The organism is Paenibacillus baimaensis (assembly GCF_025567575.1).
The window spans coordinates 57672-115342 of record NZ_JAOQIO010000022.1 but is presented as its reverse complement, the minus strand read 5'-3'; the positions used below and the strand labels follow the sequence as shown (position 1 = coordinate 115342).

Sequence of the window (57671 nt, the reverse complement as noted above, 5' to 3'; positions counted from 1 at the left end):
GTTGCGCAGCAGCTCGACGGCCTTCTCCATCTTGACCTTCATCACGTAATCGCTAATCCCGATACCGGTCTCGACCTTGTACATCTTGGACAAATACGCCGGATGCAAGGCGACATGATCGGCAATCGCCTGCAGCGAGGCGTCACCATCCATATGCTGCTCAATATAGGCCTGAATCCGTTCAACAACGGTCAATTTGGGGTCCTTCTGCTGCTTTTTCAGGTCATTTTGAAGCAACGCGAACACATCGAATACCCACTCGCGTAACTGTGCAAGCGAATGAAAAGGACGAAAGGTGCGGTTCTGCTGCAGCTTCTGCCCGTAATGACCTATCATGTTTTGCAGCTGCCGCCCGTTCTTATGTGAGATGTGCATAAAAGTGCCGGCGATGAAGAAAAAGGCCTCGCTCAAATACTCCGGTGATTCCCTCCACTTTGCATCCAGCTCCTTAAAAACCAGCTCCAGCCGCTCCTCCGCCATATCCCAGCGTCCTATCTCCAATACATGCAGCAGCATGGGCGGCTCATACAGGGAATGCAGCGAGCCTATACGGATCGTCTCGGCATCATCAGTAACAACAGCAAAAAACTGCTGCTCACTGCCGATATGCTTACGGATTCCCGCAATGGCGCAATGATATAGGGGGACAATCTGCTCGGACAGACGCACCCAGCGGTTGACTAACAGGACCGATATTTTACGCTTCAGATAGGTTCTCGTTTTCTTCTGCAGCTCCCCGATATCCGCTGCCAGCTGCAGCCGGTACTGCTCATACGTCTGCTCATGAAGTGGTTTTTCCAGCTGCTCCTGATTGAGGCTGACCAGAAAAACCAGATGTCCATTGATGTCCTTGCAGTGCCAGAGATGGAAGGTTTCACGAAACACCTCCTCGGCCATATTCGTAATCGCATATTCCAAAAGGGACAGCTTGACTTCATCCTCCACAGCGCTCTCCTCATCCATCCGGATGACCATCATGCACACATAATCCTCGCAATCAAAAGGCAGCTCCAGCGCTCTCATTTTCTTGCATAACACGGGACGCGCGATTTCCCTGCCCTGCAGCAGGTCCATTAATAATTGGGAACGCAGAAAAGGAATGTTCTCACGCAAGGTATACATCGCATTGTGGTATACCTCCTTCACATTCCACTCCTCCCGCAGCTCGCCGCAGATTTGCTCGATTAGAGCTGTCAATTCCCCGGTATCAACCGGCTTCATCAAATAACCTGCGGTCTTAAATTGAATAGCCTGCTTGGCATATTCAAAGTCACTGTATCCGGACATCAGTACACAGCGGATTTTCTCAGATATAGACCTTACGCTTTGGATAAGCTCCAGACCGTTCATATCGGGCATGCGAATATCGGTAATCAGGATATCAATGGATTGGGCTCGGATCGTTTCCAGCGCTTCCTTAGCCGAATAAGCCTTATAGACCGCTTTGACTCCGTAATCACACCAAGGAATCGTCTGAGCCATACTATCGACCTGGGCCGGATGATCGTCAACAATCAGCAACTGCATATGCAACCCTCCGCTGCGAGTATGTTCTAAACAAGGAAACGAATCAGCTTATCCGTACTTTCATCGTAAGCGCAACCTTCCAGCCACCCAGCTTTGAAGCGGAAATGTGCAGGCCTGAGCCTCCCCCGAATTGATGCCTCAGCCGCTGATGCACGTTCCACATGCCATGTCCAAGCTCTTCATCCAGCCCTCTTTCAAACCTTTCATTCATCTGTGCAATCTCTTCCGGACTGCTGCCGATTCCGCTATCTTCGATGATCAGAGTGTGCTCTGTTTCGGTAGCATAACCGGAAATTCGGATCGTTCCGATTCCCGACTTGCATTCAATACCGTGAACGATGGCATTCTCTACAATTGGCTGGACAAGCAGCCGCGGAATGATACTCGCCTTCATCTCCTCCGGAACATCCAGCACATACTCCAATCTGCGGGTTTGCAGCTTGTGAATTTCCAAATAATTGACAATTAGATTCAATTCATTCTCCAGTGTAACCTCCTGATGCTCAATATGGGTTGCATAACGGTAATATTTACTCAAATGCTGTGTCATGGCAATGATCGCCTGCTTGTTTTCCAACTGAGCCATGCTCTGGATAAAAGCCAGGCTGTTATACAAAAAATGCGGATTAATCTGTGATTGCAGCTGCTTCAGCGTCGCGTCCCGCACCCTGATTTTCTCCCGCAGCACCTTTTCCACCAAATCCTGAATTTGCTCGGCCATGCTGTTGAAATGATTGAATAAAATCATGAATTCGCGGCTTGCCTTCAGCGTTATCCGTGTCGAGAAGTTTCCCCGTTTCAGATTGTTTACGCTTCCAATCAAGCGGGTTATCGGAACCTGAACATTTTTAAATAACAGGTAGGAAGCCATAATACTCGTCAGCAGCAGCATCGAGATCGTGATGTAGAACAAATTGCGGCTCGTCGTAATCGGTGCCAGTACGCTCTCCAGCGGCACCACGTCAACCAGGTACCAATCCAGGGAGCTGGATTTGGCATAACTCAGCATATATTTGATTCCATTCATCTCCACAGTCCTGCTGCCCGACCGCTGCAGCTTATCACCTTTGAGTAGTGCGGCCAGCTCCGAGACAGTTTGCCGGTTTGCCGTGGAATTCATGATCGGATCATAGCCCTCATGAAAGAAAAACGGTTCCCCGACGCTGCCCGCTTTGAATTGGTCCAGCATCAGCTCGATATTGCGGGCTGCAAAAGCCACCTCAATGATGACATTCACCTGACTGAGGTCGCCAAACAGCAGTGACGGATCGGTCGAATATCGGTAAAAATAGTTCGGCTGCTCGCTGCCACCCGTGTGAGGACGATAAACCCAGTCGGGTGACATATTTTTCTGAAAATAGCTTAAATCATAATTTTCCAGGGCATTCGTCGAAACCAGCTGCTTCAAAGCCGGTGAGTAGATCGACAGCTTATTCGTCCAGCTGTAGGAGGCGCTTTGCAGATTGATTTTTTCCAGCAGCGTTTGGCGAATCTGAATCGAATCGAACAACTCGTAGGACAAATGAATCGACTGGAACTTGACCGCCTCCGGTTCTCTACCCAATGTAAAAGCTACCTTGGCCAGCTGATCCGCGTTCGTATCCATCTGATTCAAAAAAAAGGAAAGACGGTTCACATTCGATTTCTCAATTTCCGATTTCACGACATTCGTGCTCACCTGATTCGAATAAGCGAACAACAGCAGCAGCGGAATCAGCAGCAAACATACAATGATCATGATTTTGCTGAAAATACTCAAGTTTTTCACCATGACATGAAGCACCCCATCACCTATTATCCAATGATACCCATATTGTACAGAGCTGTCCCCGCAATGCACAACCCTTTTTTCAGCAGGTCAGGATACAGGCACACAGGGATTTAGAAACGGAATGAGGTGTCAGGTCAGGTATCTATGCACGCTATTGTTTTATTCCTTGACGGACCCGAGAATAACTCCCTTAACAAAGTAACGCTGTAGAAACGGATATACCAGTAAAATAGGCAGCGCGCCGATAAACACCTGGGAGGCCTTCACGGTCCGTGGCGATATGTTTTTGATCTCATCCTCGGTAAGACCGAGTACCGAGAAATTCTCGGAAACAATAATCGATCGTAAAAAGGTCGATATCGGATAATCACTGGCATTGGACAAATAAATCATCCCGTCAAACCAGGCATTCCAATGGGTCACCATCGCAAATAAAGAGAGCGTCGCCACCGCCGGCATCGAGATCGGCAAATAAATCAAGAACAGAATCCGCAAATGGCTGGCGCCGTCCATCAATGCCGCCTCCTCCAGCTCCTTGGGAATCGCACGGAAGAAGTTCAGCATCAGAATCAGATTCCAGATGCTCACGGCTCCGGGCAGTACCAGCGCCCAGATCGTATTCATCAGGCCGGTTCCCTTGACTACCAGATAAGTCGGAATCAAGCCTGCATGGAACAGCATCGTAAAGACGAACAGCCAGGCATAGAACGTGCGCCCTTGAAACCGCGATTCTTCCTTGGACAGTGGATAGGCCGCCAGCACAACCAGCAGCATGGACAGCGACGTGCCCAGTACGACCCGCTTGATGCCTATCCATAAAGCATGGAGGAAGTTGCTGTTGCCAAGCGTCTCCGTATACGCTTCGAACGTAAAATGAACCGGCCAAAAGGTGACAATATTACCGGTCGCAGCAGCGCTGGAGCTTAACGAAATCGCCAAAACATGAATCAACGGAAGAACGCAAAGCGCGCTCAGGATGAACAAGCAGGCGTAGTTGCAATAAGAAAACACTGTATACGGCATCGATCGATACATAGCAGCTCACCCGCTTCAGAATATTCGATAGTTGGCAAATTTGTAGGCCAACCGGTATGAAACGACAACAAGTATAAAACCGATCAGCGATTTGAACAAACCGACAGCCGAGGCAAAGCTGAATTGTCCACCGACAAGCCCGACACGATAGACGAAGGTGTCAATAATATCGCCTTTGTTATATACCAGCGGATTATAGAGATTAAATATTTGATCAAAGCCGCCGTCGAGAATTTTGCCGAGCGCCAATGTCGTGACAACGGCGACAATCGGCAGCACGGAAGGTACGGTAATATGAATCGTTTGCTCCCAGCGGTTGGCTCCATCCACCTCAGCAGCCTCGTACAAGGCTGGATTGATTCCGCTTAATGCGGCCAAATACACGATCGCCGAGAACCCAAAATCCTTCCATACATCGCTGACGATAACCGTAACCCGGAACCAATCCCCGTCTCCCAGAAAGAAAATCGGCTGAAACCCAAGCAGCTGCACCACATGGTTCACAATTCCGTCCTTTACCGAGAGCACATCAATCAATATCCCTCCAAGAATAACCCATGATAAAAAATGCGGCAGATACACGAGCGTTTGTACCGCTCGCTTGAAATACGTCTTGCGGACCTCATTCAGCAGGAGAGCAAATATAAAGGGAATCAAGATATTGGTACTGATCTTCAGCGTCGAAATCACGATTGTATTGATAATGACCTGTACGCTGTCGGGATAGGTGAATAAATATTTGAAATGATCCAGCCCCACCCATTCGGAATTTATGATGCCCAGCCAAGGCTTGTATTCTTTAAAAGCTATGACGATGCCGAGCATCGGGATATATTGATATATGATGACCACGATTAGTGCAGGCAGCAGCAGCAGGTGAAAGCTCCAGGTTCTTTTAAAATAGGAGATGAATTTGGAGTTTTTTCTGGCAGCCGCAGTCTGTGTATCCGTGATCGGACGGATCAGCTCGCTCATATGCCTGCCCTCCTATTTTTTCAGCGATTTGTACCACTCGTTGACTTCTTTGGTAATCTCATCGCCTCCGCTTGCTTTCCAGTCCGATACAAATTTATCGAAGGCTTCGACCGGCAGCTTGCCATATATAATTTGGGTAAAGGTTTCCTTTTCCATTTTTTCGAGAAGCTCCAGCTTGGTCCGCATCGTTTTGGTTGGTGCGCCTTTAAACTCATTCGCCAGATCGAATTTGTTCTGCTCCACCCTGATTTTCCCTGCTAATTGATGCACAGGCACGCGGTCCTTGATGCTGTCCTCGATAGGATTGGCAGGTGTCGCCTTGGGATCGTTGGCAAATTTGAGGATACCCTCATCGTATGAATAGGGCCGATTTAAATTCGTTCCACCGATTAGCGAAGCATAGGCTTTGGCTTCAATCGGTGTTTTGCCATCGGGCAGCGGCCATTTGTCCTTAGGAATACCTGCCTGCTCGAACTGCTGGTAAACCGGCTTGCCATCCTTCATCACATAATCATAGCCTTCGTGATTGCCAAGATAGAACTCCGAATCCTTGACGAAAAACTGGTATTCGAACATCTTCTGGTAATAAGCAAACCACGCATCGATATGCTTGAAGTCCTTATTGAATAGAATTCCTCGCTTCACCATCGGTGTCTCGACTCTTCCTATATTGCCCGTTGGACCTGCAGGAAGATAAAGCGGCTTGAATTCTGCCTGTGGATTGTTTTTCGTCGTATCCAGCAGCGGATTCGGATACATATGATACTCACCGGCAACCAAGCCGGCAGAGCCGTTGACGAAGCTTTCGGTTGCTTTGTTCTTGTCTTTAATGCCCGCTTCCGGATCGATATAGCCCTTGGCCATCCAGTCACGAATCTTTGAAAGCGCTTGCTTAACAGACGGCTGAATAGAGCCATACATCAAATTACCGTCCTTATCCTTGGTCCATTGAAAGGGCATGTTGTTACCATAAGCGCCGAATACCCAATCGACTGTTGCTCTCGTTCCATTGACCCGATCCAGCATGGAAAGCGCGAGACCGAATGTATCCTTCTTGCCGTTTCCATCCGGGTCCTGATTCGTAAAGGCGTCAAACACTTTGTCCATATCATCGATCGTTTTGGGATCAGGCAGATTTAATTTTTTCAACCAATCCTGCCGTACCCAAAATATGGTGCCGCCGGTCAGGCTCTCATACATCGGGATTCCGTACGTCTTGCCACTGCTTTTAAACATATTAAATCCATCTGGATATTTGGCATACAAATCCTTGATATTTTGCGGAGCATATTTGGCAATTGCCTCATCTACAGCCATCACCTTGCCGGACTGGATTAATTCGCTTATCAGCGTCGGATCGCTCACTTGAAAAACATCAGGCAGCGGATCGCTTCCGGCCAGCAGCAGACGCAGCTTGGTATTGAAATCCTTATCATTGTTCACGACAAATGTATGTTTGACTTGAATCCCCATTTTATCCGCCATCCATCGGGTGTGCACATTATCCTCAATCGTTTCGCCCGGTTTAAACTTCACATTCGGATCCAGCACACGTGCTGTTGAAATTGTAATTGCAGGATCATATTTTCCATTAACTACCTTGGCAGCTGCTCCTGTCGTTTCGCTTTTACCATCCGCACAACCTGCGACCGCCAACGCCATGCTTAATACCGTACCCGTGAGCACATAATTTTTATGTGACATGAACATGTTATTCTTCCCCCTACTGTACAAATATTTGGCTTACTTTTATTGTAAATCAGAGGGTCGGGTGAATATATACAAAAATTTTAAGGTGATACCACAATTGCTTAAATTCGAGCAAATCCAAGGAAACTGAAACATGCCCCAGTAGTGGACTGAGGCATGTTAATGGGACTTTTAAGCATGAAAAAGCCCCCGATACACGGGAGCTCTCTAGGATTCGCTTATGTTGCTGCTTACTTCTTAACTACTTCCTTGCCTGACCTTCTCAAAGAAATGCTCACCACCGACCTGGCCTCCTTTAAGCACCAGCTCCAATCCGTCAAACTGCGGATCATGGGAATAAGCTATACATAATGGAGCTCCCGGATCAAGCACTGCCTTGCATTCCAATGCATAGATACCAAGCTCACGAGTAATATAACCGGAGGTATCGCCACCTGCAATCAGGATTCGGGAAAGCCCAAGCTCGGCAGCTAACTTGCGGGTTAGCACACCAAGTGCACTTCCTAATATACGGCCACTGTCCTCAGCTTTTAACCCCTGCTTCATAAGCGCTTCACGGATCATAGCGATGCTGTCATCAGTCGGACCTGCAGCGGTATACAAGATTACGCTTTTCCTATCTGTTATCGCCTTATGAGCTTCATGTTCCAGCTTTGCGAGTGCTGCTGCTGTCCGATCTGGCTGGATCAGATCATGAACCGGAACCTGTATGCCGACAAAGCCCGTTTCCATAGCCAAACGGATCTGTTTCTCAGTTACAGGTGAACAACTGCCTGATACAACCAGTAATTGTTCAACTTCTCCAGTCGCTACATGTTTTCCAATCGATGCAGCAATGAGCCCATCTGCCTGCCAGCAGGCGCCAAGTGCGTATTCGACACCTGAGGAACCGATTACGAATAATCCGTCATCTGCTTTGGCTGCTTCAGCCCAGATTAATCGGCCTGTTGTCTCCAGCCTTGACTCATCCAGCACATCAAAGAGAACAAGATCCGGCTGTTCATCGTGAACCAGGTTATGCAGCCTTTGTTCCACCTTTTCATAGATTCCGTCCAAGGCCATTAGATCAAACAGCGAGGTTTTTAGCAGGGTCTGCTTTGATAAATGCTTCCTTAGATCAGCCTCTGCCATCGGTGTCACAGGATGCTGTGACATCGTAGGATGACGGTCCAGTCTGTGTACGGTATCTCCAGCTGCTGCAAAATGATTGCCAAATATCGTGTACCTTCGCAAATAAGGAACACCCGCGAGTAGAGGTATATAACGACTGCGGAACACATCCTTACCTATTTCTGCTGCCTTACCGATACTTCCTGTATCGGGTGATGAATCGAAGGTGGAACAGATTTTATAGTGAGTGACAGCAGCTCCCGCGCTTTTAAGCGTCTCCAGCAGCGGACGCAGCTCGCGGTCCATCGCTTCAGGCGATAGCGATCTCCCTACACCGGCTACTCCAAAGCATTGTACGTTCCGAAACTGTTCACTCAGCATAGTTTCTGTAGGGGGTTCCAGGAACAATACCGTTCTGAGACCCGTCTGAAACAAAGACTCAAGAACATCTGTTGATCCTGTAAAATCGTCTCCATAGTAGCAGAGCAAACGCTTGACCTGTGAGCGAGATAGGATTGGTTCCACATCCATTGTTGATTGTACATTCAAGCACTCAGATTGAGCTTGACCCACTTTACGTTCATTAGGATTTGTCTGCATCTCAGGTCAACCTTTCCCATACTTATCGATTGCATGCTGCAGGGCTGGATGCTGCTGGGCATACAATTCAAGTGGAATCCCCTGTACAGCCGCCTCCCAGCCCAGCTTCATACTTTCAAAACCGGCTGCTGGACCGTCGGGGTGGGCCAGCATTCCCCCACCAGCCAGATGCATCACATCAACTGAACCCACAGCACTGTAGGTTACAGGAGCCGTTCCCGCCCATTGCATGGATGAGACTACTGGCATCGTTGTGTACCCGCCAAGAATTGGGGTTGTACAAGCATGAATGGAACGAGTAACCGATTCGTTGCTTTCATAAAACTTACTGTTTAAACCATTAACATGCAGGTGATCCGCACCGGCAAGTCGGCACAGCTTTTGGTAGGCCGTGAATTCAATACCCAATAACGGGCAGCGCGTCAGCATCCCCCACTGGTTACGGTGACCATGTATGGGAACCTCGCTATAGCTGTTCAGAGCAGCAAGACCAGAGAGCCCTACACTAAGTATGCTGACCATCACACAGTTGCCTCCTGCCTTCACGACCAGATCATGATTGCGACGCAGCTCATCATAATCACCCGTAATATTGAAGGCATACATCAGCTTCTTTCCCGTGACATCCGCTGCACGCTCCACTGCTTCCATGACTGCCTTTACCTTATGCTCTATGGGAGCGAAAGGGGGATTGGCATTTAATTCATCATCCTTGATAAAATCCATTCCCGCTTCTGCCATCTTGCCGACCAAGATGGACAGCTGTTCGGTGGTTAAACCTATGCTTGGTTTTACAATCGTCCCAAGAATAGGTCGGTCATAGACACCTGTCAGCCTTCGTGTCCCTGCAATACCGAATTTAGGACCTGGATAACGTGACGTGAATGCCTCCGGCAGCTCAAGATCCATCAGTCGAAGACCCGACAGCTCTTGAAGCTCATATAAATTCCCTGCTACAGCGGACAGCAGATTCGGAATGGATGGGCCAAAATTATGGAGCGGAAACGATACGGTAATGATGCCGCGGCGAAATCGCCCGTCATGCTGAACAGGAATTTTCGCACCAGGCAAGGAAGGCGTATCCATCTCCCCCAAAGCTTCGATCCGCTCTACCGTTGCCCCATATCGCGCCTTCAACTCATCTGTTTCTCCTGGTACCGCTGTAAAGGTACCAGTGGATTGCTCTCCCGCAATAGTCGCCGCAGCGCGCTCCAACGAATAAGGGGTTTCTACCAAATATGTGGCTATCACTCGTTCCTGATTCAATGGTGCACCTCCAATACTCAAATCTCTATGCAGTAGGTTCGGCTGCCTCAGCTGCTGCCAGTATAGCTTTTACTGCTTCAACACCCATTCGCGGCGAAGACAAAACGGGCTTACCGGTCACTTCGGCAAGTGTCCTCTCCATTCTAGCCATTGAGCCCTGTGCCAGCACAAGAACGTCCGCTTCAGCCGCGATCCGCTTGGCCGTTTCCAGCAAAATCCTGTCATGCTCCTCGGGACGTCCACCTACCAGCGCATCGAATGCACCGTCGGCTAGTCCATTAACCAATGTAACCTGTTTACCTGCCAGGTCCGCTTGCTTGCGAATCAACCGCATTGTCGGCTCCAAGGTCGACGGCAGTGTAGCCAATACCCCAATACGCTCGTAACTGAGAGCTGCTTTGGCCGCCATCGACTCATCAATCTTCACAATTGGCACACCAATCAAACGTCGAGCATCATCGGCTACTTCACCTACAGAGGAGCAAGTATTCAGAATAACATCCGCTCCCATCTCTTCCCCATGATGAAAATATTGCACCAATCTTCGCGCTACGCCTGGTGGCACATGGCCTGCCTTCACGACATCACCAATCAGACTGTCGTCGATGATATTAACTAGCCGAACGTCCGGCAGAAGCTCTTTAAATACCGCCTTCAGCGGATCGGCCAGCCCTTGACCGGTATATACAGCTACTACGGTTTTCATATCGATATGCCTCCACAACAGGTTATTTTTTACATTAAGGGTTACCACACAAATTCGTTATCCAGCCGACGGTAGTCACCCTCGCGCATAGGCGCTTCATTATATACTTTACGCCCGCTGTACAATGGCTTCTTCGTTCCTTGCGGTGTAATACCGACGACATCATCGCCGCGCCACTGCGTCTCGAACGTTTGTCCGACTGCATTTTCCAGCGTACGGCGATAGCTGAGCGGGAACGTCACCGTGATGGTCTCTCCAGCCGCAGCGGGTCCGAGAACCAGGAAATGCTTGTTCACCCATCTGCTCTCCTCATTGCCTTTACCTTCCGTTTCAACACCATCAAGGCTGCGGGTAAACCGAATTTTCGTAAAACCGGCCCATTCTGGAATCCGAATCAATAGCCGTGGGATATCCATATGAACATCAATAACGACTTTACCCTCATGCGGCAGGTAACTGCTGACATCGAGCCATTTGGAACCCCGGTTCAACAGGAAATTGATGCTGACCGTCCCATTCTTCTCCGTCACGCTGTTGCTCCAGCCCATGAATAGCCCCCGTGTACCCGATCCGAGGCAGCATATTTGCAAATCACTTGTATGTCCCCGGCCCTCATTCACATCACAGACAAAATCATTCGGTGCTGAATAACCGGCGAACGCTCCTCTGGTACGTTTACCTACTTGGAAATAAGTGGTATGAGCATGAATATCGTTGGATTGATCATCAGAATCCTCTACCCAATCCAGATCCAATAACTGCGATTCCGCCAAATGGTTGCGCAGGAATCTCTCGACCACACCCCAATACTCCACATAACCGCTCTTCGCCAGCGTAATTCCGGTAGCGATCAAATCGACCAATGAGCAGGTTTCGTGCTCGTAGGCTTGCTCATGCAAATCTCCTGGCGTCCAGCCGAAGGCTGTGGATTTGGTCAGCGCCCAATCGTAGCACTTTTTCACCCAGCTGATCATTGCCGCATCTCCGGTAAAAGCGCCAAACCGCGCTATCGCATCCAAAGTACCGATACGTGTGTGAAAATGACCGCTGCGATAAGCGAGCGAATCATTAAAGCTGCCATCCTGATTGAAGACACCGCTACGCTCGATAATAAGAGCTGTAAAAAATTGACATAAATCAAATGCATCCTGGTTGCCCGTCAGCTCGTGATATTTTAAGAGCGGCATCACCAGCCGTCCGCAAAAGGCAGCAGGATCCGGCGCCAGCCGCAGCTGGATACCGTTGGCAGAAGGCCAACCGGTTTCTTTATACTCTGAAGCGGGGTAGTACCAGACATCACGCTCCTTGATCGCAATCCGCTTTAATGCAGCTACGTGTCGATCCGCCGCCTCCTTAACCGCCACATCGCCTGTTTCCATAAACCAGGTCGTCAACGATAAAATAACTGCGCGTTGATCGATCAGATTGGCGTTCGGCTCCCAATTTCGGGTCGGATTGATTTGGCGATAGCTCATCCCGTCTTCCTTGAAGAAAGATAGCAGATTGTCCCGATAACGTGCCTCCACCTCTGCACCGAAGGTTTCACCTGACATATGGCGGGCAAGGATCAGTCCGTCAATCATTCTGCCATGTGAGGAACCGTAATCCCAATCTCCGTGCGACATTTTTGACGGTTTATTCATCAAATCCGCTCCGAAAAAGGGAATGTAATTATGATCGCTATCGGCCATGCCTACCATCGCATTAATGGCAGCTCGCGCACGTTCCTCCAGCATAAGCGTATCCGGGATCCATCGTTTATGATCATCCCTGTTCAGATTATCGTTTTTAACAGTGTCCACAGTTGTTCTCTCCCTGTCTTTAAGTAATTTCGGCTAATATTCGGTAGTCACCAATCGTCATCCCGGTTTTTTTCTTGAAAATTTGACTGAAATAGCGATAATCCTCGTAGCCAACCATTTGAGCGATCTCATAATTTTTATATTTCGATAGCTTCATAAGCTCCTTGGATTTGTTAATCCGGATATCCATCAAATAATCAACAAAGTTGTGACCGGTCGTTTTTTTGAACAAACGGCTTAAGTAATCGGTATTCATGTAGTGACTAGTGGCTATCTGATGCAGTGAAAGTGGCTGGTCATAATGGGCCTCAATTAATTTTTGCACCTCCCGAACCACCTTCTCCCCCTGCTTCTCACCCGAGCGTGAATAATAAGTCAGCACATGAGGAAGGATTTCATTGTCAAAAATCGACTTGACCGAAGCTGCATCATTGCGGTGCTGAATGATTTCCGTGTACATCAGCGGATTTTTGCCACATACCTCCTGCAGTCTTGTATCTGTGGCTCTCAGCTGTTTTTCAATAGAGTGGATAAGTAAAATAGCACTCCGCTGCATATGATCCACGGTCATCGTATCTTTACTAAATGCAGTAAACAGCTGTTCGAACTCCTGTCCGGCTGCTTCTTTATTGCCCAGATGGAGCGATAGTAAAAAAGCGTTTTCTTTTTCTTGCGGGTACAGGTCTGTTGAAGACACGGAATCATGCCCTGTAAAGAGAATGGTTCCAGCCGCGCTCAAGCTTTTGTTCTTTAAAGTAAGTTTGGCTTCCAAATAGGCTTCCCTCAGGTGCTGAAGATTTGTTCTTTTTTCACTAATACCAAAGCTGTAGCCATGGTGATCCGCCTGCTTCAATACCGTCTGAAGCGACAGATTGAGCTTCACGATCTCCTCTTGCTGTAAGCGCGCTCCTGCGATGATCATCACCAATTCCCTGGAACCATCAGGAGCCGTCGTTACGACATAGTTCCAGCGTCCTCCAAACAGGAACGGCCGAATTCGATTCAACTGCTCCCGAAGTGGCTGCAAAAGCTTCGCTTGCTCCGAGCACTCCCGGTATATATCCGGCTGCCCTACAAGCACAAAGGATTCACCTGTTGTCCACTCTTTAGGAAGCTGTGAGTGCTCCTGATCATCAGGCATTCCGCCTTCGGCATCCGCTTGAAACAAAATTCGCTGCAGCCAATCCTCCCTATGATCCAGAGAAGATTGTCGCTTCTCGTTCTCACGTTTGGCTAATTCAGAAGTTGCTTTTTCCAGCAGCGCAGCGAGTTCCTCCTTCTTGACCGGTTTTAATAAATAATCGAAAGCCTTATGACGAATGGCCTCCTTCGTATATTCAAAGTCCGAATATCCGCTGACCACAACGGTCAGGAGCTCAGGCATATCGCGATTCAGCATAGCAATCAGCTCTTTACCATCCAAGCCTGGCATCCTCATATCCAGGAACAGAAGGTCCGGCTTCTGTTCAAGCGCGATCGTATACGCCTCCTGACCATCTCCCGCCTCTCCCACAAGTTCGAGTCCAAATTGATCCCATGGAATCGATTGAATCAGCCCTCTACGGATCCAACGCTCATCGTCGACAATCACGACTTTCCACATGGCTGGACCTCCTTTCTAAGTAAAAGTAATTTGAATCCGATTACCCTTTCATAGACCCCGCCGTTAATCCGTCGATAATATATCTTTGCAGCAGCAGGTATATGACCAATATGGGAGCTACAACAATAACCATAAAGGCGAACACAACACCCCAATTCGTACTGAACATCGTAACAAAATTAAAGATCGAAAGCACCAAGGTCCACTTCGTACTGTCCGTCATTAAGTAAAAGGGTCCAAAAAAATCGTTCCATACCGAGACCATCACCACAATCGTAACCGTGACCAGCACGGTCATCAGCAGCGGCAGAATGATTTGGGCATACAGTCGGAAATAGCCACAGCCCTCCAGCAGCGCCGCTTCATCAAGCTCCCGCGGAATGGATTTCATAAATCCGACCAAGAGAAATACCGAGAAGGGCAGCAATACAGCCGTGTAATACATAATCAAACTAAAATAAGTTCCTTTGATATGCAGATCGCCCATCAGCTTGATGGTCGGTATGATCGACACTGGCACAATTAAGCCCATAATGAACATATAGAAGGAGCCGCGCAAAAACTTGGAGTCTCTCCGCTGAATAATAAACGCCGCCATGGAGGCAAATATATTGACACACACCACGGTAAGACCAGAAATCAACAAGCTGTTGGAAAATCCACGCATGATATGGCCTTGATTAAACACTTCCTTATAATTATCGAACTGCCAAACCGTAGGAAGCGATAGTGCGAACAAGGCGGATTCACGTATACCCTTGAACGAATTGACCAGAATCATCAGAAAAGGGATCAGAATAAGCAGCGCCAAAGCAATCGCCACCAATTCAAGCACAATCAGTCCCAGACGCCGCTTAGGCTTATAGCTTTTGACCATTTGCCTCTGTACAGCTTGTTCTGTGATCACATCTCCACCTCCCTTTTCTTCATCACAGCGAGCACAGGTATTCCCACAGCACTTACCAGCAGGAACAGCATAATGTTGATCGCCGTAGCATAACCGAACTCACCAGTACTGAACATCCCTCGTATATAAGTGAAGAACACTTCCGTCGTATAACCGGGGCCACCCTCGGTCAGCACCATGACCATTTCGAATACCTTCATCGAGCCGATCATCGAAAGCAGCACATTGACGGTAAAGGCAGGAGCCAGCAGCGGAAATACGATATTGCGGAAACGTCTCCAATAATTAGCACCGTCAATGGACGAGCTTTCAATCAGATCTTTCGGAATAAACTGCAGCCCTGCCAAGTAAACAACCATCGAGAATCCAGCAACACGCCAAAGATCGGTCACGATAATGGAAAACAAAGCGTAGCTTGGATCATTCAGCCAATCGTGCGAGAGGAACCCAAGCCCCGTACTCTTCAACACCACGTTCACAATACCATGTTCAGGATGATAAATGGCACGAAAAATATAGCCGATAACAAGAGGCGCGATCACGTAAGGCAGGAAAAATATCATCCTCAGCAAATTGCGCAGCTTCAGTGCCTCATTCAAAATCAAAGCCAGACCTAAACCGATAACGTTCTGCATCACCGTGACTACCGCCGCAAAAATCAACGTATTGGAGAAAGCCGTTGCCAATCTCGGCTCCTTCATCAGCTCTTTATAATTATCCAAGCCGATAAATTTGATGTTCGGCGCATTGATATTCCAATCGGTAAAGCTGTAATAAAACCCGATTATAGTTGGTGTAATAAAAAATAACAGGAAAACAGCGAGCGCAGGAAATGAAAAATAGAGTGGATACTTATTTTTCCCCATGTCTTCACCTCCTCAAAATTTTTGAAGAAAATTTACTTTGTCAACATTTGCTTAAGACCTTTTGAACTTCCCTCTACCCCTAACTAAATCTCTGGTGAATAAGAAGCGGAGCGGCCGTAGTGTTCTGGAGAAGCGGCAGCGTTCGCCTTTGTTCAAGGAATTCCACCCCATCATCATTTAACTAATAGGGAAATCCTTGAACAACAGCGATCGTAGGAACACTATGGTCGCGCAGCAGATCGCATTCACCTACTCACCCTCTCTTACTCAAATCCAGGAAGGCGCTTGGCTTTGCCATCCTTCTTATAATTAGCATCAAATTCCTTGATAGCCCCATCGACACTGCCATTAATAAAGAAGGTTTGAAGCGTTTTTTGGAAATCAGCAAAGGTAGGCGTCAGACGGTTCTGAACATTCACCTTCGATTTGCCAGCAGCAATCAGATCGTTAACCGTTTGCTGAACCGGATACAGCTCGCTTTTGGCGCCTTTGAAAATAGGAATACCAGGTGCCGCTTGGTAATACAGGTTAACCATATCGGGTGAAATCATGAATTTAATCAGCTCGGCTGCTTCCTTGGCATTTTTGGCTTTGGTCGGAATCATCAGCTGGTTCGGAGGCGTGATTAACGCAGTACCTGCATCCTTAGCCGATGGGAATGGGAAGAACCCGATTTTATCCGTGACGAAGGGCTTGCCGAACTTCTTTTCCAGCTGCGGAATGATGCCATCCAGCATAAAAGCCATCCCTACTTTGCCGTCACCCATTCCATTTTGCAGCTCATCATAGGTCCCAGCCAGTACGTTGTCCTGATACAGACCCAAATCCTTCAGTTCCTTTTGCTTGGCGAACAAGTCCTTCAGCTCAGGTATGTCAGCAAGATTCAGTTCGTTTTTCTCCAGCTTTTGGACACCTGCATCGCCAATAACAGGGTCTACGTTGGACACCCAACCGGTAAAGTAAAAGATTTGCGGCGGCCATCCGTCCTTCACACCCTCATAGAAAGGAGTAATTCCGGCGCCTTTGATTTTCTTCGCTATGTCGATCAAATCGGCGTAGTTTTTGGGCGCTTCAACCCCTACTTTTTTGAACACATCTTTATTGTAGTAAATGCCCATCATTCCCGTGGCTCCAAAGGGAACTCCGTAAATCTTTTTGTCAGGAGTCGTTTGAAATTCTTTCATCGAAGGAATAATCCGATCCCATATATCAGCACTGCCTGACCACTCCTGTAGTGTTTCTTCCGCTCTCAATTTAACATTCTGCTTCGTACCCGGCTGCATCAGGAACAGATCGGGAAAATCACCTGTGGAAAATCGGGTTTTCATCATGTTATCGAATTCGCCGCCCGGCAGCGCTTGCAGCTCGACTTTGTTGCCGGTTTGCTTTTGGTAGGCTTCAAAAATTTTGTTGAAAGGCGCAGCATCGACCGTATTCGCGATGACAAATGTCAGGGTAACGGGATCTTTTTTCTTCGCTGGCTCTGTCGCCGCAGGTGCCGCTCCTGTATCCGCTTTCTTAGTGTCGACCGCTGGGGCTGCTGTATTACTTGATCCACAACCGGCCAAAGCCGCTGCCGTCATACAGAACGCCAACAACGAAACCACCGTTTTCTTCTTGTTCATTTATTTAGACCTCCTCAAGGAATCGCTTACAACTTGATTATATGCAAACGCTTTCCAAAGCCATATCCATGATTTCGACCATTAATGTTGAATATTCTTACTGAGGTTTGGTAAGTGAATTTTCCGCTGACAGCTTGAGTGTCACCGAGGTTCCATGTCCAGCTTGACTATCGATTTGGAACTCAAATTGGTCACCCAGCCTGATCGCATAACGAGCATACACATTCCTGAGCCCAATACCACCCTCGGATGCTGCGACCGGAAGATGCTCCATATAGAAGGGTTCGCCCAATCTGGCATAGATTTCTTGTAAACGCTCCCCACTCATCCCTACGCCATCGTCGCTAATCGTCAGCAGCATATGGTTATCCTCTTTGCGGGCAGTGATTCGGATCGTGCTTTTGCCAAGCTTTTGCTCCACTCCATAAAAGACGGCGTTTTCCACCAGAGGCTGCAGCGTCATTTTGAGAATAGCAAACGTATACAGCTCCTCTTCAATGTCCAGCTCGTAGGCTAGCTTATCCTCGAACCGCGTCCGCTGAATGTTCATATAAGCATCAATCTGCTCCAGCTCATCACGGAGTGTCACAACCTCATCCTTGCTTTTGGTATTATACCGAAACATATCGGCAAGCGATTGTGCCATGTCCCCAATATCCTCAACCTTGTAATAATCAGCCATCGCTTTGATACTATCCAGCGTATTGTACAGAAAATGCGGGTTGATCTGGGAGTACAGCATCGCCAGTTCCACCTGCTGCAGCTTGATCTGGTAAATGTATTTGGATTCAATCAACGTCTGCAGTTCATCCTGCATATCATTGAAATTCGTCGCAATTCGCCCGATTTCATCACTTCTTTTCACATGAACACGAACTGAAAAATCGCCTCTTTTGACCCGATTCACGGTTTTGTATAAGTCCAGAATCGGATTGGTAATGCTTCTTCCAAACAATAAAGAAATACATAAGGTTACGACAAACGCAATCAATGCGGTAACCAGAGTCGTCGTTTTGATTTGATCCAACGGTCCGAATATTTCTTTCTTCGGCGTGACCAGCACCACTTTCCAATTGGAATAATCGGATCGTGTGTAAGCAACCAGCCTTTCCTCTTGACCGGTTCCATACCAGAACTTGCCGCTTTCACTGTTAATAAGAGACAGCATACCTGGCTCTGATGCCGTATCCGGACGCTCAGAGGAACTGTAGACCTGCTGATTATGCTCATTCAAAATAACGATGCGGCTGCTGGCGGACAGGTTATCGTTCTGGCCTATGCTGCGAAATAATTCATCATTGTATTCCGCACGCACGATAACAAAATTGACCGGATTCGAGAAGTCTCGAATCAGCAGCGAGGAAGAATAAGCAGCTTCCCCTGTTTCTGCAGGCGTGCTGGTAAGCGGAGCATTAAAGTGAACACGTCCGTCCTTAGCTACCGTTTGGCGAAACCAATCGGCATTTTGTACATCCTTGGCAGCGATCGCTTTGTACGCATCTGATGCATTAAGAAGCTCGCCGCTGCTGTAGTAAATTTGAAAGCGCTTAAAATCGCGAATCGGGGTAATGTTGAAGCTTTTCAGAAACAAGTCACCGATTTTTTGTCGAAACAGAAATTGGGCCTGCTCGTCCATCGTTGCGTAAGCGTTGATTCCATCTATATATTCCTGATTGTAGTAAGGAGCGAGCAGCAGATTTCGTTTGTTCTGAAAATCGTTATCCATATTTTTCTCGATTTGCCTGACAATCTGAAAGCTTGCCGACTCCACACGCTCCAGCATCGATTGATAGGAGACGTAGAAGGAAACGGTTCCGACCAAAGTAATTCCGAGCAATATGACGACAAAGTAACTTAAGTGCAGCGTCACCCGAATACTCGTAAATAAGGAACGAGCTGCTCCCAGGATTCCTTTTGATAGATGTAAGCGCATGGTGTCTCCTCCCAAATGGGGATATAGGTGCATGAAATTGGTGGCGCTGAACAGTCCTTATGCTGCTCATAAACAACTACAGACAGTGAAGGAAGCCAGCATAAGCGCTGCCGCTCTGCTGCTTCGATCCTGTCTGCTTTTTTACGGATAGGTGTAGCACTACTCACCATGTCCGTACCGCTATACTAACGATATAACGCCGCTTGATTTCTGTAAACTGTTTTATGCAGGAAACCCTTCGCTCTCGAATACATAAACACCTGAACCGATTCGGAATCGGGAGACACCATCTGCTTCACCCAGAGGGTAGCAGCCAATTACAGCAGACGCACCTATGCTGTCACCTTGAATCTCAACGCCATCGACCTGTACTCCGCTGCCCGGTACATATACGGTAGCAGCTGCATTGGCTGGCACCTTGACCTGCAAACGGAATATCCCACGGTCAGATACGCTCCATTCCACAGAAATCGTACCGTATAACGAATCATAATCTGCTTGAACCCAAGTCAAGCTCCCTCCTGGCTGTGGTCGGATAACGGCGTGCTGAAACCCGGGTTGTTCGGCATCCGTATCGATACCAGCCATATAACGGTACATCCATTCCCCTATCGATCCAAGCGAATAGTGATTGAACGAGTTCATGCCCGGCGTCTGAAAGCCGTTTTCTTCGGTCCAGCCGTCCCAACGCTCCCAGATCGTTGTCGCTCCATGCTTGATAGAATACATCCAGGATGGAAATGCTTCTTGACTCAACAGCTTATAGGCAATATCCAGTCTGCCATTGTCAGTGAGAGCCGGCAATAAATAGCCTACACCGAGAAATCCAGTCGATAATCGGTTGCCACGGCGCTCGATATCGTTCACAAGATGCTGGATTGCTTGCTGCCGCAGCGCCTCTGTCAGCAGTCCAAATTGAAGGGCCAGTACGTAAACGGTCTGCGTATTCCCGTGAATCTGTCCTTCGCTGTCTATAAAGGCATTGCGGAATGCCGCGGCAATCTGCTCAACCAAGGAGTGGTAATGCAGCTCATCGGCTGCGTGACCGAGAACCCCGGCAATTTGCGCAAGCAGCTTTGTGCTATAGGCAAAGTAAGCTGTTGCCAGCACTTCATTCGGTGTATCCGCATCAATGGACAGCCAGTCCCCGTAGTTGGCATAATCGGGCCGAACGAGATCATTCGTATTCGCCTGCAAATACTCGACCCAGCGGACCATAGCCGCATAATGGGTCCGCAGGATTTCCGTATCCCCATACATCAAATATAGCGTCCAGGGAATAACAACCCCCGCATCCCCCCACCCCGCATTGTCGGGAGCAAACCAGTTTAAGCGGGTACTCCAGTTTTTATAACGAATCCAACCGGCATCTGGAGCCACATCGGCAAACGCTCCCGAGGGCTGCTGACTGTCAATCACATCCCACATATATTTGGTGAAAAAGCGCGATACGTCCATATTATAAGAGGCTGTACGGGCAAATATTTGCGCATCTCCTGTCCAACCCAGACGTTCATCTCGCTGTGGGCAATCCGTAGGCACAGAAAGAAAATTGCCTCGCTGACCCCACGTAATATTAGCGTACAGCTTATTGACCATTTCATCAGAGGTTGTAAGCTTGCCCGTGAGTGGTGTATCAGAATGGACGACTTTCCCAAGTACAGCATCCGGCCCCGGCTCTCCCGGATATCCAATCAGCTCCACATAGCGGAAGCCTTGGAATGTAAAATGGGGCTCATAACGCTCCTCCCCTTCTCCTTTACATATATAGTGGTTTTGCTGCACGGCCTCACGTAGATTGTCCAGATACATCGACCCGTCAGGGTTAAGCATCTCCGTATGACTGAGCGTAATCTTCGTACCGCGCTCTCCCTTGACTCTGAGCTCGGTCCAGCCGACCATATTTTGTCCCATATCATAAATATAGCTGCCCTGCTCCGTCTTTCTAACATCAATCGGCCTTACAGCTTGTGTAATGCGAACCGGCGGCTCGACGGCGGCAACCAGCAATCCATTATAGCCTGGGCGGATATCCAGCTCTTCCCATGCCGCATCGTTGTAGGCCGGAAGATCCCAGCCAGTAAGCTCCAGACGAGCGTCATAGGTTTCACCTTTAATCATATCCGAATATTGAATCGGTCCCCTCGCTGTTTTCCAGCTTGCATCCGTGATAACACTTTCTCTGGTTCCATCCGCATAATCAATATTGACCTGCATAAGGAAAAACGGTCTTTCCCCATACACACTTCTCCCCAAAAATCCGACATATCCCGAGTACCAGCCGTCACCAAGAATCGCACCGAAAGCATTCGCACCCTCCTGAAGCTTGTCGGTCAAATCAAAGGCTGATACCTGAACACGCGTATCATAATCCGTCCAGCCCGGTGCAAAACGATCCCCGACAGCTTCTCCATTAACCCTTAATTCAAACAGTCCAAGCGCGGTTGCGTAAGCTACGGCACGTCTCACCGGTCCTTTGATTGTAAACTCCTTGCGAAAATAAGGAGAGGGCTGCATATCGATATCCTCTTCCGCTTTCCGTCCAATCCAGGTTGCCTTCCATTCTCCACGTGATAAAATGCCCATTGTCCAAAACGCGGTTTCGCTCCAGTCCGAGGTACGTTCATGATGATCCCAGACGCGTACTTTCCAGAAATATTCGCCTTCCGATTTCACAGGCTTACCCTCGTACACAACATGAACCGATTGCCGAGACTCAACCTTGCCGCTATCCCATAAATCACCTTCATGATGATTCAGCTTTTCACGTGTACTGGCAACCAGTATCTGGTAAGCCTTCTGGTTCGTCTCACGCTCCTCCGTCTCCAGCTGCCAAAATAGTCTGGGTTTACGCTCGTCAAGGCCCAGCGGGTTTGTCATATATTCCGTTTTGCAAGCAATCACACGAATTGTCATCGTGAAACCTCCATTCGATTTTTAAGTCTATAAGTCTCGCTGCACGGGCTGTATACGCACTGTAAATTTCATAGGTTTTGCTTCAATTAAATACGGTTCCAGTGTGGGAGCGTAGCCACAGCTATGATTGCCTAAACCACTCTGTGCAGCATCGATTTTGATAATCGTTTCCTCAACACGTGTCAATAAATGAACATTTTTCGTTAAGGTCATATCCTTGGTCTCATAATGATGAGCACTGAATTCGAATAACGGCAGCCCGCTGAACAACAGACCGACTCCTTCATGATTCGTTACCTTGGCATATCGCACCTCGGATTTATTTCCATTTTCCTGAGGTTTAATGTAGGGTACAAACTGCTCCTGTACAGAACCACTGTGTACACCCAATTTTCCACTTTCCTTGCGATCGGCATAACATTCATGCGGGCCTCTGCCAAACCAGCTCAATTGGTTAAATTCCACTGGCATTCGCAGCTCAATTCCAAATCGCGGCAACGGCGGCAATCCTTCTCTTGGCTCGAGACTAACCTCCAGTATAAGCTCACCGCTATTTGTAAACGTGTACACTGTCTTGGATCGGAAGGCAATGGGTTCACCTCTTGCACCGATTACACCTTGTACAATAAGTCGTGCACCCTGTTCACCGGGAGGTTCAATCGTAAGATGATGCTGCTGAATCACCAAACGATTATATCCAGCCTTGATCCATTCTTTAGCCATATGAACATCGTTGTCAACCGGTGCTCTCCATAAATGAATAACAGGTCCAGCGGAGAGCAGCTGCAATCCCTTAAAGCGCCATGAGGAGATGATTTCCTGCGCCTTGCTAAACGCGATTAAGGAACTGCTGTCTCCTATCCTTATGGCGTCCAACGTTTCCTCCAGCTTGAGCAGCGGCAAGGTTTCCTCATGCTTACTCGGGTGCTTGATGTATCCTAAAGCGAGATCACTCCAGGCCACTTCATGCCCCTTCTGTGCCCATAGCGTATCGTTTCTTAGCTTATAACAGACATGCAGCCAATATTCGCCTCCCTGTATCATGGCATCTACGGGTAAAAGTACGGGTATGTTCTCTTCTGCACCCGCAGGTGTTTGCAGTAACGGCAGTTCACCTGACGTCACGACCCTACCATCACGCAGCAGCTGCCATTCACCATCAAGATGAGACAAGGTCAAAAAGTCGTATTTATTCTTGATCTTTATTACTCGATGCTGAGAAGCTCCTGGAGTTGTTCCTAAATCAATTGTGTTATTATCCTTATCGTTATCCTCTACCATTTCAATCTTAACAGGCTCGATCACCTTTTTATATTCCAATATAGCTGCCTTCAAGCTCCTGTCCGGAAACAGCAACCCATCCAGGCAAAAATGACCGCTGTTCGGCTCATCCTCAAAGTCACCACCGTAAGCGTACCAAGCTCGGCCATGCTCATCAACCTGACGAATGCCTTGATCGGCCCACTCCCAAATCAATCCACCGAGCAGCCTGGGATACTTATCAATAGCTTCCCAGTACTCCTGCAAATTGCCAGTCGAATTCCCCATCGCATGACCGAACTCGCACATCAAGTAAGGACGTGGATCGTCTTTCTGACCCTCTTCAACAACCATTGCTACAGACGGATACATGCTGCTGACGATATCGACAACCGGGGCATCATATGCCCGTTCATAATGAACAGGTCGGGTGGTATCCACTGCTCGAATCCATTGTGCCATCTTATCATGATTTGGACCATAACCGGATTCATTACCAAGCGACCACATGATGATGGACGGATAATTTTTATCCCGCTCCACCATTCGTTCGGCTCGCTGCAAGTAGGCTGCTTCCCAATCCGGATGTGAGGATAAATAGCTTTCGTTGCCTATAAAATGAAAACCATGCGTTTCCAGATCAGCCTCATCGATGACATACAGACCATAGCTGTCGCACAGTTCCAACCATTTTGTATCATTCGGATAATGAGACAGACGAACTGCATTGATATGATGCTGCTTCATGATAGTAATGTCCCGCTTCATGGACTCCAGCGTCGTCACATATCCCAGGTCGGGGTCAAACTCATTACGATTAACACCCTTAATCGTGATCGGACTGCCATTGACCAGCATCTGTCCTGCTTCAATCCGAATTTCGCGGAAGCCTACTGAGACCCTCAATACCTCGGACATTGTTTGCTCTGCATCATATAAGGTTAACAAAAGTACATACAAGTTCGGTGTCTCAGCCGACCACAGAAGTGGACTTTCTATAGGCTTCACAACCTGAATGATCTGCTCGCTGCTCGGTTCTGGATCGATTAACTTCTTGTAATAATGGTCAAAAACCTGCTTTCCCTGCCCGTCCAGCAATGTCAATCTCAGCTTAGAAGGCTTAAGACCGCTTCTACCTGACCGATTAGCAGTATCCACGCGAATATCCAATTCTGCACGGCTGTTCCCTGTCGCCAATCGAGTCTGAACACATACATCGCGAACCGATATATTAGGATACGAGAGTAAATAAACATCACGGAAAATTCCGCTCAGCCGCCACTTATCCTGACTTTCCAGATAGCTTCCATCCGACCACTGATAGACGCGAACGGACAAGCTGTTTTCCCCAGGCTGCACATATGAAGTAATGTCGAATTCAGCGTGATAGTGACTGCCTTGACTGTAACCGGCAAACTGCCCATTGATCCATACATGAAATGCTGAATCCACACCTTCGAAAACCAGATGAACTCGTCTATCGGACCATATGTCGGCTACCTTAAAGGATCGACGATAGCAGCCTACCGGATTACGGCTTGGCACATGAGGCGGGTCAATGGGAAATGGATAGGGACAACTGCTATAATGGGGTCGTCCGTACCCATGCAGCTGCCAGTTGGAGGGCACGGGTATAACAGGCCAATCGGCCGTAGAATAGTCTGGGTCCATAAAATCCAGCGGTGCCTCGATCGGAGATTCTGCATACATAAACGGCCAATCTCCATTCAATCCCTGATAATAGGCGGACGCCTCAGAGGATTGCCCTAAAGCATGCTCCCAGCTATCGTAAGGGATCAAATGAGCATGAGAGGGCAGTAAGCCTCTCTCCAATACTTGTAGATTTGCCCAATCTGGTATTTCCTTGGTTTCATTATGCATATCCGAAAGCCTCCAGCGGATTGTGTAATCGTTTTCAATAATCATAAATAAAAATAAACTTTGAAACCATTCACAATACCGACTTCTTATGTTTGTCTTTCTGTTATCGTATTCAAGCTATATGCTGTTTTCTCCAATAAATAAGCCACCGAAACATTTGGACATGCTTCGGTGGCTTATTCCATTACCATTTAGCCTCGCTTATTCGTATAATGCGGGACGGCATCGCAGGTTTCCTGATAGAAGGTTAGCAAGCGTTCCTTCAGCTCTGCCAACACATCAGCCATTCCGGGATCATTGATTAAATCATATAACTCGTCCAGTTCGTTCACCATGGCGAATTGTTTGTCGACACGGGCGCACATTCCGTAATAGGTTGCACGAAGCTCGTTCCACCGTTCCTCCGTCCAGGCTTGTAAATGCTGCTGCTCATAAATTCCTTTCATCAGGTTTGGCTTGGTGCTCCAGTCTTGTGGGGCAGGAATACCAGCTGGTCCAAATAGGGAGTTACGGCAGCCGGATTTCCCATATGGCCCATGACATCACTGCGCCATTGTTCAGGGTTAAATATAAGTATATGCGGCTTCTTTTTCATCGTACTGTTCCTCCTAAATTCAAATTACCTCACCACCCCAAAATCATTTGTTTAACGAAATTAGAAAGCCAAAAACATCCCGAACCGACTGTAGCGCTTTGACGACAGCCATGGTCAGGGATGTTTTTGCTATTGTTGGATTAACCTCTCTCAATCAGCAATCGGAAGCATCCGAACGTGTGACGATGTTCTCCGACTGAACCAATTTTGATCTAGCAAGTCGGTTGGATTCGATATAATTGCCCATTCGAGCCACAACCATGGAGATGAGTACGGTAAAAACAATGAGTCCATAAAACCCGGCGCCGATCCCAATACCAACACCGCCTACAAATAAGATCATTGCTGCCGAAGTTAACCCCTTCACTTGAAAGCCGTCCTTCAGAATAACACCAGCTCCCAGAAATCCAAGGCCGGCTACAATTTGAGCCGCCAAACGCATGGGATCCATCATGGTCCGGTTCGTTTCCGAACTATACTGCTCCACACTGTATATCGAAATAATCGTTAATAATGCGCTGGATACACAAACATACATGAATGTTTTAATACCAGCCGGTTTATTTTTGGTTTCACGATCCAATCCAATAATAAAACCTACAAAAGCACTCATCAAGATGCGTAGATACATTTCAAAATGAGTTACCGAAAATAGGTTATGCCACATATCGATCAATTCCAGTCCCATCCTTCAATCCGTAATTGCCTCCATATCAATAGCCGAGTCAGTCCTTAGTGCTGGCATATTCAGAGCGGCCTCAGGAGGAAGCAGCCGGTCTACATAATAAATATTTGCCAATCGGTTAGGCGTAAAATTGGAGGCGAAACCGAAACTTAATTGAGCGTTCTCCGGGTGTAGGGAATCGGTAAGATGAATGCTGAGTCCTTCCGGTTCTCTGAATGAGAGCGTATCTCCCGCTGTTATGAGCTGCTTGTCAATAACATCTCCCGTGTTTAAATCTACAGCTGTGATGTAAGTATTCCCGATAGGCGCAGCCGAACCGGCCGAACCGTAAGAACTGCCTTCAAGAAGGTACAAATACCCGCCGTAGGAAGCAAATCCTTGGAAAGTACCAACCGGCGGTTGAAGAACGTCAGCCAAGGGAATGTAATGGTTCCTTTTGATTTCTTCCAACTCATACACGCCGAAACGGAATACACCATTAACACGATAACGCAGGGTCAACAATCCATTAGCCGCATCAATATTGACAGTCGTCCGATCCGAGCCTTCCACAAGGCGGTATTTTTCAATTTCCGGCGATTCTGTGCTGAGAATCTTACCGTTCTCGAATGGGAATCTGCCAATTTGCGTTCCCCAGCCGCTGCTGCCCTCCTTTACAGAATCCGTTTCTGTCCATAAATAGGCTGTTTCGCCAACCGTTTCCACACCGATTTGAACTCCATGACCGAATCCTTTCAGGTACATATAGCCAAGCTTATTGCCCTGCATATCTAGCTGCGTTAATGCCAAATCGCCGTTTGCATCCCTGTTTGCTCCGCTAACCACAGCGTTTTCTCCCGGCAGCTGCTGCCCGCCTGCCATTAATTGAACCACATAAATATGCTGATTCACGTTATCGAAGGCGAACGATTGCATTACCGTACCATCCTGCAGCGCTTTTTCATGGATCCATTCAGAAGCCGGGTCCGAAAGCACAAACATCTTTGATTTTAAAACATCGTGTTCTGCTTGGGTAGTGGAAGAAGATAAGGGAAGCAGGCTTAGTACTGCAGCTCCAATTACAATTTTCAAAAGATGTTTTCTGTTAAATGACCGACGAATTACTTGTTTCATGGTTCCAGTAACAGATTTCATAGGTCACCTCTCTATTATTTTATCTGACCCCGAATCCGCATTGCAGGCCGCGGGTTGTTGCAGGTCATCAAAAATGCGCCACAACCTAATGCATAATAAACCTGTTGATCGATATCAGGGCAGTAGCACCATGGTTTAATACCCATATTCAAAAAATCCTTGACGATCATTGGTGTCAACAGCTTCATACTGATACCTGCTGCCCACATCTTGGAGTAGGTGCCATCCGGTCCATTAACAAAATTAGACATCAGCTCTGCAGGGAATCCCTGGGTCTTTAATTGGTACTTATCGTGGATATAAGCAATAATCTCCGCATCAAAGCTCGTGAAAACGCAGCGTGGAAGGTAGTCATACGCCTCCAGCATCGCTACCGCCTTATCCGCAACCTCTTTTGCATGTGGGCTCGGCTTAATCTCCACATTTAGGAGCACATCAGGGTAGGCGGCAAGCAGCCTGCACAGTTCTTCAAAGGTCGGAATCTTCAGTCCCCCGAATACAGGTCCAAACCATGCCCCCGCATCCAACTGCTTAAGCTCAGCACATGTGTAGTCGCTTACTTGACCGGAACCATTCGTGGTACGTTCCAAAGTTTCATCGTGTATGACCATAACAACACCATCCTTGGATAGCCGGAGATCAAACTCCAGCATATCCACTTCAGACTCAAGTGCTTTTTGAAAGGCAAACAGCGTGTTTTCCGGATAATCGGATTTTAATCCTCTATGTGCCGCTACAATGATGTCAGTATTGTTTTCAAGACGTTCAATCATGAGCAATTTCCCATCCTTTTCACCTACTTTTTAATAATCCGTTCTGTTTCTTTCTTAAAGGTATCCAGAGTCGCCTCTATATTCTTGTTGTCATACATAATGGCCTGAATGGCTTTGTTGAATTCTTGATTAACCTGCGTCCAAGCTACATTCTTATTCGTATCGATCGCATATTGAAGCTGATCGTAAGCCACTTTGCGATTCGGCTGTTTGGCCCAAAGATCCTTCATCTGTTGGGATTCCACCATTTTTTTAGTGAAAGGCAGATAACCTGAATCTAAAATGAATTGTAAGCCGCCTTGAGGATCTGTCATGGTCCAACGAATAAATTCCCATGCGGCCTCTTTATTTTTGGAATCCGACATTAATGCTACGTTGGCTCCTCCAGTAGGGTTCGCATACACTTGATCCATCGGCAGGAATGCCGTTACATAATCAAACTTCACTGAATCGGTTAAACTGCCGATGACACCGGTGGATTGGAACATCATGCCGATCTTACCGCTGGTAAACATCTGATTGACAATGTTGCCCGAATCCTGTGCAGGTGGATAATACAGAGCGCCAGTGCTTTGCATATCCTTCAGAAATTTAAAAGTTTTTACACCTTCACCATTATTAAATCCGATTGAAGTATTGGCATCATTAAAAAACTTGCCCTTGGCTTGGCTGATCATGGCAATCGGATACCAGGTGTCGTAAGGCATGCTGTACCCATAGCGCTTGAATTCTCCATTTTCTTTGATTACCAGAGCGTTGGCGACTTTGTTCAATTCGTCCCATGTTTTCGGTACAGCGAGTCCTATTTCATCCAGCATCGTCTTGTTCACATGTAAAATCGGCGTGGAACGATTCAATGGCAAGGATACTAATTTCTTATCAAATGTCGAATGTCCCATCAGGCCGGCAGTAAAGTCATCACTGCTTAATCCCGACTTTTTAAGAAAAGGATTCATGTCTTCCAGCACGTCCGAGTCTGCAAACATCTGCACATAAGCGCGTTCCAGCATCGATACATCCGGTCCGCTTTTAGCAGCAACCGCCTGCTGAAGCTTGGTAACGGTCTCATCATAGGACCCCTGAAAGGTTCCGACCACTTCGATTTTGTCATGGGACGCATTAAACCGTTTGATCATAGCATCGGTGTATTCGCCGTTTTTGCCGCCTAAGGAATGCCAGAATTGCACAGTCTTTTTACCCCCCGTACCCGTCGGCGCAGGTGCAGTCGTTGAGGCTTGAGGAGTGGTCTTCGGTTCCATGGTTTGCTGCGGTGGACCACCACTGCAAGCTGCAAGCAGAGTCGACAGCATTGTCATCGACAACAATCCAGTTGAAAGCGTTTTCTTCATAACGGATAACCTCCATATGATTTATAGTTTTCGTATATATCGCGATTCGGGCATCATTTGATCCCGGAGTAAACAAAAGCTTTGACAATTTGTCTGGAAGTAAACAGATATACGATAAGAATAGGAACAACCAACACGACATTACCTGCCATGATAATGTGCCAGTTGCTGATCCCTTCGGTCTCCCTCAGCATGGCGATTCCCATGGTCAAAGGTCGAACCTGCGCCGAATCTGTCATGACCAATGGCCAGAAATAATCATTCCAATGACTGACAAAGCTGAATAAAGCGATCGTTGCTAATGCAGGCATTGACATGGGAATCATGATTTTCCATATAATTTTCAATTCACTGGCGTTATCCAATCGTCCTGATTCTATGATTTCCTGCGGAATTTGCATAAAATATTGGCGCAATAGAAATATCCCAAATGCGTTTGCCATGAAAGGAATAATTTGCGGTAAAAGCGAATTAATTACTCCCCAATCCGCCAGCATCAGGTATACAGGAATGAACGTAACCTGCCCGGGTATCATAAATGCCAGCAAAACCAGGGCAAATAACAATTCTTTCCCCACAAACTTGTATTTGGCAAAGGCATACGCGGCCGGTATCATCACAACCAACTGCAGGATAATGACGGACAATGTGACAACAAGAGAGTTTCTGGCGTAGGTCAAAAACGGCCCTGACTGCATCGCTTGCACAAAATTATTCCACTGCGGCCAAGCCGGAATCCACGTTGGCGGAAACGTCAATGTTTCCTGAAAGGTTTGCAGAGAGGTTGAAATCATCCATAGAAACGGGAATACAAACACCATCAAAATGGCAGCCTTACATATAAATCCAAATGTTCCCTTAACGAATTTCATATCGAATGTCACCGATTACACACCTCCTTTGTCTTGATCATCTCGGCAGCTTATTGATAATGCACCTTTTTGGACAGCAGTCGGAAGTAGATAAACGTCAAAATGGCAATGATCGCCATCAATACCACGCCGGTTGCCGAAGCGTAACCAATACTGTTCGTTCTAAATTCGTAAATATAGTAAACGAGTGTCGTAGTGGCATTATTCGGACCGCCTGCGGTCATAATTTTGACGGTATCAAACACCTTAAAGGAGCCGATCGTCATAATGATTAAAATGAAAAACAGCTGCGGAGAAATAAGCGGTAATGTGATCTTGTAGAAAATCTTGAACCTGCTTGCATTATCAAGTGCAGCGGCCTCATAGATGCTGGGTGGCACGCTTTGAAGCGCAGCGACGATGATTAACGTATAATAGCCGATATTTTGCCAGACCGACACGATAATCACAGAGATCATGGCGGTACTTGAGCTCTGCAGCCATGAAGAAGTAGGCAGGCCGATAGCCTTGAGCAGGAAGTTCAATATGCCGTGACTAGGCTCCATAAGCCACATCCACACCAGAGCGACAGACACGATGGAAATGATATGCGGAGTGAAGATACCTGCTTGCACGACCGCATTGAAGCGGGTCTTTTTGTTCAGCCAAATAGCAATCAGCATCGATAAAATCATCGTAAGCGCTACGACCCCTATTGTGTAGACAACCGTATTGGTTAGAGCGCTGTAGAAATCCTCGCGAGTGAATATTTGCGCGTAATTGTCAAATCCGATAAATTTGCTTTTATCCTTGTTCATCAGGTTGTATTTATAAAAGCTGAGTTTAATCAAATAGAACACCGGGTATATGACGAACAAAATAATACCTGCCATAGCGGGCAAGACCATCACGTAGGGTCGAGTCGCTTCCCATATTCGTTTTTTATCCATATCGCTGCCCTCTCAGCATGTTCATATAGTTGCCAAAACGGATATCGTCCTCATCAATACGATTCTCATCCGCCCCAAAGAAAAAGAGCTTAGCCGCATCCACGCCAACATAAACCTCCTGATCAAAAGAAAACAAATCTTCTATACATTTGATCATAAAAGCATTCTCGCCGGATTTAACCTGATAGATCGTTTCAGACCCCAGCATTTCTCTTGTGGCTACCACGCCCCGCATGGAAAAATGTGAGTCACCGGGTTCGGTGGTCAGCACTGCGCTCTCCGGACGGAAGCCGAACTTCACCCCGTCTACACCCAACTCACCTACATTCATGGGTGGAACTCCGATAAATTGTGCTGCAAAAAGGTTACTCGGCCGACGGTAGATGACCTCAGGTGGCGCCTCCTGCTGGATTCGCCCGCGATTCATTAATACAATGGTGTCCGCCATCGACATCGCCTCTACTTGATCATGAGTGACATACACAAAAGTCGTACCGAGCTTTTTATGCATTTCAATGAGTTCAATACGCATCTGCACTCTCAATTTGGCATCGAGATTGGACAGCGGTTCATCCATAAGAAATACGGATGGTTTCTTGACCATAGCGCGGGCCAAGGCCACACGCTGACGCTGTCCGCCTGATAAGGTGGACGGTTTACGATCCAGATAGTCAGACAACCCCACCGTTGAGCTGATACCCTCTACTAATCGGGTTCGTTCCTCTTTGGCTACCTTATTGTTCTTCAGACCAAATTCAATGTTTTCCCTTACGGACATAGTTGGGTAAATGGCATAGTTCTGAAATACCATGGCTACTCCTCTTTGACCCGGAGCTATTCGTGTCACGTCCTTGCCGTTGATAAGCACCGATCCGGAAGTATGGGGATCAAGTCCGGCAATCATTCTTAGGAGTGTTGTCTTCCCGCAGCCTGACGGACCTACCAATACCGTGAATTTGCCGTCTTCAATTTTTAAATCGAGACCTTCAATAATAATATTTTTGTCAAATGACTGCGTTACTTGTACGAATTCAATAGATGCCAAGTGCAATCCTCCTCACCAATGATTCCAAGACCTTAAATGATTGCGTTTACAAAAAGAAACGGGAATTCAATTACCGTTATTAACAATTATTCAGTTATGTGATACAATTCTTTATACGACTTTCACTGTGTCACCAGTGAAAGTCGAGGATTGTTTTTTTCCAGTCCCTGTGAGACATGGCAGATTCCATAGCGCCAGCAAGGTCTTCTGCCGTGCTCACCACTGTATACTTCTCCGGAAGCAATTTTCTTAACGTTTCCTGGCAAGCTGTGCTTTCCATTACCTTCAGTACTTGTTTAAAATCACTCACCGAACTTCGGCTGCTACCGTGAAGCGTAATTCCTTTCTCTAGCACATCTCTTGTATTGATCGGTACCAGATCCTCGCTAACCCCCATTGCTATGAGATGACCCCCAGGCTTTAGAATATCGATCCCCTGATTGATAGCACTTTCGCTAAATCGCCCGCCTGTACATTCCACCACAATATCAACTTTCTCACCAGATAAGAAATCGTAGTTCTGCACCATCTCTGTCGTTGCAAAAGTAAATTGGTCCACCTTTTCTTGTATGGCTCCGAACACAACTAAACGGTCCCTATCGATTGAATACGCATGATGCAGCATGGCTGCAGTTAAATATCCAACTGGTCCATCACCGAATACTGCAATGCGACCCCGATCCAACAGGTGACTGACGCTTCTTAAGGCTCTGTAAGAAACGCTGCATAATTCCGCCAAAACGGCAATTTCGTCGGGTATGGAATCGGGAATCGGAATCGCGCACTCCTCAGGAAGCACCAATCGGCTTTGCGCAATCCCATCCGTACCGCTTCCCAGAAATTCAGAGTGATAACAATAGTTATCTTCAATCTCATTCCTGCATGCTGGACAACATTCCTCAGGTTCGATCCCGCGAAGTAAATAGCCCGGTAAGTTTGGAACAATGAGTACTCGCTGACCTTCGGAGAGCTTGGTTGACTTGCTTTCGACCACTGTGCCGATCCCTTCATGCAGTAAGGCCATCGGTAATTTTCTGGCCAATACCTCCGGCTTTCTCTGTCCACTAAAGTAACGCAGATCTGCGTGACATATACTCGCGATGGTTGGCTCCACAGCAACTTCATTCTTGCGGATTTCCCTTTCGACTACCAACTCTTGAATCTCACTCGGCTTAGTTAAGCGTAGAGTTCGTGAAGGTACGGTGCCGGTTATTCTGCTGACCACTAACTAAAACACCTCCGTTTATTTTGTAATTATTTATGAAATTTCGAGATTGTACGAGCAACCTTGAAAGAATCATTGGATGTTAAACAAGAATGACATTCATTCCGGAATCCAGAAATTGCTTTCTGTCATATTCCGTAATATCCTTGCCTGTAATTAAAGAATGAATAGTGGAATTTGGCGTAACCGTATGCAGGGATAACTTACCGATTTTGGTGTCGTCGGCAACTACAATTACTTCCTGTGCCGCGTTAATCATTCCTTGCTTGGCGAGAACAAGTTGGGCTTCCGGATGCATTAATCCATGCTTCGGATGAATGGCCGGTGTACCGATAAAAGCTTTGGATACATGCAGCGACCGAAGCGCTTGATCCGTAAACATCCCGTTGAGCATAAAGCTTGAGGGATACAGATCGCCACCGGTTACTGTAATCTTGATACCCGGGGAATCACGCAGCTCTGCTGCGATATTCATATCATTGGTTACAACAGTAATGTTGGAGCGGTAGATCAAATTCTTGGCAATGTGAAGCGTAGTTGTACCTGAATCAATGATGATATGATCTCCGTCCTCCACCATGCTGGCAGCCATCTTGCCAATTCTCATCTTTTGCTCAAGCTGCACATTGGACCTCTCATTAAAGGAAGGCTCGTTATGTGTCAATTGCTCCACGATAACTCCTCCGTGAGTTCTCTTGAGCAGTCCTTCCTGTTCTACCTCCGCCAAATCCCTGCGAATTGTTGCTTCATGAACATCAAATTCCAAGGCTAATGCTGCAACTGAAGCAGCACGATGCTGTCTTACAAATTCAACAATTCTCAATTTTCTTTCAGCAGGTAACATGGTCATGCCCCTTTCAAACAAACATTAGCACGCAAATAAATGTTCATTTATGCTCTTATTTGTATTTTTAAATTATCACTGGTAAACATTTCTGTCAATACTATTTTTAACATTCCTTGCACATTTTTTTTATGATTAGCGCATAATTAATGGTAAAATGAAAGAACAACCTATCTTTGTACAGGTTATATACATGTTCATTTAAGCTCGATAAGCTAAATTAATGTTTGATAATATGCTCTAATATGTTATTATTGATGATATCATTTGTAATCGTTTACAATACTCAATTCACAATCCACCTTCCGGTGATCGATAAGCCGTAATCATCCCTCCGTGAGCCTCCACAATACGCTGGCATATAGACATTCCCAGACCGCTCCCGCCCTTTTCGTGTGAACGGGATTTCTCCATCCGGTAAAATTTTCAATTCTAAACCTGAATTTTTGAATTGATCAAGATCAAAGTGATTGATTTGGCGTAGGAAAATGAATCAAATCCTCAGCATTTAGCTGTCTATAGAATGTGTATAAGAGGAGCAGCAATTAGTCATCAAAAGGGGTATAATTACTAAAATGAAATCTGAAGGTTGTGATACCATGCTTACGCCAGTGAGGCTACGAGGTCGTCTAGTCTGTCTAGAACCCATGACGATTGATCATGTGAATGATCTCTGCAATGCCGCTTCGGAAGATAGGTCGACTTACACTTATACAAATGTGCCATTTGGACTGGAAGAAACTAAACGTTACATAGAGGGCGCTCTAATGTCCTTTGCGAAAGGCCGAGCATTACCATTTGTGGTTCGTCACATCGAAACAGATCGTATTATCGGTACGACAAGATTTCTCGATCTTGAAGTTTTTTCCTGGCCGCCTCCATGGCCACCAGGCGTCGCCAAGGGACCCACGCCTACTGATGAGACCCCGCCGTCAGTGGCTGAAATAGGAAGCACTTGGTTTGCCTCCTCAGTTCAGCGCACTGGTGTAAATACAGAATGCAAGCTGCTAATGCTGACCCATGCGTTTGAATCTTGGCATACGATTAGAGTCACATTAAAAACCGATGCGCGCAACACGCGTTCTCGCTCTTCCATACAACGTTTAGGCGCTACTTTTGAAGGTATTCGCAGGGCACATGCTCCTGCTAGTGATGGCGGTATCAGGGATACAGCGTATTTTTCGATTCTGGCTGAAGAATGGCCAGCGGTACGTACGAATCTAATAGAGCGCCTTCAAAAAGGTTTGAGCAGCGATATTCAAAAGTAATACGTATTACTTTTGAATATCGCTGCTGGTTTTCGGACTAAAGCTTCCCTTATGTACCCCTTATGTTAGGGTGCTGGGTACAAGTTTATTCTACGGGAGGATCGACATGAAGGTCTTGATCCGGCTCCGTAAAGCCCCAGTGAGTGAAGGTGACCTCGAAGCCAGCACGGGTTGGTGAACAGGTATAGGGACCGGCCTGATTTCCGGTTTCGTACGGAAAACGCGCTACACGAATCGTACGCCAGCCGTGATGCTCCGTCCGTGCCCGGATAATCACGGCATCCTTCATTATAGAGGCGCGTAGTGTGACCTCCTCCCCAACCCACTCCGGCACAGCTGCTAGCGACCAGTCTGAATAGCCATCGGTTACGACTACAGAAAGCTGGGGAATGCCGTCGTTGATTTCAATCCCTGTTTTGATCCATTGCTCCGGGCCATGATACAACAGAATGCCTGCCTGATCGTATAGCTCCGTAAATGATCCGAGTTCAAACGATACCTCCACCGCGGTGTTATCCCATTCCGCCAATAAAGCAGCCCCATCCTCATATTCAAAACCATATAAAGTCTTTTTCCAAAAGTCTTTTCCCTTTTCAGGCACAACCTTAAGGAAATCTCCTTCTTTCCGGGAAGACAAAGGTAAATTGATCCATGTTCCTGCATCCCAGTCCATTCTCTTCTTCGTCATCATTGTGGTCTCCTTGTTCTCCTAATATTCAACTATACAAAGATAAGCTGTATGCTGGCCTCAGCAAGGATACAGCAAAAGCTGCACCTTAACCATATACGATACCACTGTACGTGGAAATATGATACCCATTCTCTCCATGAGTCGCAGTCCATTTTTCGAAAGCTCATTCTTCCTGTTATGCTGTTTAAACAGTCTTGGACCCTACCCCATACTGGAAGTATGTTGGGGTACACTGCACATACAGTTCAATTCCCACATCAGCCGCAATTTGCTCAATCTCCTTGTCGCCAAACATCTCTCCTTTCTCTCATCAGAGCCAGAGCCTATGATTTCTCCAAAGTAAAACGCATCGCCAGATTCAACCAATCGAGAAATCATTCACTCGGACTTTCCGGTAACCTATTTGCAGCAAAATGCGGAAAAGGTCCTGTCAACGATTCTAAACCTCTTAGGATTTTTTTCGTATCGCTCATGTGAAGAATCCTTCCCTATCTTCTTATCTCATAAAAAAGAGGCAATTCAACAGTTTGAGTGTTAGAATTACCTCTCGACGGCTGCAAGTACTTATCCATTTGATTCTTACTTGCTCAAAGCAGTAACAGCTTCGTCTATAATTTGGCTAAAAGCGATGGGTCCATACCCTGCGAACCATTTGGCGGAATCCTTGACTACATACAAATGATTATTTTTTACAGCCGGAAGGGTTTTCCAAATAGGATTTTGCTGCAGTTCCGACCACACCCTTTCATTGTCGGCCCCATCACGAACGAGCATGAAAATATGATCAGCCTTCAGATCGGGCAGTTTTTCCATTGAAATGGTCGCAATCGACTTTTTAAACTCAATCCCCATTGCTTTATAGTCCGGCTCCTTAAGTCCAACGTTCTCATACAACAGACTGCCGAAGTAGGTCATTTTCCCACGATTTTGTTCCTCAATTCCAACAACCGACAATTCTTTACCACTAACCCTTACAAAGGCTACCGTTTGGTTACCTACAATCTTGGATAGTTTTTCTTTGGCTTGTGCGGCTTTATCAAGAAGCTGCTTGACCACGACATCGGCTTCTTTTTCTTTACCTACAATTTTGGCTGTGTCACGGAACCACTCCATGGCATCCAGATAATTCTCCTGCAGCACCGTCGGAGCGATCTTGTTGAGCGAATCATACGTTTTCTCATGAAAGCCTGTGTTGGCAATAATAAGATCAGGCTCGGCTGCCAATACAGCCTCCAGATTCAGTTCATGTGCCAGACCGAGCGGCTTAACACCTTGCAGTTGGTCCTTCAGATAAGGCAGAAACTCCGTTCCTGTCTGAGTGACCAACGCGTGAGGCTTGATGCCAAGTGCGAGCAGATGATCCGCATGGGCATATACCAAAGCAGCTATTTTTTTGGGCTCGGCCGGGATCTTAACATCACCCAGCTTATGCTTAACTGTACGCTCCTTGGGGCTATCCTTCTGATTCGGAGCTGCTGTATCCTTATTCTCAGGCAGCTTCACTCCTGCATCCGTCATACTTGGCCCCGTGCCCGCAGTTCCGCACCCCGTGATGATCCATACCATCGTTAAAACCAGAGCTGTAATCAGCAGCCAATGGCGTTTCCCTCGATGTACTTGTGTATCGAACATGCTGAAATCTCCCCTTTTCATCTGATTGACATTGATTATCATTCACAATTATAACGATTACTCAGGGAAGAGCCATGAACAATTATGACGGATCACATAGATTATTGTGACACGAACCATTCCACAACCTCATCGAGAATGCATGCATGCGATAACGAGGTGTAACAATTCCATGAGGAGGGGTCATCCTGAATCCAGTACACCTGCTGTTTTTGCACAGCCTTCATCTTGTTCCAAGGCCCGGTTTTCAGCGGCTCGGCTGCCTTACTTACATCGGAACAATCCCTGTTTTGTATAATTAAATAATCAGGCTCATACCTGTCCGTTATAGCCTCAACAGTCATTTCCATAAAGTGATAAATACCGCTAACTCCCTCCGGAGGAGCCAACTGCAAGTCGCCATAAATAACCGCCCCGGCATTACGGCTTCCATATACGTAATATTTGCCACCGCGAATGACGAGTATTAGTACTTTGTTAGAGGACCCCATATGCTTTTTGAGTTGACTGCGGGCCCGCTCGGCTTTTGTCTCGTAATTGCTCAACCATTCATTCGCCTGCTTTTCCTTGCCGATCACTCTGGAAACCGCTTTGAAGTGTCCCCTCCAGTCCATCTGGAAAAATGGAATCGTAATCGTAGGAGCAATGCTGTTTAATCGTTCCGCTTTAAGCGGATCAACGTATTCGCTGGTCAGGATTAAGCTTGGCTGCGCATCCGCTAAAGTCTCCAGGTCGGGATTAACATCATCCACATGGGTAGCTGCAGGTAAATGGGCGGTAATCGGATTGGACTTGATTCGGGGTGAAATATAGGGCTCAACACCCAGCGCTAGAAGATGCCCGGAATATGGAATGAACAGCGAGGCTACTTTTTTCGTACGACTGTAATTTTTTACATATACAGTGGGGGCGGAGCCTGCGTTTTGCTTGAATTTGCGGCTAAAATAGAATTCATCGTTAAAACCGACGCTCTGTGCAACATCTCTGATGGAAGTGTTGGAAAGCACGAGCATACGCTTGGCATGTCTCATACGAATCTCCGTCAAATAATCCACAGGGCTCTGCCCGTTCCGCTTCTTGAACAACCGTGAATAATACTCGGCACTCATCCCGGCAATTTGCGCCAGCGTTTCGCGGGTTATCCCCTCCCGGTAGTTGCGTTCCATGTATGCCATCGTACGGGATATCGCCTCTTGAGCATCCGGTTGGCTGCCAAGAAAACCTTGCTGAACAATATCGAGAAGCAGCTCCTGGAACCATATATTCGCTTTGAGCCTGTCCCATGCATTCTCCCGCTGCCGATGCTGTATCATATTGCGCGCAATTTCCTCCAGCCTGGAGCAGGAAGGAACACTCACGACCTGACGGCAAGGAAGCTCCCCGTGTTGAAGGCGGGTTGGCTCAGATACATCATATACATGGAAGGTAATCAGATAGATTTGAACCTCCCTGATCTCTTCCGTACTTGCCTCCAACAGGACTCCCGGTGACAGTACAAGGCAAGTGCCACGACTCATGCTTATGCTGTCTCCATCAATTCTGCACACGCCCCCGCCTCCGCTTACCAGCAGCAGCGTGTGTAAGGTGATAATACTTTTGCCCAATCGGCCATAAGCTTCCGTATTCAGCAGACGAATCTCTTCAAGCTTGTATAACAAAGAATCCACCGCAGACACCTTTGACTCCTGATCATGCATCACAATCACCATCCCATACTTCCCAATATGCCATAAACCGAAGTCGTCCTTAGGTTGATTTACGTTCATTATAAGTTTGTTTTCCGTTCCTATTTCTTGTAATGCTCCAAGAGCAGCTGCACTTGCTTCTCCATTTGTTTTTCAATAGAGAGCGGATCTCCAGGAAGGAAATCATCGACACTGACAGGGATGACACGATTCCCCTTGACGACGGACAGGCTGCGCCAAACCGGTGCATTTTTGAGTTCGTTCTCCAGTTTGGAATTATCACCGTTCTGCCAATCGTAGACGGATAGGAAAACATAGTCGCCCATATATTCCGGCAGCGCTTCAAGTGAGACTTTTACATATGACGGCTCTTTGTCCATGATCGCCTCCTGAACCTTGGGCGGTGCTTTCAGCTGCAACGAATTATACAGGCTAAAGGTGCCACGACCGAAGAGGTTTCCGAAAATCATAATTTCTGACTTCGGCCACGCTTCCATCACTGTAAATGTAACATTTGAACCGATGACTCCAGCTAATTGTTCGCGATACTGCATTACTTTCTTCTCATACTGCGCAATCCACTGCTCCGCTTTCTGTGGCTGACCCGCGACATTGGCTACTTCTTTCAACTGGTCCAACATCGTTTTGGAGCCGTATTTCAATATTACGGTAGGGGCGATTTTGGAGAAAGCCGCGTAATTCTGGGTCTCCTCATTAGCATTTTCCTGCAAGATAATCAGATCTGGTTCCATACTGAGCGCTTTCTCCAGCGAAATCGTAGTACCCAGGTCTTCAATACCTGTGGTCAATCCAAGCGGTTTCAGGAAAGACGATTTCTCAAATTGGCTCAGCTGATTCGAAGTCGCACCAACCGGCTTTACTCCTAACGCCAGCAAATGCCCCATAAATTGGTTGACGATGATCCGTTTCGGATGCGTTGGAATCGTTACTTCATGTCCTTGATAATCTCGGAACACACGCGATTCTGGTATTGTCGACGACGATGCTTGTCCGCTACCAGTTGTAGCCTGTACAGAACTCGATGCTATCTCCACACTTGAATTTGCGCCGCAAGCAGCCAATAGCATGCAGAGCAGCACGCAGACAACAAACGACTTAGCAATTTTGGATGACGATTTCATGGTAATTCTCCTATCGTACTCTTATTAAGATAATGATTGTTAATATCGATAGAGCTTGCTTCTTACCCTTTTCGTAAATCTGGCATTATGTCCTTGAACGAGCCAGCAAATAAAGAAAATAAGGTGCGCCAATGATTGCCACAACAATGCCTGTCGGGATTTCAGACGGCTGTAGAATCTGACGGCCAAGCGTATCTGCCGTTATAACCAACAGCGATCCCACTAGCGCCGACGTCGGAAGCAACAATTGATGCTTGGGTCCAACCAGACGCCGCGCCAGATGCGGTCCGATAAGTCCTACGAACCCGATGCCTCCGCTTACAGCGACACACGAGGCGGCGAGTCCAACTGCAGCCGACAATAGCTTCAACTGCTCTCTTGATACCGATGCCCCCAGTCCGACTGCCATTTGTTCTCCCAAATTGAGCACGTTCATGACCGAAGCTTTATAGAAAACATACGGCAGCAGAACAACAATCCATGGCAGCAGCGATAGCACGAACTTCCAATTCGTTCCCCATATGCTGCCCGCCATCCAAGTCGCCACAAATTGATATTTATCAGGGCTCAGCCGCAGCATCAGCACGATCATCGCCGCACTAATGCCCGCCGCAACGGCAATTCCCGTCAGCAACAGACGCGTTGGCGACAAGCCCTTATGGCGCTTGTACGCAAGTGAATAGATGAGCGCAGCTGTCAGACCCGCTCCCACCAGGGCAAGTACCGGCAGCAGAAAGACAGGTGCGGCGGCTGTCGTCGGATAGAACGAGATAAACAGCATCACCATTAATCCAGCCCCGGCGTTAATACCAAGAATTCCTGGGTCTGCCAGAGCGTTACGCGATATTCCCTGCATTACGCAGCCTGATACGGCCAATCCTGCACCAATCAGCACGGAAATCACGATCCGTGGTAAACGGAAATCGAACAGAATCAGATTTTGCTTATTCGTCCCCCAACCAAACAACGTACGAATCACATCCATCGGGGAAAGCCGGATAAATCCCATATTCATGCTAACCAAAAAGGCAATGACAATCAGCATGCTGAGTATGGACAATACCAGAATACCGCGCTTTCTCTTCCTTTGTTCGACAGTTGAAACCGATACGATATCCATCTATAGTTCCCTCCTTTCCTTACGTGCCAGATACAGGAAAAAAGGTACCCCGATGAGCGCGATGAAAGCCCCAATCGGTGTCTCATAGGGTGGATTGATCATTCTTGCTCCCAGATCAGCGAACACGACAAGCAAGCTTCCCAGCACCGCCGAGCAGGGAATAATCCAGCGGTAATCGACACCAACCAGCTTTCGTGTTAGATGGGGAATAATGAGCCCAACAAAACCGACAGCACCAACAACCGCTACCGCCGCTCCAGCAAGAATAAGTACAATGACAGCACCGGCCAGCTTGACCCATTGCGTTCGTTGCCCAAGTCCGCGAGCGATATCTTCTCCCAGACTCAGCATCGTGATCGAACGAGACAAGGCAATCGCCCCTACAATGGCAGCAGTGACCCAAGGAAACATAATTTTCAGTTGGATCCACTTCGTCCCTGCCACACCACCTGCATACCAAAATGCCAGGTCTTGACCGATTTTGTAGTAAAGCGCAATCCCTTCACTGATCGCACTAAGCAGCGCGCTAAGCGCAGCACCTGCCAAAACCAATCGTACAGGTGTCAGTCCACCTTTTGCCAGCGAGCCAATGCCGTATACTAACCCTGCACCCATACCTGCACCTAAAAACGAATACATAATCAAGTACATAAATGGCAAGCCCGGGTAAAAAGCAAAGCAAAGCGCCAGCATTAATCCTGCCCCGGCATTCAGCCCGAGCAGGCCCGAGTCCGCCAGCGGATTACGAGTCATCCCCTGCATGATAGCCCCCGCCACAGCAAAGCAAGCCCCGACCATCGCGCCACCTAGCACTCGCGGGAGACGCAGCTCCTTAATAATCTGATGTTGAGTGAGATCAGGTTTAAAGTTGTAAATTGCCTCCCACACAACGAGTAAATGGATATCGGCCGCACCGAGGGAGACGGATAGGCCTATGCCCAACACTAATGCGACCAACCCACCTGTCAATATGAAGGTTGCCGTCCACGGTCGACTTCGAAACCTATCCGCAGAGGGTGAAAATTGTTTTTGCTTCGAAATATGATGTTCCATTAATTTACTCATTTGTTCCACCTTAGCTATCCTTTCGAGAAATTAGACCTCAATCCATGGAAGAACATCCGGTTAATCTATGACATTGATTCTCATTATCATACAATACTTTTTAATTTGATCATATATAAAATCAAAATTTTACTTTTTTCTTCAAATTCTTAATCGATTTACTATGACTTTCTATTAGTCAAAAAGAGAAGCTTGTCCGTCTCACCCCGGACAAGCCTCCATACCTTTGGTATAATTATCCTTCCTCGGCCGCCAAGCCAAGTGCACGATTCTTCTCTTTAAACCGCTCATTGTGGGAGGATACGTATGCCACCGTAGGAGCTTCTGGATCCATGTACAGCTTGGCACTATTGAGCGCCAGCACGCCGTCTGTAAACGTTCCTGCGATCAGCCTGACCTTACTGTCAAAGGTCACGAAGTCGCCTGCACCGAAGATGCCCGGGATGTTGGTCGCCATTTTCTCGCCTACGGTTGCATTCCATTCTCCCATGTTGAGATCCCAATCACGAATCGGCCCAAAATCACTTCTCATCCCATGATTCACGATGACAGCATCCACCTCCAGCCGTTCGCACTCCCCTGTTTCTACATGCTCAATCGTCACCTGATCGATACTGTCTCCGTTACTGCTGTGGAGTGCTTGCATGGCATATGGCGTACGCACGTTCACAGAGGATTGCTTCATCCTGGACACGTTTCGTTCATGGCCCCCAAAGCTGTCACGTCGGTGCACGACGGTTACACTCTTCGCAATCGATTCCAGTTCATTCGCCCAGTCCACAGCTGAATCGCCACCCCCGGAGATCAGCACTCGTTTCCCACGGAAGACCTCCAGCTCTTGGACCGTATAATACAGGTTGGTCACTTCGTATCGGTCTGCTCCTTCGATCTCCAGCTTCGCCATCTTGCGAATGCCATAACCGATTGTCAAGATAACCGTTCTTGTATGATGCCGTTCTCCACTTGCAGCAGTCAGGATAAAGGTACCGTCCGACTGTCGTTCAAAGCTTGTAATTTGCTGACCGAGTACCATTGTTGGCTCAAAGGTTTCGGCTTGCTCAATTAATTGGGCGATCAATTTCTCGCAGCGAATCGGTGTGAGGCCCCCGACATCCCAGATGATCTTCTCGGGATAGGTGAGCAGCCGTCCACCCAATTGATCCTGCGCTTCAATCAGCTTCGTCTTCAATTCACGCATACCACTGTAAAAAGTCGTATATAAACCAGCAGGCCCTCCACCAATAATCGTGACGTCATAAAGTTCCAATTGTACGTTCATCATTTGCCTCCAGATTTGTTTTCGTATTTAGATGGATTCATGCTCCAAACTGAGCCCGATGCAAGCGGCTGTATATACCCTGAGCAGCAATCAGTTCCTCATGCTTGCCCTGTTCAGCTATCCCCTGTTCGGCTACAACGATAATGCGATCCGCGTTTTTAATCGTAGCCAATCGATGTGCAATCACAAGTGTTGTACGTCCCTGTGAAAGCTCAGCAAGTGCTAATTGAATGGCAGCTTCGGTTTCAGTATCTAAAGCGGATGTCGCTTCATCCAAAATAAGAATAGGTGGATTTTTCAGGAACATCCGTGCAATGGAAAGCCGCTGCTTCTGTCCGCCGGACAGCTTCACACCTCGTTCACCAATCACCGCATCAAGTCCGTCCTTTTGCGACAGAATCATTTCCTCCAGCTGCGCCCGGCGTGCAGCCTGCCAAATTTCGGATTCGGATGCGTTCAGCTTGCCATAGGCAATGTTCTCACGGATTGTACCGTCAAACAGGAACACATCCTGCTGCACAATGCCAATATGGGAGCGCAGCGATTCCAAGGTCATTTTGCGAAGATCGATGCCATCTATTGTAATTGAGCCTTCGTCGACATCGTAGAAACGTGGCAGCAGCGAGCACAACGTGGTCTTGCCTGCGCCTGACGGACCGACTAGCGCAACAGTTTCCCCAGCCAGAATGGAAAGACTTACTCCACTCAGCACCTTCTCTTTATGCTCATAGCCGAAGGTTACCCCGCTGTAGCGGATATCTCCTTTTACCTGAGTAATTGCCTGCGCATCCGGCGCATCATCCACATCCGGCTCGGTCTCCAGCAGCTCCAAATATCTTTTAAATCCGGCAATCCCCTTGGGATACGTCTCGATCACGGAATTGATTTGCTTAATAGGGCCAAGAAACACATTCGACAGCATGACAAAAGCGATAAATTCCCCATATGTCATCCGGTTCTTAATGACAAACCATGTCCCGCAAACAAGCACAAACAAGGATACACCTTTCATCAAAATAAAGCTGATTGACGAGTTCCACGCCATAATTCTATAGGTGATCAGCTTGGTCATGCGAAAACGGTTGTTGTTCTCGGCAAACCGTGACATTTCATGCTTTTCATTGGCGAATGCCTGAACGACGCGGATTCCACTAACATTGTTCTCTACTCGCGCGTTATAATCAGCAATATCCGCGAACATGCGTTTGAAGGCAGCTGACATCTTGCGGCTAAAAAATAAAGACAAATAAATCATAATCGGGACGATGATAAAGGTTAACACGGCTAGCTGCCAGTTAATACTGAGCATAATGCCAAACGCTCCAGTGAGCGTCATCACCGCGATAAATAAATCCTCCGGTCCGTGGTGGGCGATCTCCCCTATATCCATCAAATCGTTCGTCATCCGGGAAACAAGATGCCCCGTCTTATTGTTATCAAAGAAACGGAACGATAGCTTCTGTACCCGGTCAAACAGCTTCTTACGCATATCGGATTCGATGCTAATTCCCAGCTTGTGTCCCCAGTAGGTCACCACATAATGTAATGCGGCGCTGACCAGATAAATCCCAAGCAATCCAAGGCAAGCATACAAAATCCACTTCCAGTTACCGCTTGGCAGCAAATCGTCCACCATCCGGTTAACAGCGATAGGAAACGCCAATTCCAACAAAGCGGCCAATATGGCGCAGGTGAAATCTAGAATAAACAAGTTTTTATAAGGACGATAATAAGCGAAAAAACGTTGAAGCATACATACCCTCCTCTATAACAAAATTCCTGTAACAGCTTAGCCGGTATTGTGAAAAAGACCGCAGGCACGCTCTGCCTGCGGCTTTACAAACAATCGCATATGTAAAGCTGCTATAAGAACAAGGACCTACTTTAGTGCTGTCCTGTCAGCCAAGCAGCGATTTCCTCCGTTTGCGACAGAACGGCAATCGGATCATAATACCAGGAGCGTTCCTCTTTCCAAACGTATACGTGATTGTTTTTGACGGCATCAAGCGTGGACCAGATCGGATCGGCCTTTACATCCTCCAAGGTTCGGTCGTTGGACGTCAGAATGATATAGTCGCCAGCATATTGCGGCAATGCTTCATTGGATAACTGAACCCACTGTTTTTTTAGAATTTCTTCCGTGACAGGGGCAGGCGGCTTAAATCCAAGAGCCTGATAGACAGCTTGACCACCACGTCCAAAGTTGTCGCCATACACATAGGTCGATTTGCTCATCAACTCAAAGATAGAAAATGTCGCGTTGGACGGTACTACTTTTCCTACACGTTCTCTTGCAGCCGCAATACGACGATCGTAATCGGAAAGCCACGTTTCTGCTTCTTTTTCTTTACCCAGCAACATGCCAAAAAAGGTCAATTCCTCATGCGCGTTCTTCAATTTGCCATAAGGAACAGATACAGTAGGAGCGATTTTGGAGAACTTCTCATACCTGCCCTCATCTTCCGCAAATCCAGTTATGATCAGATCAGGCTGCAAATCGATCACCTTTTCCAAAGAAATACCACTCACATCACCGATATCCTGTACTTCCGCGAGCGCTTTGGCTAAATACGGATTTTTTCGATGCAGTCCAGGCGTTCCAATGGGAGTGATGCCGAGTGCAATGAAGCTGCCTAAATATTGATCTACTACTATGCGCTTAGGATTTAAAGGGATTTGTATATCACCATTGATTGTCGATACCAATTTGGTTTGCAGATTGTTGTCAGTGTGGCTGGAATTGGTTTGGGCCAGACTTTGCGGCGTTGATACCGACGTGTTCCCCACGCTTGCTTGGCTTGTGCTCGATGCACCGCCAGAACAAGCACTGAGCAGCAAGGCTATGCATAGCAATAGGGTGGCCGCCGTGGTTGATTTGATTGGTCTGTACATAGGTAAATCTCCCTCGTTGTTATATTGATAATGATTATCATCAACAATATAACGCTGAGACCTCTGAACAACAATGGAGGATCGGATGAAGTTAGAGGGACTATCTTCTGCTTGAAGCCGAGCCCGTTCTCTGATTCTAAATCGATCAGGCGAAATGCCCATATTTTTTTTGAAAAGACGACTCAAATAATACGGATCCTTATACCCCACGCTTGCAGCAATTTCACGCAAGGTCGCATCCGTTTCCACCAGCAAATGTGCCGCTTTATCGATACGTATTCGAATCAGATAATCGATCGGACTGTACCCGGTACGCCTTTTGAACAAAGCCGAAAAATGTGGAACACTGTAGTTCAGACTTTCTGCAAGCAGCTCCAAATTAATCGATTCCGTATAGTGATCCTTGAGGTACAAGATCGCTTGAGCAGCCAGATCCGGCTCTTTCATATCCACGCCTTGCTCATAAAGCTGCTGCATTGTACTGTAAACAAATTGATAAAATAACGATTTAACCTGGAGCCGCTCCAATGATCCCGAGTGTCGCCATTCCTGATCCATTAGTTTAATTTTATCCAATAGTGAAACGGGTTGGTTTGGCGAGAAACAATACTGCAAATGGAACGGATTGCTCCTCTCCAATAGGCTCAACATCTCTTGACGACTTGGAAGCGGCATCGATGCTTTATAAAAAATCATATAATATTCAAATTCTTCTTCTCTTGGTATAATATCCAGGTGTGTTCCTTTGCCGCTATGCACAACCTGATATCGCTTTATCTCCAATTCCAACTCGTCCAGCAGCACTTGTGCGCCACCACGCGCCGCGAGCAGAAACATACTGGCCGGCAGCCTGTAAGAGCGCAAAGACTCCCCCGCTCTCAACATCGTATGTCGTACATCCAACACCTTGATAGATGCATAATTCCACAGCAATATATGGTCATTAACGATCATCGTGTCCATTCAACCTCCGCCATTTCGATCCCGCTGCTTGCACAATCATTATAAGTGATAACTATTCTCAATTACAAATGAGCACGGAAGTGATGACAACTTGGCAGGACAAAGGTTACTATGCGTTACTGCTTTTCATGCGTTATTATTTTACGTTTGCCAGCAGGCTTCCCACAATAAAGTCAAGCTGCTTATCCAGCGAATATATGTCATTGTAATAAGATAGACCAAAGTTAATCTCGATCAGACGTCCTTCCTTCACAGCCGGAATACTGTTCCATATAGGGTTATCCGACAAGTCCACCATTCCTTGATATGCTGAGCGGAACACATAATCCCCGGCATAATCTGCCAGCACCTCGAAGGAGACGTTCTTGCCACTTGCTTTATCATTGGACTTCTCGATTTCCTGCTGAATAATCTTCGGTCCTTTCATTCCCAGGTATTCGTAGATTACTTGTGAGCCGCGACCAAAATTTTTGCTTGTAATAACCCCCATCTTACCTTTGCCGCCTTCCATAATGCTTACAGTCTTATCCAGAATTCCGGCATTCTGCAGCTTTTGCTTACTCTGCTCCACCTTCACGCGGAAGCTGGCCAGCAGCGCCTGAGCTTCGCCTTCCTTGCTTAACACCTCCCCAAGCTTCTTGAGTCGATCATCTACAGACATTTTCTCGTAGGGAATATACACCGTGGGTGCAATTTGATGCAGCATGTCATAGGTTTCTTCAGAAGGAACAATAATGACATCAGGATCAAGAGCAAGCACCGCCTCAAGACTCGGTTCAAACCATGTACCTAAAGTTTGGGTATTAGCCAGTTCCTTTTCGAATGCCGCACCCTGTTCAACTGCAGAGACACCAACTGGCTTTACACCAAGAGCAAGCACATCGCCCAGCAAATACAGGACCACGACCCGCTTCGGCTTAAGAGGCACCTCAACATCTCCTTTAACGGTGGACACGATCTTCGTCTGCTTCTGCGTTGCTGCGTTGCTGTCATTAACGGATACCGGATCGGACGGTTTCTGTAAAGCATTCCCTGGTGTGCTGGTAGAACAAGCACTGAGCAATAGGGTCAGACAGAGCATTAGGATGACGGCCAAGGATGATTTGTTGCTGTAGTACATAGGTAAGCTCCCCTTCCTTCTAATTTGATAATGATTATCATGATCAATATAGAGCAGGGACTTCTCCTTAACAATGCCATATCGTGCCTCTGACGATGTCACATTAGGACACGTATCCACTTTTGTGTGTTCCATCCGATATCGAATGGGTGCAACTCCGGTATATCTTTTAAACATTTTCGCGAAATAGTAGCTGTCAGGATAGCCGGTACTCTCTGCAATTTCCTTCAAAGTAGCAGCCGTTGTCAGCAGCAGCTCCTTAGCTTTGTCCATGCGAATCTGAATCACATAATGGATGGGACTGCTGCCGGTCTGGCTTTTGAATAGCCTCGATAAATGCCTCGGGCTGCTATCCAGCTGCTCTGCCAATAGATCCATGGTAATGAGTTCAGCATAATGCTCTTGCATATAATGTCGCGCCTGTGCTACCAGATCGGCTTGCATCGTGGGAATGTCCTGGCTGTATAGTTGCCGCAGCAGCTCATATACAAATTGATAGAACAGCGTTTTCGCATGAAATCGCTTCAAGGTCTCTTGCTCCATCCATTCCTGATGCATAAGCTGTACCTTGTGCAGCAAGGAAGCAGGATGGTCTGGCACAAAGCCATATTGAATGTGAAAAGGATTACTTCGTTCCATTATGGATACGATTTCCTGACGAACGGGCAGCAAAAAAGCAGCTTTGTAAAAAATAATATAGTAATCAAACGCTTCTTCAATCGGACAAATTTCTAAACTGCAGCCCTTGCCTCCATGCAAAATATGAAACCGATTTACCTGATGCTTCTTGCCATCCCATTGTAAATTAGCACTCCCACGAACCGCATATAAGAAGCTGCTGGCCGGCAGCCGGTAGGAGCTTAGACCCTCCTCCGGCTTCATTGATATATGACGAATATCCATCAGCTTAATGGATGCCTGGTTCCATAGTATAAGCTCTTCATCTAACCGCATGATGTCCTTTCAACTCCTAAGTTAGCATTGGCGCACAATAACTAACTGTACCCTCAAGCCATTATAATTGATAATGGTTATCATTATCAACAATGTAGAATGAGATGTCTATCAGCTGATTGGACAATCTCCCCAGACACATACAAATGAAAAAGACTGAAACTCCTCATTACAAGGAGCTCCAGCCCAGCTTCATCCATTTAATTTCCGACCCAGAATTGTATAGATAAAACCGTTTCAGCTTCTGCCAGATTGGAATGGTAGGTGAAGATTGAATCGACGCCTCGCTTGGCTAGGAATCCGTACTGACTGTCAATATAACTCGCTTGATCTCCATTCCAGGTCTGTCGTAATTGATGAATACCCTTACAAAGGATTGTTTAATTGCAAAAACCGTATATAATTGGTTGTATTACAGACCATTATGAAGGAGAGATTCCGCACATGGAAGATTATATCGAATTACAAAAAAACCTGCTAGCTGAAGAAGAAGAGCTTCAATTCTCACAGTTTACCAATGAAATGGCACTGCAAATCGGGTGCAGAATTATAGAAATAATCAAGCAGGAAAATAAGCATGTCACCATTGACATTACGAGGAACGGACAGCAGCTATTCCATTACGCCTTCCCCAAAACCTCAGCAGACAACGACCAATGGGTAAGAAGAAAAAGTAATGTGGCTTGCCGTTTTGGTCATAGCTCCCATTATATATGGGCTCAGCTCAGAGCTGCTAAGAAAACCATTCAGGAGAGATATCTGGTTGATCCGACCGAATATGCCGCAAGTGGAGGCGCTTTCCCCATTATTATTAAAAATGTCGGTGTGATTGGCGCTATCGCTGTTTCCGGCTTACCGCAAGAAGAGGATCATCTCGTAGTCACTACAGTCATCCGCGAATTCATTAATAAAACCAATTAACTACATAAATCCCATACCCGGTTCATCTTGTTCTTGTCATTAATCGAAAATCTCATAAGCTTCTTGACATCGACAGATGACAAGAAGCTTGTGAAACAACTAAAAAAAGTCGCAATTTATGCGACTTTTGATATAATAATGTTATTAATATAGTACAAAATTGCACAGATTTGATTGATCAGCTATGTTTAATAAGCTATTTACAGCTTATACAGCTCCCGCGCATTTTCGTAAAAGATACGGTTACGCATGGTTTCCGGTAATTTAGGAAAAGTCAGCTTCGGTGAATCAAAGTCCCAATGCGGATAATCGCTGGAGAACATCATGATATTCTCCGCATCCATCGCCTCCAGCGTATTGAGCAAATACTTGTCTTGGTCCGGACGTTCAAGAGGCTGCGATGTCACACGGACATGATCACGCAAGTACTCACTGGGCCGCCTTTTCACCCAAGGCACTTCATAACGCAGCGCTTTATATTCAGCATCCAAACGCCACATCAGCGTGGGCAGCCAGGCTGAACCGCCTTCCACCATAACCACTTTAAATCCAGGAAACCTCTCAAATACACCTTCGGTAATAAAGCTGACCAAATGAGCCTGAAAAGCCAAGGAAAGGCAGGTATGCCATTCAATATAATGGGTTGGATAACCCGGTGACGGTTGAATATTGATCCCCATTCCATCCGTACCGGGATGAATAGCCAGAGGAAATCCATGGCGTTCGCATGCTTCATAGATCGGATAGTACTGCCGCTGCCCAAACGGCGCTCGTGCTCCAGAGTCCGTCATGACTTGTACAAAGTGTGGGTGCCCTGCCCAACGTTCGATTTCCTTCGCCGCCGCAAGGGGGTCCTGATGCGCAATCGTTATCGATCCTTTGAACACACCGTCCGGGTTGTATGAACCTAACCATGTGTCCGCTTGCCAATCGTTGTAAGCCGCGGCAACAGCGGTAGCAAAGTCTGGATCCGGATGCAGATTGCAAAAAGCTCTTGGTAACAGGATCGCATGGGCGACATTAAAAGGCTTAATGTGCTGCTCACGAAGAAATTCCGGGTCACTTCCCTCAGGTCCGCCATTGGTCGGTTTGGCATCCAGACGTGCTCCGTGAACGGGATTACCGAATAAACCACGTCCTCCGCCTTTATGTCTTTCCTTCCAGGGCATTTGCATATAGGAACGAATCTCATCAATATGTTGGGGCATCGGGTGAACGTCACAATCGATAATACCTTTATTCATTTTAATCCTCCTCATTTCTTTTCATTACATATAGATAATGACCCATCCTGATTCTACCTCTACGGGATAAGTTTCGACTTCTACCTCGGCCGCACTCTCCGCCTCTTCCTCTTGTTCCACAGCAACCTCATAGGTTTTGACCAAACATTTGTGCGGATCGTAGATCGATTTGCCCGTGGTCAGATCAAACTCCCATCCATGCCATGGGCAGCGGACAATCTCGCCTTGCCTTCCATAGATGTATTCACCAGGAGCAGAAGGTAACGTCATCCCTGTAACGGTACCCACACACAACGGCGCTCCCTGATGAGGACACGTATTTCTCAATGCATAAAAGGTGCCGTTCACATTAAATAATCCGACAGGCCGATTTTCCAGAGTAATGAGTTTTCTTGAGCCCGGGGGCAGTTCAGCCACTGTACCCACAACATGTCTTCCCACTTTTATTCCACCTCTGTTTATTTTAGTAGCCCTGTTGATTTCACTAGAAAATAGTTATCATGTCCAGGTATCACGATATCGGCGATTTCGGCGATCCGATTGATCGAGTTCACGGTGGCAACCGGATCCACATTATTGAAATAACCTTGCTTGGCCCTATAAAAGTCCTGAGTCATTGCCGCATCCGAGGCCAGGACGATCGTGCCTTCAGCCGCTTGAAAAACAAGACCTGTCAGCCCTAACGTATGGCCTGGCAGGTGAATATATTCAATACCCGCTGCAAGACTGGCTTCTGCAGGTCTTACCCCGGATAGATGAGGATGATGCGGGTTTTTCAAATGATGAAACTCCTCTTTAGCCATGAACAAAGCCGCTTTGTCGAAGGCATGTATATCCACAACATGATCGCCATGCGAGTGCGTCAAATACACCACATCAATATCAGCATGAGTCAGCCCGCAGCGCGCATCCAGAATACGACCCATTTCCTCAGCAGGGAAAGAGGGGTCAATAAGTATGTTCTTGCCATCGGCAACCAACAATACTGTCGTGCAATAAGCCCGTCTATACGCTTTCCCCTCATCCTCACCCCAAAATTTATTCCGGCTCAAGCATCCAAGCGTTAATAGCTTCCACTTAATGAGTTCATGATTTGCTGCCATTGCCTACTTGACTCCTTTGCGCTCATCATCCGTTTGATAAATACGTGCCGTCAACCGCGGAATGTCGGAAACATCGACTGAAGGGGTGAATGCCTCCAGCAGGCGAATATTTTGCTCGACTTCTTCGGGCCATCTCATCCCGATATTTAACACATCAACTCTTGAGTCTGACAGCAAAAACTTCATGCATAAGGCATATACGTCGGTAGCAGCCAGCACCTGAGGCTCCAAATGCTCCAGCGTACGTTGAAAAATACCCGAAGTCATCGGTCTCATGACCGCCACACCAATATTTTTCTCTGCAGTTTTTTTCAACAAATGAAGCGCCGCAGATTGATATATGATGTTGTAGCAAGGCTGAACGACACTGAAATGTCCGGTTTCAACCAAATCGAGAGCCGAGAAGGGCTCCTCTGTCGTAAGGCCCAGCCATCTAACCTTGCCTTGACTTTTCAGTGATTCCAAAGCCTCCAACGGTCCAGCATTAAGAATATAATCGGTATCTGTCGCTGTATACATCCCGCCGTGAAATTGAATGACATCTACGTAATCTGTTTGCAATCTGCTTAAGCTTTCCTCAACGCTTTTGATTACAGCTGCTTTGTCCAGGCCCTTCCAACCGACTTTGGTTGCCAGGTAGCAGTCATCGCGTCTGGTTTTCAGTACATCGCCAATAATGCTCTCGCTGTGCCCGTTGCCATAGCTGGGTGCCGTATCGATGTAATTGATCCCTGCATCCAAAGCCGTATGAATGGTGCGTATTGCTGTTGCGCGACCCTCTGAACTGTAAGGGTCCCAACCATTCACTTTATTAACCCCTGAGAAGGGATATCCTCCCAAAGCAATTCTGCTCACCTGCAGTTGAGTTTTACCAAGCGTAGTATATTTCATCGTCCTCACTCCTTTGGTTTGCCCGATTATTTAATTAAATTTTTACCCTCTTTGTTGTACCAATCCGTCCAAAATTGTATAGCTTTATCCCCACCTGCCGACCTCCAGCTTTTGACATAATCATCCCAGGTAGAATCAATATCGGAGTTGCCAAGTACCGCTTTCACCTTATATTCATCGGAAATTTTAGTAAGACTAAAGCTCGACAGCTCCGGGTAATAAGGTAAAGCCGCCTGAAGCTGATCCAATGCACCATTTTTAATCGCATTATCAAGTCGGTCTATCGAGGCTTTCGGGTATACCAAGCCCAAATATGATTTGACCTCGTCATCATACTGTCCTGGGTTGATCATTGAAAATCCCCAGTGCAGGGAATGCTTTTGCTTGAGTATTTCCGGTTTACCATCGGTCATTTTATACTCATCGCCTTCAACCCCGAGATACAGCCACTTCTTCCCTTCATCCGAACAAACCCAGTCAAAGAACTTCATCAGTGCCTCTGTATTTTTACTGCTGGCAGGAATCCCGATATAATGGCGATTAATGGAATTGTAGCTGAACTTTGCCGGAGACCCGTCCATCTTGACAGGCAGATCCATGGCTTCCCATACTTTATCGACGGTTCCATCTTCATACCCCGGGAACTGATTGGCATGCCAGAAGTTAGAGGTAATCCCGTATTTCCCTGTTTTTAATTTGTCCATATAGATTTGGGTAGTCGTTGTTACAAATTCTGGATCGAGCAGTTTATCCTTGACCAGTTTTCTCATAAACTTCAAATACTCTTTATACTCATTCGTGATCTCAGGAGGCGTTACTTTACCATCGATAATTTTGTAAAAATTGGCATCCATAGACGCTGAGAATAACTGCCCAATATAGGTCAATCCGGAAATGCTCAAGAAACCGAACGTATCATTTTTACCATTGCCATCAGGGTCCTGCTCGGTGAAAGCCTTCCCTACCTGATAAAAGTCTTCTATCGTTTTGGGTGTTTTCAGATTAAGCTTCTCCATCCACAATTTATTGATATAGACGGTTTGCGTGAGTGCATCAAATCGCGAGTAGGGAAAAGCATAAATCTTTCCATCTTGAGTGACCGGAAGGAAAGCTTCCTTTTTCATAAATTTTGCGATGTTGGGATACTTGGCGGCATCATTAATGTACGGAGACAAATCCGTAAGCAGCCCCTGGCTGGCGAATTTGAGAATCGTGTCTCGGGTACTGGTCATAAAGGCATCTGGCGGACTTCCCGAAGCCATCATAATATTCAGTTTATCGTTATAGCCGGCAGAGCTGGGAGCATCCATGACCACCTTAACGCCCGTTTTTTTCTGTAAAAAATCCACATATTTATTTTTGAGCAAGGTCCCTTCCGTCAAATCCACATTAAAATCGAACATGTAATTAACACTGACCGGATTATCCGCAGTTGCTGTTGCGGCCGCTGCTTCCGGTTTTACCGCTGAGCTGCATCCTGATAACGCAATCATGATTGCAGATGCGCCAGTTACTGAAGTATGAAGCCGTTTCGAATATTTCCCCATCGGGTACTTCCTCCTTTTCGTTTAGACAATAGAACCAGCAGCTGTACGAACTGAGCCTGCTTCAGCTCCAACCGCACCACTTCCGTATGCCCTACCGAAAATGATAGCGATTTAATGGCAAAGATAAATGTCTAATAATTTAAAATACAGACTTAAATTTAGTTATTCGTTGGACAAATTTTTTGTACATCGGGGTTTACCTGAAATACACCTGTCGTTTTATTCTTTAAATAGGTACTGCGGAAAACTGCGGGCGTTACATCGTGATTTTTCTTGAAATTGCGAATATATGAATGTACCGTATCGTATCCACAAATCTTGGCTATTTCCTGGACCGTCAATTCACTTTCTTTTAGACAGGTTAAAGACTTCTCAATACGCAAATCGTTTACATAGTCTATAAAATTAAAGCCCATATTCTTTTTGATAAAGCTGCTTAAATAGGAAGGATTCATATGAAATTGTTCGGCCAGATTGCTTAACGAAATATTTTTATCGTAATGGTTATGGATATACAGCACAATTTGCCCCATGAGGATCGTATCCAAATTGTTCTCCATACTTTTTTTATAGCTGAACACCTGATTACAGGATTTCAAAATGTAAGCCTTCTTTTCATGGATCATCTCGTAGCTGTACAGCATCATGAAGATGTCCTCTTGAAATACATCCGTAATCGAATACCCCAGCTCCAACAAGTACTTCACAATGCTGTACAAAATATTCGAATAAATCGCATTCATCGCGTCCAGCGAAAAAAAATGATTATGGATGCTATGTTCAAAAATTTTGTCCAGGCTTGTTTCGATTTCTTTGATGTCTCCCTTGCGGATGCAATCCGCGATCCGGTTGATTTCTTTAAGCGGATAAATGTAATCGTCTTTCTCGACTAAATCAAAGTGCTTGCATTCGATAATCGAATTCCTTCCATATATCACGCGATAATCCAGACTCTTGACCGCTTGAGCATACAAATTGGGAATGTCCCTGATTTCATTAGAAATATCCGTCAATGCAGCACAGACGGACAGGTTGAAGTTTTCCTCGATTTCTTTTTGCACATAACTGATCGTTTTCTTCAATTCCACGATGACCTTCTCCGGTTTCCTGCTTCCTGAGATCGTTAATAAAACGGCTATTTTATCCAAATCCGTCTTCACGACAAAAGGAACATTATCCAGCATCAGCATATATTTAATCGCTTTCAAAA

Annotated in this window: 46 protein-coding genes (2 of these 46 cut by a window edge); 2 read left to right on the top strand and 44 right to left on the bottom strand. The window is 46.8% G+C overall.

Annotated features, from left to right (window positions below; all coding sequences use genetic code 11):
* The 28 genes from OB236_RS09020 to OB236_RS08885 all read right to left on the bottom strand — a co-directional run.
* A protein-coding gene (locus OB236_RS09020) for a response regulator (protein WP_262683666.1) crosses the window boundary here: on the bottom strand, positions 1-1527 show its 5' portion. The gene continues 120 nt to the left of window position 1, outside the view; 1527 of the gene's 1647 nt are visible here — the first part of the coding sequence; its start codon is at positions 1525-1527; its stop codon lies off the left edge, out of view.
* 43 nt (positions 1528-1570) lie between these two features.
* Positions 1571-3298, bottom strand: a complete 1728-nt coding sequence (locus OB236_RS09015) for a sensor histidine kinase (RefSeq protein ID WP_262683665.1) — start codon at positions 3296-3298, stop codon at positions 1571-1573.
* Positions 3299-3457: 159 nt separating this feature from the next.
* Positions 3458-4333, bottom strand: coding sequence for a carbohydrate ABC transporter permease (locus OB236_RS09010; RefSeq protein WP_262683664.1), 876 nt, complete (start codon positions 4331-4333; stop codon positions 3458-3460).
* A gap of 15 nt (positions 4334-4348) precedes the next feature.
* Entirely contained in the window at positions 4349-5242 is an 894-nt protein-coding gene (locus OB236_RS09005) for an ABC transporter permease (protein ID WP_240420673.1), read from the bottom strand.
* A gap of 78 nt (positions 5243-5320) precedes the next feature.
* Positions 5321-7018 (bottom strand): extracellular solute-binding protein, encoded by a 1698-nt coding sequence (locus OB236_RS09000; protein WP_262683663.1) that lies wholly within the window; start codon positions 7016-7018, stop codon positions 5321-5323.
* Positions 7019-7255: 237 nt separating this feature from the next.
* A complete protein-coding gene (locus OB236_RS08995) occupies positions 7256-8728 on the bottom strand; it encodes a four-carbon acid sugar kinase family protein (protein ID WP_262683662.1) in 1473 nt (490 codons plus the stop codon).
* Positions 8729-8734: 6 nt separating this feature from the next.
* Positions 8735-9994 (bottom strand): ribulose-bisphosphate carboxylase large subunit family protein, encoded by a 1260-nt coding sequence (locus tag OB236_RS08990; RefSeq protein WP_262683661.1) that lies wholly within the window; start codon positions 9992-9994, stop codon positions 8735-8737.
* A gap of 25 nt (positions 9995-10019) precedes the next feature.
* On the bottom strand, positions 10020-10700 hold the full coding sequence (locus tag OB236_RS08985; RefSeq protein ID WP_262683660.1) for an aspartate/glutamate racemase family protein: 681 nt from the start codon (positions 10698-10700) through the stop codon (positions 10020-10022).
* Positions 10701-10741: 41 nt separating this feature from the next.
* On the bottom strand, positions 10742-12502 hold the full coding sequence (locus tag OB236_RS08980; protein WP_262683659.1) for a glycoside hydrolase family protein: 1761 nt from the start codon (positions 12500-12502) through the stop codon (positions 10742-10744).
* 19 nt (positions 12503-12521) lie between these two features.
* A complete protein-coding gene (locus OB236_RS08975; protein WP_262683658.1) occupies positions 12522-14105 on the bottom strand; it encodes a response regulator transcription factor in 1584 nt (527 codons plus the stop codon).
* Positions 14106-14145: 40 nt separating this feature from the next.
* Positions 14146-15012, bottom strand: coding sequence for a carbohydrate ABC transporter permease (locus OB236_RS08970; RefSeq protein ID WP_262683657.1), 867 nt, complete (start codon positions 15010-15012; stop codon positions 14146-14148).
* Positions 15009-15878, bottom strand: a complete 870-nt coding sequence (locus OB236_RS08965) for a carbohydrate ABC transporter permease (RefSeq protein WP_076236190.1) — start codon at positions 15876-15878, stop codon at positions 15009-15011. Before OB236_RS08965 ends, OB236_RS08970 begins: the two co-directional genes overlap by 4 nt.
* Positions 15879-16141: 263 nt before the next feature.
* Positions 16142-17503: an ABC transporter substrate-binding protein gene (locus OB236_RS08960; RefSeq protein ID WP_262683656.1), complete on the bottom strand. Its 1362-nt coding sequence runs from the start codon at positions 17501-17503 to the stop codon at positions 16142-16144.
* 97 nt (positions 17504-17600) lie between these two features.
* Entirely contained in the window at positions 17601-19436 is a 1836-nt protein-coding gene (locus OB236_RS08955) for a cache domain-containing sensor histidine kinase (protein WP_262683655.1), read from the bottom strand.
* Between the two features lie 222 nt (positions 19437-19658).
* On the bottom strand, positions 19659-22352 hold the full coding sequence (locus OB236_RS08950; RefSeq protein WP_262683654.1) for a glycoside hydrolase family 78 protein: 2694 nt from the start codon (positions 22350-22352) through the stop codon (positions 19659-19661).
* Positions 22353-22379: 27 nt separating this feature from the next.
* Positions 22380-25493: a glycoside hydrolase family 2 TIM barrel-domain containing protein gene (locus tag OB236_RS08945; RefSeq protein ID WP_262683653.1), complete on the bottom strand. Its 3114-nt coding sequence runs from the start codon at positions 25491-25493 to the stop codon at positions 22380-22382.
* Between the two features lie 191 nt (positions 25494-25684).
* Positions 25685-25939: a hypothetical protein gene (locus OB236_RS08940; RefSeq protein ID WP_262683652.1), complete on the bottom strand. Its 255-nt coding sequence runs from the start codon at positions 25937-25939 to the stop codon at positions 25685-25687.
* On the bottom strand, positions 25939-26088 hold the full coding sequence (locus OB236_RS08935; RefSeq protein WP_262683651.1) for a hypothetical protein: 150 nt from the start codon (positions 26086-26088) through the stop codon (positions 25939-25941). Before OB236_RS08935 ends, OB236_RS08940 begins: the two co-directional genes overlap by 1 nt.
* Before the next feature lie 154 nt (positions 26089-26242).
* Complete coding sequence (locus OB236_RS08930; protein WP_144026635.1) at positions 26243-26755, bottom strand: MgtC/SapB family protein; 513 nt, start codon at positions 26753-26755, stop codon at positions 26243-26245.
* 24 nt (positions 26756-26779) lie between these two features.
* Complete coding sequence (locus OB236_RS08925) at positions 26780-27907, bottom strand: phage baseplate protein (protein ID WP_262683650.1); 1128 nt, start codon at positions 27905-27907, stop codon at positions 26780-26782.
* Positions 27908-27921: 14 nt separating this feature from the next.
* Positions 27922-28680, bottom strand: coding sequence for a glycerophosphodiester phosphodiesterase family protein (locus OB236_RS08920; protein ID WP_262683649.1), 759 nt, complete (start codon positions 28678-28680; stop codon positions 27922-27924).
* Between the two features lie 23 nt (positions 28681-28703).
* Positions 28704-30029, bottom strand: a complete 1326-nt coding sequence (locus OB236_RS08915) for an ABC transporter substrate-binding protein (protein WP_262683648.1) — start codon at positions 30027-30029, stop codon at positions 28704-28706.
* A 53-nt stretch (positions 30030-30082) separates the two neighbouring features.
* Positions 30083-30901, bottom strand: coding sequence for a carbohydrate ABC transporter permease (locus tag OB236_RS08910; protein WP_262683772.1), 819 nt, complete (start codon positions 30899-30901; stop codon positions 30083-30085).
* Positions 30902-30951: 50 nt separating this feature from the next.
* Complete coding sequence (locus OB236_RS08905; protein ID WP_262683647.1) at positions 30952-31830, bottom strand: carbohydrate ABC transporter permease; 879 nt, start codon at positions 31828-31830, stop codon at positions 30952-30954.
* The gene (locus OB236_RS08900; protein WP_262683646.1) at positions 31823-32875 is read right to left on the bottom strand and encodes an ABC transporter ATP-binding protein; all 1053 of its coding nucleotides are present in this window, start codon (positions 32873-32875) and stop codon (positions 31823-31825) included. Before OB236_RS08900 ends, OB236_RS08905 begins: the two co-directional genes overlap by 8 nt.
* A gap of 130 nt (positions 32876-33005) precedes the next feature.
* Positions 33006-34100, bottom strand: coding sequence for an alcohol dehydrogenase catalytic domain-containing protein (locus OB236_RS08895; protein ID WP_262683645.1), 1095 nt, complete (start codon positions 34098-34100; stop codon positions 33006-33008).
* A gap of 82 nt (positions 34101-34182) precedes the next feature.
* On the bottom strand, positions 34183-34944 hold the full coding sequence (locus OB236_RS08890) for a DeoR/GlpR family DNA-binding transcription regulator (protein ID WP_076236177.1): 762 nt from the start codon (positions 34942-34944) through the stop codon (positions 34183-34185).
* Positions 34945-35235: 291 nt separating this feature from the next.
* Positions 35236-35358 (bottom strand): ATP-binding protein, encoded by a 123-nt coding sequence (locus tag OB236_RS08885; protein ID WP_262683644.1) that lies wholly within the window; start codon positions 35356-35358, stop codon positions 35236-35238.
* 185 nt (positions 35359-35543) lie between these two features.
* Here OB236_RS08885 and OB236_RS08880 point away from each other — a divergent pair, with 185 nt between their 5' ends.
* On the top strand, positions 35544-36212 hold the full coding sequence (locus OB236_RS08880; protein WP_262683771.1) for a GNAT family N-acetyltransferase: 669 nt from the start codon (positions 35544-35546) through the stop codon (positions 36210-36212).
* An 85-nt stretch (positions 36213-36297) separates the two neighbouring features.
* Here OB236_RS08880 and OB236_RS08875 read toward each other — a convergent pair whose 3' ends face one another.
* The 10 genes from OB236_RS08875 to OB236_RS08830 form a co-directional block, all read right to left on the bottom strand.
* Positions 36298-36900, bottom strand: coding sequence for a DUF1349 domain-containing protein (locus tag OB236_RS08875; RefSeq protein WP_076236753.1), 603 nt, complete (start codon positions 36898-36900; stop codon positions 36298-36300).
* A 582-nt stretch (positions 36901-37482) separates the two neighbouring features.
* Positions 37483-38535 carry an ABC transporter substrate-binding protein gene (locus tag OB236_RS08870; RefSeq protein ID WP_262683643.1) on the bottom strand — a complete coding sequence of 351 codons (1053 nt, stop codon included), beginning with the start codon at positions 38533-38535 and terminating at the stop codon, positions 37483-37485.
* A 101-nt stretch (positions 38536-38636) separates the two neighbouring features.
* A complete protein-coding gene (locus tag OB236_RS08865; protein ID WP_262683642.1) occupies positions 38637-40301 on the bottom strand; it encodes an AraC family transcriptional regulator in 1665 nt (554 codons plus the stop codon).
* Positions 40302-40321: 20 nt separating this feature from the next.
* Complete coding sequence (locus tag OB236_RS08860) at positions 40322-41362, bottom strand: ABC transporter substrate-binding protein (RefSeq protein WP_262683641.1); 1041 nt, start codon at positions 41360-41362, stop codon at positions 40322-40324.
* Positions 41363-41447: 85 nt separating this feature from the next.
* The gene (locus OB236_RS08855; protein WP_262683640.1) at positions 41448-42482 is read right to left on the bottom strand and encodes a FecCD family ABC transporter permease; all 1035 of its coding nucleotides are present in this window, start codon (positions 42480-42482) and stop codon (positions 41448-41450) included.
* Positions 42483-43535, bottom strand: a complete 1053-nt coding sequence (locus tag OB236_RS08850) for a FecCD family ABC transporter permease (protein WP_408638432.1) — start codon at positions 43533-43535, stop codon at positions 42483-42485.
* Between the two features lie 247 nt (positions 43536-43782).
* On the bottom strand, positions 43783-44826 hold the full coding sequence (locus tag OB236_RS08845) for an NAD(P)/FAD-dependent oxidoreductase (RefSeq protein WP_262683638.1): 1044 nt from the start codon (positions 44824-44826) through the stop codon (positions 43783-43785).
* Positions 44827-44863: 37 nt separating this feature from the next.
* Positions 44864-46579 carry an ABC transporter ATP-binding protein gene (locus OB236_RS08840; protein ID WP_262683636.1) on the bottom strand — a complete coding sequence of 572 codons (1716 nt, stop codon included), beginning with the start codon at positions 46577-46579 and terminating at the stop codon, positions 44864-44866.
* A gap of 131 nt (positions 46580-46710) precedes the next feature.
* The gene (locus OB236_RS08835) at positions 46711-48681 is read right to left on the bottom strand and encodes an AraC family transcriptional regulator (RefSeq protein ID WP_262683635.1); all 1971 of its coding nucleotides are present in this window, start codon (positions 48679-48681) and stop codon (positions 46711-46713) included.
* A gap of 136 nt (positions 48682-48817) precedes the next feature.
* Positions 48818-50755, bottom strand: a complete 1938-nt coding sequence (locus tag OB236_RS08830) for an AraC family transcriptional regulator (protein ID WP_262683634.1) — start codon at positions 50753-50755, stop codon at positions 48818-48820.
* Between the two features lie 444 nt (positions 50756-51199).
* Here OB236_RS08830 and OB236_RS08825 point away from each other — a divergent pair, with 444 nt between their 5' ends.
* Positions 51200-51676 (top strand): heme-degrading domain-containing protein, encoded by a 477-nt coding sequence (locus OB236_RS08825; RefSeq protein ID WP_262683633.1) that lies wholly within the window; start codon positions 51200-51202, stop codon positions 51674-51676.
* Between the two features lie 200 nt (positions 51677-51876).
* Here OB236_RS08825 and OB236_RS08820 read toward each other — a convergent pair whose 3' ends face one another.
* The 6 genes from OB236_RS08820 to OB236_RS08795 all read right to left on the bottom strand — a co-directional run.
* Positions 51877-52920 carry an amidohydrolase family protein gene (locus OB236_RS08820; protein ID WP_262683632.1) on the bottom strand — a complete coding sequence of 348 codons (1044 nt, stop codon included), beginning with the start codon at positions 52918-52920 and terminating at the stop codon, positions 51877-51879.
* Between the two features lie 24 nt (positions 52921-52944).
* Positions 52945-53361 (bottom strand): Rieske (2Fe-2S) protein, encoded by a 417-nt coding sequence (locus tag OB236_RS08815; RefSeq protein WP_262683631.1) that lies wholly within the window; start codon positions 53359-53361, stop codon positions 52945-52947.
* A gap of 17 nt (positions 53362-53378) precedes the next feature.
* Positions 53379-54023: an MBL fold metallo-hydrolase gene (locus OB236_RS08810; protein WP_262683630.1), complete on the bottom strand. Its 645-nt coding sequence runs from the start codon at positions 54021-54023 to the stop codon at positions 53379-53381.
* A gap of 3 nt (positions 54024-54026) precedes the next feature.
* Positions 54027-54914 carry an aldo/keto reductase gene (locus OB236_RS08805; RefSeq protein ID WP_262683629.1) on the bottom strand — a complete coding sequence of 296 codons (888 nt, stop codon included), beginning with the start codon at positions 54912-54914 and terminating at the stop codon, positions 54027-54029.
* Positions 54915-54940: 26 nt separating this feature from the next.
* Positions 54941-56461, bottom strand: a complete 1521-nt coding sequence (locus tag OB236_RS08800; RefSeq protein WP_262683628.1) for an extracellular solute-binding protein — start codon at positions 56459-56461, stop codon at positions 54941-54943.
* Positions 56462-56619: 158 nt separating this feature from the next.
* Positions 56620-57671, bottom strand: the 3' end of a protein-coding gene (locus tag OB236_RS08795) for a helix-turn-helix transcriptional regulator (RefSeq protein WP_262683626.1). Its footprint extends 1210 nt past the window's final position; only the last 1052 of its 2262 coding nucleotides appear in the window; its start codon lies beyond the right edge, outside the window; its stop codon occupies positions 56620-56622.

What these genes read in the sequence shown, in the direction of transcription:
- OB236_RS08985 (WP_262683660.1), bottom strand. Translation starts at nt 10,700, where the DNA reads ATGAAAACCGTAGTAGCTGTATATACCGGTCAAGGGCTGGCCGATCCG.
- OB236_RS08995 (WP_262683662.1), bottom strand. Translation starts at nt 8,728, where the DNA reads ATGCAGACAAATCCTAATGAACGTAAAGTGGGTCAAGCTCAATCTGAG.
- OB236_RS09000 (WP_262683663.1), bottom strand. Translation starts at nt 7,018, where the DNA reads ATGTTCATGTCACATAAAAATTATGTGCTCACGGGTACGGTATTAAGC.
- OB236_RS09015 (WP_262683665.1), bottom strand. Translation starts at nt 3,298, where the DNA reads ATGGTGAAAAACTTGAGTATTTTCAGCAAAATCATGATCATTGTATGT.
- OB236_RS09010 (WP_262683664.1), bottom strand. Translation starts at nt 4,333, where the DNA reads ATGTATCGATCGATGCCGTATACAGTGTTTTCTTATTGCAACTACGCC.
- OB236_RS08875 (WP_076236753.1), bottom strand. Translation starts at nt 36,900, where the DNA reads ATGACGAAGAAGAGAATGGACTGGGATGCAGGAACATGGATCAATTTA.
- OB236_RS08910 (WP_262683772.1), bottom strand. Translation starts at nt 30,901, where the DNA reads ATGAAATTCGTTAAGGGAACATTTGGATTTATATGTAAGGCTGCCATT.
- OB236_RS08870 (WP_262683643.1), bottom strand. Translation starts at nt 38,535, where the DNA reads ATGTTCGATACACAAGTACATCGAGGGAAACGCCATTGGCTGCTGATT.
- OB236_RS08940 (WP_262683652.1), bottom strand. Translation starts at nt 25,939, where the DNA reads ATGAAAGGAATTTATGAGCAGCAGCATTTACAAGCCTGGACGGAGGAA.
- OB236_RS08865 (WP_262683642.1), bottom strand. Translation starts at nt 40,301, where the DNA reads ATGAACGTAAATCAACCTAAGGACGACTTCGGTTTATGGCATATTGGG.
- OB236_RS08805 (WP_262683629.1), bottom strand. Translation starts at nt 54,914, where the DNA reads ATGAAATATACTACGCTTGGTAAAACTCAACTGCAGGTGAGCAGAATT.
- OB236_RS08880 (WP_262683771.1), top strand. Translation starts at nt 35,544, where the DNA reads ATGCTTACGCCAGTGAGGCTACGAGGTCGTCTAGTCTGTCTAGAACCC.
- OB236_RS08845 (WP_262683638.1), bottom strand. Translation starts at nt 44,826, where the DNA reads ATGAACGTACAATTGGAACTTTATGACGTCACGATTATTGGTGGAGGG.
- OB236_RS08915 (WP_262683648.1), bottom strand. Translation starts at nt 30,029, where the DNA reads ATGAAGAAAACGCTTTCAACTGGATTGTTGTCGATGACAATGCTGTCG.
- OB236_RS08955 (WP_262683655.1), bottom strand. Translation starts at nt 19,436, where the DNA reads ATGCGCTTACATCTATCAAAAGGAATCCTGGGAGCAGCTCGTTCCTTA.
- OB236_RS08945 (WP_262683653.1), bottom strand. Translation starts at nt 25,493, where the DNA reads ATGCATAATGAAACCAAGGAAATACCAGATTGGGCAAATCTACAAGTA.
- OB236_RS08925 (WP_262683650.1), bottom strand. Translation starts at nt 27,907, where the DNA reads ATGAAATCTGTTACTGGAACCATGAAACAAGTAATTCGTCGGTCATTT.
- OB236_RS08840 (WP_262683636.1), bottom strand. Translation starts at nt 46,579, where the DNA reads ATGCTTCAACGTTTTTTCGCTTATTATCGTCCTTATAAAAACTTGTTT.
- OB236_RS08905 (WP_262683647.1), bottom strand. Translation starts at nt 31,830, where the DNA reads ATGGATAAAAAACGAATATGGGAAGCGACTCGACCCTACGTGATGGTC.
- OB236_RS08890 (WP_076236177.1), bottom strand. Translation starts at nt 34,944, where the DNA reads ATGTTACCTGCTGAAAGAAAATTGAGAATTGTTGAATTTGTAAGACAG.
- OB236_RS08965 (WP_076236190.1), bottom strand. Translation starts at nt 15,878, where the DNA reads ATGGGGAAAAATAAGTATCCACTCTATTTTTCATTTCCTGCGCTCGCT.
- OB236_RS08920 (WP_262683649.1), bottom strand. Translation starts at nt 28,680, where the DNA reads ATGATTGAACGTCTTGAAAACAATACTGACATCATTGTAGCGGCACAT.
- OB236_RS08860 (WP_262683641.1), bottom strand. Translation starts at nt 41,362, where the DNA reads ATGAAATCGTCATCCAAAATTGCTAAGTCGTTTGTTGTCTGCGTGCTG.
- OB236_RS08825 (WP_262683633.1), top strand. Translation starts at nt 51,200, where the DNA reads ATGGAAGATTATATCGAATTACAAAAAAACCTGCTAGCTGAAGAAGAA.
- OB236_RS08975 (WP_262683658.1), bottom strand. Translation starts at nt 14,105, where the DNA reads ATGTGGAAAGTCGTGATTGTCGACGATGAGCGTTGGATCCGTAGAGGG.
- OB236_RS08850 (WP_408638432.1), bottom strand. Translation starts at nt 43,535, where the DNA reads ATGGAACATCATATTTCGAAGCAAAAACAATTTTCACCCTCTGCGGAT.
- OB236_RS08960 (WP_262683656.1), bottom strand. Translation starts at nt 17,503, where the DNA reads ATGAACAAGAAGAAAACGGTGGTTTCGTTGTTGGCGTTCTGTATGACG.
- OB236_RS08835 (WP_262683635.1), bottom strand. Translation starts at nt 48,681, where the DNA reads ATGGACACGATGATCGTTAATGACCATATATTGCTGTGGAATTATGCA.
- OB236_RS08885 (WP_262683644.1), bottom strand. Translation starts at nt 35,358, where the DNA reads ATGGAGAAATCCCGTTCACACGAAAAGGGCGGGAGCGGTCTGGGAATG.
- OB236_RS08930 (WP_144026635.1), bottom strand. Translation starts at nt 26,755, where the DNA reads ATGTGGCATAACCTATTTTCGGTAACTCATTTTGAAATGTATCTACGC.
- OB236_RS08950 (WP_262683654.1), bottom strand. Translation starts at nt 22,352, where the DNA reads ATGACAATTCGTGTGATTGCTTGCAAAACGGAATATATGACAAACCCG.
- OB236_RS08820 (WP_262683632.1), bottom strand. Translation starts at nt 52,920, where the DNA reads ATGAATAAAGGTATTATCGATTGTGACGTTCACCCGATGCCCCAACAT.
- OB236_RS08935 (WP_262683651.1), bottom strand. Translation starts at nt 26,088, where the DNA reads ATGAAAAAGAAGCCGCATATACTTATATTTAACCCTGAACAATGGCGC.
- OB236_RS08830 (WP_262683634.1), bottom strand. Translation starts at nt 50,755, where the DNA reads ATGCGGTTAGATGAAGAGCTTATACTATGGAACCAGGCATCCATTAAG.
- OB236_RS08810 (WP_262683630.1), bottom strand. Translation starts at nt 54,023, where the DNA reads ATGGCAGCAAATCATGAACTCATTAAGTGGAAGCTATTAACGCTTGGA.
- OB236_RS08855 (WP_262683640.1), bottom strand. Translation starts at nt 42,482, where the DNA reads ATGGATATCGTATCGGTTTCAACTGTCGAACAAAGGAAGAGAAAGCGC.
- OB236_RS08800 (WP_262683628.1), bottom strand. Translation starts at nt 56,461, where the DNA reads ATGGGGAAATATTCGAAACGGCTTCATACTTCAGTAACTGGCGCATCT.